Here is a 55878-nt window from a genome sequence, read left to right as displayed (position 1 = left end):
TTCCTGGCCGAAGTTCGCCTTCTCGGCGCCGGGGAAGTCGGTGACGCCCGCGCCGGCCCAGTTGCCGAGGAGCCACACGAGGGGCACGAGGTCGGGGTGCAGGTCGGACGGAATCTCGATCATGGGATGCTCAGGCGATCTCTAGGTGGCGTACGGGACGTACGGGGCTCAGCGCTGACCCTGGTACAGCTTCTTCACGGACAGTCCGGCGAACGCGAGAACGCCGACGCAGACCAGAACCAGCAGGGCGGAGAAGAAGGCCTCAAGCACGGGGTGCTCCTCGGTGAGCTATGGGGTGAGCTAGTGGGGCAGGTATCAGAGCCGCTCCCACTCTAGTCGTGCGCGGCCCGCACCTCTCTGCGAGGTGGCCTTACGGGTGGCTCCCCCGCGTGGCCTTACGATGCGGCCATGGCGAAGAAGCTCGTGATCAAGGTGACCGCCGGGGCCGACGCCCCCGAGCGCTGCTCGCAGGCGTTCACGGTGGCGGCCGTGGCCGTGGCCAGCGGCGTGGAGGTCTCCCTCTGGCTGACCGGTGAGTCGGCGTGGTTCGCGCTGCCGGGCCGCGCGGCGGAGTTCGAGCTGCCGCACGCGGCGCCGCTCCCCGACCTGATCGACTCGATCGTGGCCGCGGGCCGGATCACGCTCTGCACGCAGTGCGCGGCGCGCCGCGATATCACCGAGAAGGACGTCATCGACGGGGTGCGGATCGCCGGCGCCCAGGTGTTCGTGCAGGAGGCCATGACGGACGGCACCCAGGCGCTCGTGTACTGAGCGACCCGGTCGTACGCTGGATTTATGTTCGCGCGACGGCGCCATGCGTACTTCGCCATGATGGGCACGTGCATCGCCCTCTTCGTCCTGGCGTGGGGCGTCGTGCGGCTCTGGTCCATCCCCGTCGCCGTCGGCATGTGCGTCGTGGCGATGGTGATCCCGCCGCTGGCCGCCATCGTGGCGAACCGCCGGGGCCCGGAGGACCGCTGGTGGGACGACCCCTCGGGAGACCCGAAGTCCGACGAGTGGTGGGACGAGCTGGACGGCAAACACCATCGGCCCTAGCCCCCGCCCGCTGATCACGAGCCGAAGGACCGCACCCCGTACCAGTGGCGTCCAACCCCCTGGGGTGCGGCCCTCCAGCCGTCAGTGACCGCTGTCGTCAGATCAAACGGCGATCGCGACCTCGGCGAGGCCGCCCGTCTGGGCCACGACCGTGCGGTCGGCCGTGCCGCCCGGGATCAGGGCGCGCAGCGTCCACGTGCCCTCGGCCGCGTAGAAGCGGAACTGGCCGGTCGCCGAGGTCGGGACCTCGGCGGTGAACTCGCCGGTCGAGTCGAGCAGGCGCACGTAGCCGCTGACGGGCTCGCCGTCGCGGGTCACCTGGCCCTGGATGGTGGTCTCGCCGGGCTTGATCGTCGAGGCGTCGGGTCCGCCGGCCTTCGCTCCACACATATGCGTTCGTCCTTAACTGATCAGGTCACTGCGGGCTTCGGGGAGGGTTACTTGTTGGCGCCGAGCTCGATCGGCACGCCGACGAGGGAGCCGTACTCGGTCCAGGAGCCGTCGTAGTTCTTGACGTTGGTCTGGCCGAGCAGCTCGTGCAGGACGAACCAGGTCAGGGCCGAACGCTCACCGATGCGGCAGTACGCGATGGTGTCCTTGGCGAGGTCGACCTGCTCGTCCTCGTAGAGGGCCTTGAGCTCGTCGTCCGACTTGAAGGTGCCGTCGTCGTTGGCGTTCTTCGACCACGGGATGTTGCGCGCGGACGGGACGTGGCCCGGACGCTGCGACTGCTCCTGCGGCAGGTGCGCGGGGGCGAGCAGCTTGCCGCTGAACTCGTCGGGCGAGCGCACGTCGACCAGGTTCTGCGCGCCGATCGCCTTGACGACGTCGTCGCGGAAGGCGCGGATCGAGGTGTCCTGGGGCTTGGCCTTGTAGTCGGTGGCGGGGCGGCTGGGGACCTCGGAGCCGTCGACCAGGTCGCGGGAGTCGAGCTCCCACTTCTTGCGGCCGCCGTCGAGGAGCTTCACGTCCTGGTGGCCGTAGAGCTTGAAGTACCAGAAGGCGTAGGACGCGAACCAGTTGTTGTTGCCGCCGTAGAGGACGACGGTGGTGTCGTTCGCGATGCCCTTGGCCGAGAGGAGCTTCTCGAAGCCCTCCTGGTCGACGAAGTCGCGGCGGACCGGGTCCTGGAGGTCGTCGGTCCAGTCGATGCGGATCGCGTTCTTGATGTGGTTCTTGTCGTACGCGGAGGTGTCTTCGTCGACCTCGACGATGGCAACCTTCGGGTCGTCGATGTGGGCCTCGACCCAGTCGGCGTCTACCAGGACGTCGCTGCGGCTCATACTTCTTCTCCTCCGGGGCAGTTACGGCGGGGCTGCGGTGCTGTGCGAGGGGATGCCGCGTACGGGCTGTGATCGCGCGGTGGCGCGGTGTACGCGGCACGGGGTGGCCCTGACGGTGTCAACGGGCCTGGGGGATGCGGGAGTCGGAGCTCCCGCTCAGAAGGTGCGACAGAGCATGGCGGCGACGCGGCACAGGTCTACTGCCCGCCGCTTCGTGAGGTCCGCCTGTCGCTGCATGCGTCCGATCGTAAGGACGCAAGGGTGGCCGTGTCACCGGGGTGTCGGATGGTGAGACGCGATCATCCACGATGTGGGATTGGTTGAAGAAAGAAGCCGCCCGCGCGGGGGCGAGGGGCCGTGTTCACCCTCGCCGCATCCATCGCGCGGACGGCTCTGTCTCGTACTGCGGAACCTCGTACCGCCAAGCGGCTGTACGCGGCGTTCGCGGCGTACCCCGGCGGTCTCAGCCCGCGAGCTTCACGTTCGTGCCCTTGACCGAGATGTCCACGCCGTCCTGCGCCGGCTCCACCGAGTCGATCTTGATGCCGCCCGGCAGCCCTGTGACCTTCTCCTCGAAGTCGGTCACATCTCGGACGAGCCCCTCGGGGAGCGGGATCGAGACGCCCATGACCTCGAACTCCTTCGGGATCTCGTCGGCGTTCACCTTGATCGTGTCGCCCTCGACCCGGACCGAGCTCAGCACGTGCACCGGCTTGGGCAGCTTGGCGCCGCCCTTGCTCACCTCGACCTCGACCTTGATCTTGTTTCCGCCGCCGTCCGAGAGCCCGACCACCTTGCCGGTGGCGCCCAGCGGCAGCTGGACCGGCTCGCCCTGTGCCTCCTTGAGCAGCTCGTCGTACGAGATCCGGGCGGTGCCGGTGGCCGTGTCCGCGGTGGCGGAGCTGTAGTCGCCGGAGAACTCGACGCCCTTCATCCGGGCGTTCAGATCGGCGATGCGGATCTTGTCGGAGCCGGAGGTGGCGTCGTAGTCCTTGATGCCGATCTCGACATCGTCGAGCGTGCCGCCCGCGACCTGGGTCAGGAAGGGGAAGCCCTTGATGGAGACGTCGGGCTTGTCGGCGAGCCCCTCGCTGGTACGCAGCTTCTCCGCCGCCTCGTCCTCGGCGAAGTTCACCGCGAGGCGGTCGGCGCCCACGAAAAGACCCCCCAGGATCACGAGGACGATCAGAAGTATTCGTACGGAGCGCTTCATGTCCGGTGTTCCCCCACCTTGATCCCCCGTCTGACTGTCGTTGCCGCGAGCCTAAAGGACAGGCCCCCGGCGGGAGAGCCCGGCCGGGGACCTGTCGATCAGCTGTGACGATCAGCGAGTGCCGGTCAGCCCATGGCACGACCGAGCACGTAGACCGCCGGGGCCGCCGCGGCGAGCGGCAGGGCGACGCCCGCCGTCATGTGCACGAAGCGGGACGGGTAGTCGTAACTGGCGACCCGGTGGCCGATCAGCGCGCAGACACCGGCCCCCAGGCCGAGCAGCGCACCCTTGCTGCCGAAGTCCGTCGCACCACCGACGGCGATACCGGCTCCGGCGGCGGCGAGCAGCGCGACGACGACCGAAGCGGGCGTCGGCAGGGGCAGCGCGCGGGCGATCACGGCGACCGCGACGGCGATGCCGCCCACCGTCACGGCGTCCTCGGACGCCGCGAGGAACCCGGTGGCGATGATCGCGAGCGCTGCGGAGGCGACGGTCGCCATCAGTCCGGCCATCCGCTCGTCGGCGGAGGCGCGGCTGCGCAGCTGGAGGACGAGGACGAGCAGCACCCAGACGCCGAGGGTGCCCAGGATCGCGGCGGGCGCGTTCTCCTTGCCGGTGACAAGGAGTGCGATGTCGGCGACGACACCGCCGAGGAAGGCGAGCGCGATGCCCTGCCGGGCGGGCCACATCCCGTTGAGCCGGAACCACCCGGCGGCGGTGACGGCCTGCAGCAGGATCAGCGGCACGAGCAGGGCGTACTGCCCGATCGCCGCGGTCCCGGCGAGCAGCAGCCCCAGGACCGCGGTCAGCGCGGCGGGCTGGATCCCCGGCTCTATGACCGGCGACCGCCCCTCGGCCCGGGCACGCTGGGCGTCGGTGACCCGGGGGTTGCCGGTGGTGGTGGCGGGGCCGTAGGTGGCGGAGTCCGGTGCGGGCTCGGGCGCGGTCCCGTCTTCCGCCATGGGCAGGTGACCCGCGGGCTGGGACGGTCCGGGCTTGGCGGGCTGAGCAGGCGTCGAGTCGTACCCCTGCGGCGGCAGATAGGCCGTCTCCGTCACGTCCACCACGGGGGAAGGCTGGATCTGCGTATCCCAGGTCTGCCCCTCCCACTGCTGGGTGTACGAGTCCTGGGGGGCATACGGCTGCTGCTGCACGTACGACTGCTGCTGCTGTTGCTGCTGTTGCTGAGAAGCGAGGTACTGCTGCTGGGCGTACTGCTCGCCGGAGTAGGCCTGCTGCTCCGGCGGATAGCCCTGCTGCTGCTCGGGCGGGTAGGCCTGCGGCTCGGCAGGCGGATACTCCCCCCGGTAGGGGTCGTAGTCCCCGTACCCCTCATATCGCGGATCGCTCATAGCGCTGCTCACCCTCCTGCGAACGGCGGGAGCACCTCGACCGTGCCGCCCTCGGCCAGCCGTACCGTCTCATGCCCGCGGGTACCCACGGGGTCACCGTCGATGAGGAACGAGCATCGCCGCAGTACCTGGACCAGCTCACCGGGGTGTCGCTCGCGCGCCGCGTCCAACGCCTCGGCCAGCGTCGAAGCGGCGTACGGCTCCTCCGCGACGCCTGCGGCTGCTTTGGCCGCGGCCCAGTAACGAATGGTGCCGTTCACCATGGCAGCTCCTCTCTCTCGGCGGTTGCCGACGTCCATGATGCCGTGGCCCACTCGGCGATCCGACCGAGCAGGGCGTCGTCCGCCGCGTTCTCCGCGTGCCCCATGCCCGCCTCCAGCCACAGCTCCGCCCCGCCCCGCGCCGCGGCGGCCAGCATCCGGGGGTGGTCCACGGGGAAGTACGGGTCCCGGTCCCCGTGCACGATCAGCAGCGGCGTGGGCGCGATCAGCGGGACCGACTCCACCGGCGAGAGCGGCACCGGGTCCCACTCGTGCGGGTGGATGCGCGTGTGCAGGCCGAGGCGGCCCACCACGCGCCCCAGGGGCCGCGTCACCACCCAGTGCAGCCGCCGCATCGGCGCCGTCCCCCGGTAGAACCAACGGGCCGGAGCGCTCACCGCGACCACCGCGTCAACGCGCGCTTCCGTGCGCCCCCCATGCGCGGTACCCGCGAGCGCCGCGTGCCGGAGCACCACGGAACCGCCCATCGAGAAGCCAACGGTCACCACGCGTGCATGCCCGAGGGACCGCGCCCACTCCACCGCGGCCGCCAGATCGAGCACCTCGCGGTCACCGACCGTGGAGAGCCCGCCGGACCCGCCGTGCCCCCGGAAGGAGAACGTGATCACGGCCGCACGCTGCGCGAAGACGCCCGCGGCACGGCGCACGTGCGGCCGGTCGATGCCGCCCGTGAAGCCGTGCGCGAGCACGATCACGAGCTCGCCCGCCGGGTCGGGACCGGGCTCGTACTCCGCCTCGATCGCGACTCCGTCGTGCGTACGGAGCGTTACGCGGCGTTGAACGCGGGGCGGAGTGCGAGTGATCGGCGGCACAGAAGTTCCCGCCTCGTGGCCTGCCGGACCGGAAGTCATGTGGGCTATTCTCCTTGGCAGAGGATCCGGGCAGCGAAGCCCCCGGGTCCTTTCGTGCTTTCTGGGGCTCGGCGCGCGACCAGCCGTATCGGTCGTCACGAAGCCGCGGAAACCGCACGTGGAGAGCCCAGGGCGCGGGCTCCCCGACTCAGTGATCAGCAGTACCAGTACGAAGCAGTGCCGTAAACGTCCTCGCAGGGACCGAGGAGGAACCGACGTTATGGGCGAGCGAAACGTGCACGACCGTAGGACGACCCAGGCAGGTGGGCGGCGATGAGTTCTCTGCTGCTCCTCACCAATGCTCTTCAGCCGTCGACGGAGGTGCTCCCCGCTCTCGGCCTGCTGCTGCACAACGTGCGGGTGGCCCCCGCCGAAGGCCCGGCCCTCGTCGACACCCCTGGTGCCGACGTCATTCTGATCGACGGCCGCCGTGACCTCCCACAGGTCCGCAGCCTCTGCCAGCTCCTTCGCTCCACGGGGCCCGGCTGTCCGCTCGTGCTCGTCGTCACGGAGGGCGGCCTCGCGGCCGTCACCGCCGACTGGGGCATCGACGACGTACTTCTCGACACCGCGGGCCCGGCCGAGGTCGAGGCGCGGCTCCGGCTCGCGATGGGCCGCCAGCAGATCACCTCCGACGACTCCCCCATGGAGATCCGCAACGGCGATCTCTCCGTGGACGAGGCGACGTACAGCGCGAAGCTGAAGGGCCGGGTCCTGGACCTGACCTTCAAGGAGTTCGAACTGATCAAGTACCTGGCACAGCACCCCGGGCGTGTCTTCACGCGGGCCCAGCTGCTCCAGGAGGTCTGGGGCTACGACTACTTCGGCGGCACACGCACGGTCGACGTCCACGTACGGCGGCTGCGCGCGAAGCTCGGCGTCGAGCACGAGTCGCTGATCGGCACCGTCCGCAATGTCGGCTATCGCTTCGTGACCCCTGAAAAGGTCGAACGCGCGGCCGACGAAGCGAAGGCCAAGGCGGCGACTCCGCCCGCCGAAGGCGAGCACCGGGCGATCCCGACGCGGCAGCCGGCACCCGCCGCGCCCGCGCCGGAGTCCGCCCCGGACTCCGCACCGAAGGAAGCTGCCGTACGCCCTGCCCAGCGGTAGTTCCATCCGCGTAGACTCCGCGCGTGGCCAAGGTGACTCGGGATGACGTGGCGCGACTTGCGGGTACTTCCACCGCCGTCGTCAGCTATGTCATCAACAACGGACCCCGGCCGGTTGCCCCGGCCACGCGCGAGCGTGTACTCGCCGCGATCAAAGAGCTGGGGTACCGGCCCGACCGGGTCGCCCAGGCCATGGCGTCGCGGCGGACCGACCTCATAGGCATGATCGTGCCCGACGCGCGCCAGCCGTTCTTCGCGGAGATGACGCACGCCGTGGAACAGGCGGCCTCCGAGCGCGGAAAGATGGTGCTCGTCGGCAACACGGACTACGTGGACGAGCGCGAGGCCCACTATCTGCGGGCCTTCCTCGGCATGCGGGTCTCCGGGCTCATCCTCGTCAGCCACGGTCTGACGGATTCGGCCGCCGCCGAGATCGACGCGTGGGACGCGCGGGTCGTGCTGCTTCACGAGCGGCCCGAGGCGATCGACGACGTCGCCGTCGTCACGGACGACCTCGGCGGCGCGCAGCTCGCCACCCGGCACCTCCTCGAACACGGCCATGAGTACGTGGCGTGCGTCGGCGGCACCGCCGAGACCCCGACCGTCGGCGACCCCGTCTCCGATCACGTCGAGGGCTGGCGGCGGGCCATGCAGGAGGCCGGGCGCTCGGTGGAGGGGCGGCTCTTCGAAGCCCCGTACAACCGCTATGACGCGTATCAGATGGCGCTTGAGCTGCTGGCGAGGCCGAATCGACCGACGGCGATCTTCTGCTCCACCGATGACCAGGCGATCGGCATCCTCCGGGCCGCGCGAGAGCTGCGGATCGATGTGCCGGACCAGCTCGCCGTCGCCGGCTTCGACGACGTGAAGGAGGCGGGTCTGACGGATCCGCCGCTGACGACGGTGGCATCGGACCGGCCCGCCATGGCGCGGGCGGCGGTCGATCTCGTCCTGGACGACGGCCTCCGGGTCGCCGGTTCGCGCCGGGAGCGGCTGAAGCTGTTCCCGTCCCGCCTCGTGGTCCGGCAGTCCTGCGGCTGCAGCTGAAGTACCGCCCCCTCGGGCAGGCTTTATATGGGGCATACGAGGTTCTACCGGTGTTCTCAGGGCGTACTCAGCCGCCTCTCATGAACGCCGAGCAGCCTAGAACCCATGACCGAGACCTTCCGCCACAGCGGCGAGTACCCCCAGCAGCAGTCGTCAGCGCCTGTGCACCATGGCGGTACGCAGGGCGCGTACCCGCCCCCGCCCGCTTTCGCACCGGAAGAGCCGCCGAGGCCTCCGCGCCGGCGGGCCAAGGGCCCCCTCGCTCTCCTCGCCGCCGTGGCCATCGCGGCGGCGGCCGTCGGCGGCGGCACCGCGTACGCCTTCCAGGAGCTGACCGGCAAGGACGGCACGTCGAGCAGCGCCCCCCAGACGAACGTCGTGCCCACCAGCAAGAAGGGCACCGTCTCCGGCGTCGCCGAGGCGGTCAGCCCCAGCATCGTGGAGATCAGCGCGAAGTCCAGCGCCGGTGAGGCCACCGGCTCCGGCGTGATCGTCACGGAGGACGGCGAGATCGTCACCAACAACCACGTGATCTCCGGCGCCTCCTCCGTCAAGGTGAAGACGAACGACGGCAAGACGTACACCGCCAAGGTCGTCGGCACCGACAGCAAGAAGGACCTGGCGCTGATCAAGCTCCAGGGCGCCTCCGGGCTGAAGCCCGCGAGCCTCGGCAACTCCGACAACGTGAAGATCGGCGACGACGTCGTGGCGATCGGCTCCCCCGAGGGCCTGACCGGCACCGTCACCAGCGGCATCGTCTCCGCCCTCGACCGCGACGTCACCGTCTCGACGGACGAGGACCAGGGCCAGCAGCAACAGCAGCAGGGCGGCGGCAACTGGCCCTTCGAGTACGGCGGCGAGCAGTTCAACGGCGACACCGGGTCGTCGAAGACCACGTACAAGGCCCTGCAGACCGACGCCTCGCTCAACCCCGGGAACTCCGGCGGCGCGCTCATCGACATGAACGGCAACATCATCGGCATCAACTCCGCGATGTACTCGCCCAGTTCATCGTCGCAGAGCGGCGCCCAGGCGAGCTCGTCCGGCAGCGTCGGCCTCGGTTTCGCCATACCGATCAACACGGTCAAGGCCGACCTCGACACGCTGCGGGCCGGCTCGACCAACTGACCCCGCCCCCTCCCCCGGAGCACCTGGAGGCCGCCATGCCCGGACCCCTGATCACCGTCAACCGCGCCCGGCACGCGCTCGCCGTCACCATCGGCTGGGGCAGCCCGCCCGACACCGATCCGGCGGGGCTCGGCCTCCCCCTCGCCGTGGCCGGGGAACTGCACGGTGCCACCGCGGCCCGCGCCCCCGAAGTGGCCACGGCCCAGGCAGCGTCCCGGCCCGCCGCACGCCGCAAGCCCCGCGCCCGCGTGCGAGGCTGATACCGGCCCCGTCCGGCCCGCACTCCGACGCGCGACCGGACCCGTACTCGAGGAAGTCACAAGCCGATGAGCCCCGCCGAAGGCGAGCAGCAGCAGCGCATCCTGATCGTCGACGACGAGCCCGCCGTGCGGGAGGCGCTGCAGCGCAGTCTCGCCTTCGAGGGGTACGGCACGGAGGTCGCCGTCGACGGCGCCGACGCCCTGGAGAAGGCCGCCGCCTACCGCCCCGACCTGGTCGTGCTCGACATCCAGATGCCCCGCATGGACGGCCTCACCGCCGCCCGCCGGCTCCGCGCGACGGGCTCCCTGACGCCCATCCTGATGCTCACCGCGCGGGACACGGTCGGCGACCGCGTCACGGGCCTGGACGCGGGCGCCGACGACTACCTGGTCAAGCCGTTCGAGCTGGACGAACTCTTCGCCCGCATCAGGGCTTTGCTGCGCCGCAGTTCGTACGCCGCCGGGGCGGGCCGGGCCGAGGAGGGCGACACGCTCGCCTTCGCCGACCTGCGGATGGACCTCGCGACGCGCGAGGTCACCCGGGGAGCGCGCACGGTGGAGCTCACCCGCACGGAGTTCACCCTCCTGGAGATGTTCCTCGCGCACCCGCGCCAGGTCCTCACGCGGGAGCAGATCCTGAAGGCGGTCTGGGGCTTCGACTTCGAGCCGTCCTCCAACTCCCTGGACGTGTACGTGATGTACCTGCGCCGCAAGACGGAGGCAGGGGGCGAGCCTCGCCTCGTACATACGGTGCGGGGGGTCGGCTATGTGCTGCGGCCCGGTTCGGGCGGGGGCGGCGAGTGAAGAGGCTGATCCTCCGGTACCGGGACATGCCGCTCCGCTCGCGCCTGGCGTTGCTCGTGACCTGCGCGGTGGCCCTGGCCGTGGCCGCCGTCGCGGTCTCGTGCTGGCTCCTGACCCGCGCACAGCTGCGGGACCAGATGGACGACTCGCTGCGCAGCCTCAACGTAGGCCGCGGCTACCTCCTGGAGACGACGGCCAACTGCCGTGACACGGGCACCTCCCCGAACGGCGAGACGGCCCCCGGCACCACCACCGTCTTCGTGCAGGTGATCGACCCGGACGGCACGCGCTGCGTGGGGCGTGGCTCCACACCCGTGGTGGTCACCGAGTCGGACCTGCAAGTGGCGCGGCACGCCCGCACCCCCACCCTGCGCGACGGCAGGACCGAGAGCGGCGCGTCGGTGCGCGTGCTGACGCAGTTGGACCCGGACACCGGTCTGGCCGTGTCCCTGTCCCGGCCCCTCTCCGAGATCGACACCCCCCTGAACAAGCTCGCCCTGCTGCTCGCCGCGGTGGCGGGGGTCGGCGTCATCGGAGCCGGCGCCGCCGGCCTCTGGGTGGCCCGCACCGGGCTTCGCCCGGTCGACGAGCTGACCGCTGCCGTCGAGCACGTGGCCCGCACCGAGGACCTCGACCTCCGCATCCCCGCCGAGGGCGACGACGAGATCGCCAGGCTCTCCCGCTCCTTCAACTCCATGACCGCCTCGCTCGCCTCGTCCCGCGACCTCCAGCAGCAGCTCATCGCCGACGCGGGCCACGAGCTGCGCACCCCCCTCACCTCACTGCGCACGAACATCGAGCTGCTCGCCCGCAGCGAGGAGACCGGACGCGCCATCCCGCCGGACGACCGCAAGGCCCTGCTCGCCTCCGTCACCGCGCAGATGACCGAACTGGCCGCGCTGATCGGCGACTTGCAGGAGCTGTCCCGCACGGACACCGAGCAGGGCGGAAAGGTGCAGGTCGTCCCCCTGCACGACATCGTGGACGCCGCCCTGGAGCGCGCACGCCTGCGCGGGCCCGAGCTGACCTTCGAGGCGGACCTCGCCCCCTGGTTCGTACGCGCCGAGCCCCCGGCCCTGGAGCGGGCCATCGTGAACATCCTGGACAACGCGGTGAAGTTCGGGCCACCCGGCTCCACCGTCGAGGTGGCCCTGAAGGACGGCGCGCTGACCGTCCGCGATCACGGCCCCGGCATCCCCACCGAGGAACTCCCGCACGTCTTCGACCGCTTCTGGCGTTCCCCGTCGGCCCGCAGTCTCCCCGGATCGGGCCTCGGCCTGTCCATCGTGGCCCGCACCGTGCACCAGGCGGGCGGCGAGGTGGCGCTCCGGCCCGCCGAGGGCGGCGGAACCGTGGCGACGGTCCGCCTGCCGGGAGCGCCGACCCCGCCCCCCGCCGCCGCGTAGCCCCTACGGGTGGACCGCTACTTGCCGATCCCCAGCCCCGTACCGCTGAGCCGCACCCGGATCCCGTCCTTCTGCACGCTCACGTCCTGCAGCCAGACGTTCCCCTTGCCCGGCAGCTTCGGCAGCTGGAAGGCGAGCGTGAGGCGGTCGGCGAGGACGGGGCGGGTGAGCTGCGAGAGGCCCTTGAGCAGCGCCGGGTCGAGGCCCAGCTTCTTCAGGAGCTCGGGGTGGCCCATCGCGACGTCGATGAGGTTCAGGCCCATCACGTCGTTGATGAAGCGCGGCGAACCGACGAGGTCGTGCAGCTTGCTGTCGCTCTTCAGGGCGCCGCTGATCACGGAGTCCGGGACGTTGAGCCGCTCGACGATCGACGGCACGGAGAGCAGCGCCTTCGCCTTGGCGGTCTCCTCGGCGAGACGGTCCGCGGAGTCCTTGCTGAGGTGCAGGCCCTCGGACTCGCGGGTGCCGGGCCGGTAGGTCGCCAGGTCGCCGATCTGCAGGCTCATCTTGCCGATGTCGGTGGAGATGCCGCGGTCGCCGTTGCGCTCGATGCGGGCGTCGGCGCGCAGCTTCAGGTCGTGGCCCGCGACGGGCAGCGTGCCGCGCGCGAGGACCTGGTCGTGGCCGTGGCCGCTGAACGTGACCTGGGACGCGCCCAGTTCACGGTTCAGGTCGTCGAAGGAGAGCAGCACCTCGCCCTCCATCTCACGGATGAGGGCGCCCTTGATGTCGGTGGGACCGTCGCCGGTGATCGTCACGTCCGTGGCGGTGGCGGAGACCTGGGCGAGCGAGATCCGGTCGGCGGCGACGTCCGGGACGGTGACCTTGACCTTGTCCACGCGCTGGTCGAGGACCTGGGTCAGGAAGGGGAAGCCCTCGATGTCGACCTCGGGAGCGGCGCTCAGGTGCATGGAGTCCTTGAGCTTCTCCGCGGCCTCGTGCTCGGCGTAGAGCAGGGCCCAGCGGTCACCGAGCGCGAGGAAGGCGGCGAGGACGACGAGGGCGACGACGGCCTTCGCGGCGAGCGGGAGCCCGGCGAACCGGTTGCGGCGGCGGCTGCGGCTGCCGCCGCGGCCCCGGCTGCCGCGTCGGTGGTTCGGGGGCTGCCACGGGGCGTCCGACTTGTCGGCTTCGCCGGCTTCGTCACCGTCACTCGTGTCGTGGAGGAACTCTTCCAGCGGGTTCGGGGCGAGGGCGCCGAGCTCGTCGTACGGATTGAGCGGCGCGGTGGTCTCTACCGCCTCGCGAGCTGCTTCTGGGGGAACCGATTCGGCGTGCCAACCATCAGACGGATAGGCCTGGTTGTGATCGGGCGGAAGCGTGGCTATGCGGTGGGGGGAACGCATCAGCTGATTTCACCATACGTTCACACCCCACCCCAAGCCTTGCGCCCGGTAACCACCGATTTCAGCCGCCTTCTGAGCGCGACTGTTAACGCGTCATTCACTTCACGATGGTGATCCTGTCCGCCTTCGGCGGCGCGATCGGCTTGTCCGCCGAGGAGTTGGCGGTCAGGTACTCGTTGAACGCCTTCAGGTCATCGCTGCCGACCAGCGGCTTCGTGCCCTTGCCGAGCTCGGCGAAGCCGTCGCCGCCGCCCGCGAGGAAGGAGTTCATGGCCACACGGTACGTGGCGTTCGGGTCGAGTGCCTTGCCGTCCAGCTTGATCGAGTCGGTGACGACGCGGTCAGCTCCGGACTTCGTCATGTCGAGCGTGTACGTCAGGCCGTCCGAGATCTGCAGGATCTTCGGAGATGCCGCGTTCGACCCGCTCACCTGCTGCTTCAGCCCGGTGATCACCTGCGCGCCGGTCAGATCGACGAGATTGACCGTGTTGCTGAACGGCTGGACGGTGAAGCCCTCGCCGTACGTCACCGTCCCGTCACCCTCGCTGCCGCTCGCCTTGTGGACGAGGTCGGAGCGGATGCCGCCGGGGTTCATCAGCGCCAGATCCGTCTCCGGGTCGAGCGCCTTGCCGTGCGCGAGCTGCGCGTCCGCGATCAGGTCGCCGAGCGGCGCCTCGGGGGTGGTGGCGCCACGGCCCGGGATGTCGCCGGAGATGAACCCGACGGGCTGGTTGGCGACCGGCGCGGCCAGCTTGTCCCAGCGCGCGATGAGCGAGGTCATGTCGGGGGCCTTCGCCTGCTCCCGGCTGACGACGTGGTTGGCCGACTTCGCCGACTTCACTGACGTACGGACGATGTCCTTCGTCCTGCGGTCGTACGTGAGCGTCGTGTCCGTGTAGAGCTTCCCGAAGGACGAGGCCGACGTGACCATGCGGGCCTTGCCCGACGGGTCGGGGATGCTGCACACGTACGCGGCGTGCGTGTGCCCGGTGACCAGGGCGTCGACCTTGGGCGTGATGCCCTTGGCGATGGTGGTGATCGGGCCGGAGATGCCGTCGCCCGCGCCCGGGGAGTCACAGTTGTAGTTGTACGCCTGCGACGCGGGGGCGCCGCCCTCGTGGATGAGCGTGACGATCGACTTCACGCCCTGCTTGTCGAGGATCTTGGCGTACTTGTTGACCGTCTCGATCTCGTCGTGGAACTTGAGCCCCTTGACACCGTCCGCCGAGACGATGTCCGGCGTCCCCTCCAGCGTCACGCCGATGAAGCCGACCTTGACGCCCTTGTGCTTCCACACCCAGTACGGCTCGAGGATGGGCTTGTCCGTCTTCTCGTCGGTCACGTTCGCCGCGAGGTAGGGGTAGTCGGCCCCCTTGAACTTCTTGCCCTTCTCGAAGCAGCCGTCCTTGGGGTGACAGCCGCCCTTCTGCATGCGGGCCAGCTCCTTGGCCCCCTCGTCGAACTCGTGGTTCCCGACGCTGGTGACGTCGAGGCCCAGCTTGTTCATGGCCTCGACGGTCGGCTCGTCGTGGAAGAGGCCCGACAGGAGCGGGCTCGCGCCGATGAGGTCACCGGCCGCGGCCGTGACGCTGTACGGCTTCCCCTTGCGGGCCGTACGGAGCGACGTGGCGAGGTACTCGGCACCGCCCGCGTCGATCTTCTTCTCGGACCCGTCGGGCTGCTTCTCCGTCACCTGGCCCGACGATCCCGCCGGCGGCTGGAGATTGCCGTGGAAGTCGTTGAAGGACAGCAGCTGCACGTCGACGGTCCGCTTCTTGCCCGCCGCGCTCGCCCCTCCCGCCGTGTCCTGCCCGGCACTCGCGGGCAGCGCGGCGGCCAGCGCACCGATCGTGGCGAGACCGGCCGCGGCGGCGAGCACGCGGGTGGCGCGGCGTCTGGTCCGACGCGGCTGAGGTGTGGCTGGCACGGATCCCCCTGGGAGAGGTATGGGACGACTGAGGGCGTGAAACTCCGCGCAGCCTAAGGTCAACGCGCGTAGCGCGACAGGGGGTTACGGGTTACGAGGTGGTTGCCGCCAGGGGCGTTGCGGATACTTCGGACAAGCGTGACAGTGCGGAGAGACGCGTAGAGAGACGTAGAGGGACGCGGGATGCAGGTGTGCGCGCACGCCGTCGTGCCCTGGCCCGCGGTCCGCGAGTACGCCCGTGATCTGCTGCTCGACCGGTCGTCGCCGTACCCTCGACTCCATGACTGACGAGCAGCAGCCTCCCGCCACCCTGCGGCAGATCGACACGGTCGCCACCCTCACCTCCGACCAGGCCGACGCCGTGCTCGGGCTCATCGCGGAAGCGGCCCGCGCGGACGGCCAGCAGGCCGTGTCCGAGCAGGGGCGGCTCCAGCTGCGGGGCGGGGCACGGGCAGGGGTGCGGCATCTGCTGCTCGGCCTCGGCGACGAGCTCGTCGGGTACGCGCAGCTGGAGGACACCGACCCCATCGAGGCGCCCGCCGCCGAGCTGGTCGTGCATCCGGCGCACCGTGGCCGCGGGCACGGCAGGGCGCTCGGCACCGCGCTGCTCGCCGAGTCCGGCCGGCGGCTGCGGATCTGGGCGCACGGCGGTCACTCGGCGGCTCGCCACCTCGCGCAGGTGCTGGGGCTCACCCTCTTCCGTGAACTGCGGCAGATGCGGCGCTCGTTGGCGGACCTGGACCTGCCCGAGCCGGTGCTCCCGCCGGGCGTCTCCGTACGTGCCTTCGTCCCCGGCCAGGACGACGCGGCCTGGCTCGCGGTGAACGCCGACGCCTTCGCCCACCACCCCGAGCAGGGCTCCCTCACCCAGCGCGACCTGGACGACCGCAAGGCCGAGCCGTGGTTCGACCCGGCGGGCTTCTTCCTGGCCGAGAAGGACGGCGAGCTGGTCGGCTTCCACTGGACCAAGGTGCACGCGGACGAGGGCCTCGGCGAGGTGTACGTCCTGGGGGTGCGGTCCGGCGCGCAGGGCGGCGGCCTCGGCAAGGCGCTCACGACCATCGGCCTGAACCACCTGGCGGGTGCGGGCCTGCCGACCGCGATGCTGTACGTGGACGCGGACAACAAGGCGGCGGTGAGCGTCTACGAACGGCTCGGGTTCGTCACGCACGAGACGGATCTGATGTACCGGACGGAGTCCTGACCGACGTACGGAAGAGAGGAAGGGCGCGGTGTTCCCCGGGGGAACACCGCGCCCTTCCTGTCTGACCTGCTGTCCGGGCCCTCTCGCCTACTTCGGCTCGATCGGCTCCAGGCACATGCTGTACTGCACCCGCCCGCGCCGGGTCTGCTCGTAGCGGGACTGGCCGGGCCGGCACTCGGTTTCGTGCTTGCTCGCCACCTTGTACTCGGCCGTCGCGCCGGAGCAGTCGACGACCTCCATGTCCGGGCTCCCGCTCGACCCCTTGTTCTGTACGCAGTCGCCGACCTCGGCGGCCGTCGGCGCCTTGGCGGCCTCGCTGCCGGGGCCCGTGGTGTTGCCGCGGCTGGAGTACCACCAGACGCCCGCGATGACACCGGCGATGAGCAGGACCACCACCTTCATCAGCGGTGACTGCCGGTTGAAGGAGCCACCGCCACCGCCGCGCGGGCGCTGAGGCTGAGGCTGAGGCGAGTGGGGCTGCTGGGGCTGAGGCGGTGCGAACTGCTGCTGCCCGTAGGGCTGTTGCCCATACGGCTGTCCGTACGGCTGCTGCTGCCCGTACGGCTGCTGCTGTCCGTACGGCTGCTGAGGCTGTTGGTAGCCGCCCTGGGGCGGCGGAGGCATGGACAAGGTAAGTCCCCCGACTTTCCATACATGTTCACGTCAATGCTGAGCGGCAGACGTTACAAGATCGGCCACCCCCTTGACGGCACCGACCCCCTTGCACCACCCTTTCACTACTCAATTAGTGAAAGGGTGGTGCAAAGGCATGGTCGAGTTCCGTATCGACCGGCGCAGCGGCGTCGCCACCTACCTCCAGATCGTCCAGCAGACGCAACAGGCGCTGCGCCTGGGCCTGTTGGAGCCGGGCGACAAGCTGCCCACGGCCCGTGAGGTCGTCGAGGCGACGGCCATCAACCCGAACACGGTCCTGAAGGCCTATCGCGAGCTGGAACGCGAGGGCCTGGTCGAGGCCCGCCGCGGGCTCGGCACCTTCGTGCGGAAGTCATTGGGCTCGACGCCCGCCGACTCCCCGCTGCGGGGGGAGTTGAGCCGGTGGGCGGCCCGTGCCCGCGCATCCGGTCTGGAGAGGGACGACGTGGCGGCGCTGTTCAGCGCCGTACTCGAGGAACAGTTCACCAAGGGGGACCACGCATGACCGACACCGCCATCGAGGCGGCCTCGCTCGCCAAGAGTTACGGGCGGCGGGGCCACGCCCTGCGCGACTGTTCCTTCCGGCTGCCCGCCGGGCGGATCTGCGCGGTCGTGGGGCCCAACGGCGCGGGCAAGTCGACGCTGCTGGCCCTCGCGGCCGGACTGATGCGGCCCGGCGGGGGCTCGCTCACCGTGCTCGGCACCCACCCGGCCGCCGCGCGCGAACGCCTCGCGTACGTCGCCCAGGACAAGCCGCTCTATCCGCAGCTCAGCATCGCCGACACGCTGCGGCTCGGCGCCGAGCTGAACCCCGGGCGCTGGGACGCCGCGCTCGCCGAACGCGTCGTACGGGAAGGAGGGTTGGACCCGAAGGCACGGGTGCGCACGCTCTCCGGAGGTCAGCGCACCCGGGTGGCACTCGCCCTCGCGCTCGGCACGCGGGCCGAACTCCTGCTCCTGGACGAGCCGATGGCCGACCTCGACCCGCTCGCCCGGCATCAGCTGATGGGGACGCTGATGGCCGAGGCGGCCGAGCACGGGACCACCGTGGTGATGTCCTCACACATCGTGAGCGAACTGGCCGACGCCTGCGACTACTTGCTGCTCGTTTCCGACGGCCGCGTACGCCTCGGCGGCGGCATCGACGACCTCGTCTCCGCGCACGCACTGGTCACCGGGCGCCGACCCGTCGAGGAGCTCGCCCCGCACACGGTCGTCGAATCCCGCGCCACGGGGCGGGGCCTGACCGCGCTGATACGGCCCGAAGGCCCGGTCGGCGACGGCTGGGAAGTCGAAGAACCTTCCCTGGAGGAACTGTTGCTGGCCCATCTGCGCTCTCCCGACGCACTGGCTTTGCTGACACCGAGCACGGCACCCGCCGAGCGCGAGGTGACGATATGAGCTCCCCTCTGCTGCGCGGGCCGCGCTGGGCCGACGTCCGGGTGCACCGCAGCGCACTGCGCACAGGCCTCGGTCTCGTCGTGCTCGCCGCCGCGCTGACGGGCCTTCTCCGCTGGGCGAACCACGCCTACCCCGAGCCGACCGGCCCCTGCACCTCCGACGGCTCCTGCGAGACGTTCCTCGGCTTCTCCAGCGCCCGGGCACTGCTGTACGAGTTCCTGAAGGACTACTCCCTGGGGATGCTACTGATCCCCGTCCTGATCGGCGCCTTCGTCGCGGGCCCGGTCGTCGCCCGCGAGATGGAGTCGGGCACTCACAAGCTCGCCTGGACGCAGTCGGTGTCGCCCGTTCGCTGGCTGACGTCGAAGCTGACGGTGTTCGCCGTGACGAGCGTGGCGGGCGGGCTCGCGCTGATGGCGGTCTTCTGGGCCGGCCGGTCCGGTATCGGGGCCGTGTGGGACCTGAACTGGGCGGACCGCGGCGTCTACGAGTCCATCGGCCCGGTCCTCGTCGCGTACTGCCTCTTCGCCGTCATGGTCGGCGCACTCGCCGGTCTCCTTGTACGTCGCACGCTGGTGGCGCTGGCCGCCGGGGGCCTCGTCACCGGACTCGTACTGCTGGTCATGGGCAATGTGCGGTGGCATCTGTTCCCGGTGAAGACGCTCTCCGGCCCCGCCTCGGGCACGTCCACGGGCTACACGATGCATGACGTCCCCGTGGACTCCCTCATCATCGACATGGGGGTCCACAACGCCGCCGGCGAACGCTTCGTCGACAGGCAATGCTCGCCGGACCAGATGGCCCACTTCCCCTGCCCCTCCGACACCAAGGTCACCGGCTGGTACGCCGACATCCACCCCCATCCCCACTTCTGGTACGTCCAGTTCATCGAGACCGGCATCATCCTCGTGCTCGCCACGGCGGCGGCGTACGCGGCATTCCTGGTGCTGCGGCGCCGCGCCGCCTGAGTCGCGCAAGGCCCCCGGCCATGTAGACGCCCGGGGGCCTCCCGCACATGTCCCGCACGTCATGTCGCCGTAACCAGTGATTCAGACTGGCTTGCGACCCTCGCTCAATGCAGCCTGCCGTGCCCGACCCTCCCCCCACGAACGGGAAGCTCGTCCTCACCCCGGCACTCTCCGACGCGCCCATCGGGGTCCCCGCGCGGAAGAATGGGGCCATGAGCCAGCCCAGCACGCAAGGTCAGTCCCACCCGTCTCCCACCACCGCCCTCGACGGAGACCCTTCGGGCCACGGCACCATCACACACGCCCAGCCCTCCGTCGGCTCCATCGCCGCGCACCGGCCGCACACACTGTCGGCCGCGGTGTCGGACCTCGACCCCGACATCGACGCGGATCTCGACGCGTACGACGAGGACGGCCAGGTAGGACACGACGGCCAGGAGCTTCCGCAGGGCCGTTTCCTGGACCGGGAGCGCAGCTGGCTCGCCTTCAACGAGCGCGTTCTGGAGCTTGCCGAGGATCCGAACACGCCCCTCCTCGAACGGGCCAATTTCCTGGCGATCTTCGCCTCGAACCTGGACGAGTTCTTCATGGTCCGGGTGGCAGGCCTGAAGCGGCGCATCGCGACGGGCGTCGCCACCCGTTCGGCCTCAGGTCTGCAGCCCCGTGAAGTCCTGGAGCTGATCTGGAACCGTTCGCGCGAGCTCATGGCCCGGCACGCCGCCTGTTACCAGGAGGACGTCGCCCCCGGCCTCGCCGACGAGGGCATCCACCTGGTCCGCTGGAACGAGCTGACGGAGAAGGAGCAGTCCCGCCTCTTCACGCTCTTCCGGCAGCAGATCTTCCCCGTCCTGACCCCCCTCGCGGTCGACCCGGCGCACCCCTTCCCGTACATCTCGGGGCTCTCACTCAACCTCGCCGTGGTCGTCCGCAACCCGGTCTCCGGACACACTCACTTTGCTCGTGTGAAGGTTCCGCCGCTTCTTTCCCGCTTCCTTGAGGCCTCCCCGCAGCGCTACGTCCCCATCGAGGACGTCATCGCCGCTCCCGCGCACCTCGCAGAGCTGTTCCCCGGCATGGAGATCCTGGAGCACCACATGTTCCGGCTCACCCGGAACGAGGATCTTGAGGTCGAGGAGGACGACGCCGAGAACCTCCTCCAGGCCCTGGAGAAGGAGCTCATGCGACGCCGCTTTGGGCCGCCGGTGCGCCTTGAGGTCGAGGAGTCCATCGACCGCAACGTCCTGGACCTCCTCGTACGCGAGCTGAAGATCAGCGAGGCCGAGATCTACCCGCTGCCGGGCCCGCTCGACCTGACCGGGCTCTTCGGCATCGCGTCCCTGGACCGGCCCGAGCTGAAGTACCCGAAGTTCATCGCGGGCACGCACCGCGACCTCGCCGAGGTGGAGTCCGCGTCGGCGCCCGACATCTTCGCCGCCCTTCGCGAACGCGATGTGCTTCTGCACCACCCGTACGACTCGTTCTCCACGTCCGTGCAGGCCTTCCTGGAGCAGGCCGCGGCCGACCCGGACGTCCTCGCGATCAAGCAGACGCTGTACCGGACCTCCGGCGACTCCCCCATAGTCGACGCCCTGATCGACGCCGCCGAGTCGGGCAAGCAGGTGCTCGTCCTGGTCGAGATCAAGGCGCGCTTCGACGAGCAGGCGAACATCAAGTGGGCGCGGAAGCTGGAGGAGGCGGGCTGCCACGTCGTCTACGGCCTGGTCGGCCTGAAAACGCACTGCAAGCTGTCGCTCGTCGTCCGCCAGGAGGGCGACACCCTGGTCCGCTACTCGCACGTCGGCACGGGCAACTACCACCCCAAGACGGCCCGGCTCTACGAGGACCTGGGGCTGCTCACCTCCAAGCAGGAGGTCGGCGCGGACCTGTCCGACCTCTTCAACCGGCTCTCGGGGTACTCGCGGCGGGAGACCTACCGCCGTCTTCTCGTCGCCCCCAAGTCCCTGCGCGACGGGCTCGTCTCGCGCATCGACAAGGAAATCCAGCACCACCGGGCGGGCCGCCCCGCCTACGTGCGCATCAAGGTCAACTCGATGGTCGACGAGGCGGTCGTGGACTCGCTCTACCGCGCCTCGCAGGCGGGCGTGCCGGTCGACGTGTGGGTGCGCGGGATCTGTGCGGTGCGGCCCGGTGTCGCGGGGCTCTCGGAGACGATCCGGGTCCGTTCCGTGCTCGGCCGCTTCCTGGAGCACTCCCGCGTCTTCGCCTTCGGCAACGCGGGCGAGCCGGAGGTGTGGATCGGCAGCGCCGACATGATGCACCGCAACCTCGACCGCCGTATCGAGGCACTGGTCAGGGTCACCGACCCGGCCCACCGGGCGACGCTGAGCCGGCTCCTGGAGACCGGCATGTCGGACACCACCGCCTCCTGGCACCTGGGCGCGGACGGCAACTGGACCCGGCACGCCCTGGATCCGGAGGGCCAGCCCCTGCGGAACGTACAGGAGATGCTCATTGACGCCCGGAGGCGCCGGCGTGGCACAGCTAAACCATGAGACGACGACAGGCGATGTCCTGTCGGCCTATCTGCAGGGCCAGGCCACGGAGTTCCTGCGCTCGCTGCGGCTGCACCGCGAGTCGTCGACGGACGCGCAGGGCGCCGAGGCGTCCCTGGAGGCGGCCCAGGCCCTGCGCCGGGCGGCCCGCCGCATCGGCGGCACCCTGCACACCTTCCGCCCGCTCCTTGACCAGGAGTGGGCGTCAGGACTGCGCCCCGAACTGGCCTGGCTGTCCGGCACGTTGGCCCGGGAGCACGCGTTCGGGGCGCGCCTGGAGCGGCTCCTCGACGCCTTGCACCGCTTGTCGGGCACGCCCACGGTCCCGGCGCCGGCAGCCGTTCCCGCTGCGGGCAGGCGGTCCGCGGGGCGATGGGGGTCCCCCCGCTCGAACGGAGTGGAGAGTGGAGGAGGCTGGGCACAGCCCCCGGCGCCGGGCGCCGATGAACCCGGCGGGACCCCAAGGGGCCTGACGGTGGGCGCGGCCAAGGCGGCAGCGCTCCTGGAGCGCCAGTTGACCCTCGCCCGCACGCGGGCCCACTCCGCCGCCCTCCAGGCCTTCGGCTCCTCCCGCTTCCACGCCGTCGCGGACAACGTCGCCGTACTGGCCAGCGAGGTCCCCCTCAGGAGCAACACCCCGGAGGACCTGAAGCCGCTGGCGGCGCGGGCCGAGGACGACCTCGCCGAAGCCGTCGCCGCGCTCCCCCTGGGCCAGGCGGGCCACCCGTACAACGCGGAAGCGCTGACGCACGGCCTCGCCGCCGACGCCGCGCCCGAGGCGCAGGACGCCCCCTGGCTGAAGACCCGCGCCCTCCTGCGCCTGCACCGGTACGCCCAGGAAGTCCTCACCGCGGGCCCCGGCGCCGACCTCCGCCTCGCGGACGCGGGCCACGCCCTGGACCGCCACCGCGAGGCCGCGGACGCCGCGTCGGCCGCGGCGTCGGCCGCCCGCACCCCCCGCATCGCCCCGGCGACCGCGTACGCCCTCGGCGTCCTGCACGCCGACCAGCGCCACGAGGTGGAAGCGGCCCGCTTCGCGTTCCACCAGGCCTGGCTCCGGGAGGCGGAGGCGGTGAGTACCCGGTGACGCGCCCGGCGGGCGGAGCCGTCCTGGCCGCGGGCTGCGTCCTGTGGCGCCGCTCCCCGTTCGACGGCGAGCTGGAGATCTGCCTGGTCCACCGCCCCAAGTACGACGACTGGTCGCACCCCAAGGGCAAGCTGAAGCGAGCCGAGAGCCCCCTCGACGGCGCCCTGCGCGAGGTCGAGGAGGAGACAGGCCACCGCTGCGCCCCCGGCGCCCGGCTCCCCACGGCCCGCTACCTGGCGCAGGGCCGCCCCAAAGAGGTGAGCTACTGGGCCGCGGAAGCGACCGAAGGCCACTTCACGCCCAACGCCGAAGTGGACCGCATCATCTGGCTGCCGCCCGCCGCGGCCCGCAACCGGCTCACGCAACCCCGTGACCAGCAGCTTGTCGACGCCCTGCTCAGCGTCCTCAACCCGGCGTAACCGATCCACTACGTTCCGTAGCACATTGCCTAACCAGGCCGACCGCCGAGGTTCACCCGCCGTTCACTCATGCCCATGGGCCGCTTCACCTGTCCTGCCTAATTTCAGCCTTACAACACAACGTAGGACCGCAGAACAGAACGACCGCAGTACTGCACGACGAAGACCTCGCACGCCGCCGGCAAAGGGCAGGCGGCTCCCGGAAGGAAGACCCGACAGTGAAGCTTCAGCGCAAGAACCGGCTCCGCGCCCTCTCCCTCGGCGCCATCGCCGTCTCCGGCGCCCTGGCCCTCACGGCGTGCGGCTCCGATGACACGAGCGGCGGCAGCGGTGGCACCGGCAAGGAGACCAACGCCAACGCCAACATCAAGTGCGATGACGCCAAGGGTCAGCTCGCGGCCTCCGGTTCGTCCGCGCAGAAGAACGCGATCGACGCCTGGCGCAAGGTCTACTCGACCACCTGCAAGGACGTTCAGCTGAACTACAACCCGACGGGTTCGGGCGCCGGCATCACCGCGTTCATGCAGGGCCAGACCGCCTTCGCGGGCTCCGACTCGGCGCTCAAGCCCGAGGAGATCGCGGCGTCGAAGAAGGTCTGCAAGAACAGCCAGGCCATCGACCTGCCGATGGTCGGCGGCCCGATCGCCGTCGGTTACAACGTGCCCGGCGTGGACAACCTCGTCCTGGACGCCGAGACCCTCGCCAAGATCTTCGACGGCAAGATCAAGACCTGGGACGACAAGGCGATCAAGAAGCTGAACCCCGACGCCAAGCTCCCCAGCACCAAGATCCAGGCGTTCCACCGCTCGGACGAGTCCGGCACCACGGACAACTTCACCAAGTACCTCAAGGGCGCGGCCCCGTCCGCCTGGGCCCACGAGCCCGGCAAGTCCTGGGTCGCCAAGGGCGGCCAGTCCGCCAACGGCTCCTCCGGTGTCGCGGGCCAGGTCAAGCAGACCGCCGGCGCCATCTCGTACTTCGAGCTCTCGTACGCCTCCGACGGCATCAGCACGGTCGATCTGCAGACCGAGGCCAAGGAGCCGGTGAAGGCCACCGTCGACAACGCCTCCAAGGCCATCTCCGAGGCCAAGGTCGTCGGCAAGGGCAAGGACCTCGCCCTCGAGCTGAACTACAAGCCCACCGCCGAGGGCGCGTACCCGATCACCCTGGTGACGTACGAGGTCCTCTGCGAGAAGGGCAACAAGGCCGAGACCCTGGCCGCCACCAAGTCCTTCCTGACCTACATCGCCAGCGAGGACGGCCAGAACGTCCTCAAGGAGAACGACTACGCGCCGATCCCGGCCGAGATCATCTCCAAGGTCCGCACGACCGTCGCGGGCCTGAGCTAGCTGAACCGAGTGCGGCCGGCCCAGCGAACCAGGGCCGGCCGCACCGTCCGGTGCACCGCCGCCAGGAGCAACTCCCGCCGATAGAGCGGCTGCCTGCTCCGCAGACCGGAGAACCTCATGGATATACCAAGCAGTACGACAGCACCCCCACCCCTCAACGACGTGAAGCCCTCGGGCATCACCCCCAAGAGCCCCCGCCGCAGCGCCACCCGCCCCGGCGACCGGATCTTCCTCGGTCTCTCGCGCGGCTCCGGCATCGCGCTGCTGGCGATCATGGCCGCCATCGCGGCCTTCCTGACCTACCGTGCGGCCCTCGCGCTCTCGGACAACACGGGCAACTTCCTCACCACCTTCGAGTGGGACCCGGCCGGTGCGACCACCGGCGGCAAGCCGTACTTCGGCATCGCGGTCCTGGTCTTCGGCACCGTGGTGAGCTCGATCATCGCCCTGGTGATCGCCGTCCCCGTGGCCATCGGCATCGCGCTGTTCATCTCGCACTACGCACCGCGCAAGCTGGCCACCCCCATCGCCTTCGTGATCGACCTGCTGGCCGCCGTGCCGTCGATCGTCTACGGCCTCTGGGGCGCCCTCGTGGTCGCGCCCAACCTGACGGGCCTCTACAGCTGGCTCGACGACTACTTCGGCTGGACCGGCGTCTTCGAGTACCAGGGCGGCGCCCCGCGCTCCCTGATGACGGTGGGCATCCTGCTCGCGATCATGATCCTGCCGATCATCACGAACGTCAGCCGTGAGGTCTTCCTCCAGGTCCCGAAGATGCACGAGGAGGCCGCGCTCGCGCTCGGCGCCACGCGCTGGGAGACCATCCGCATGTCGGTGCTCCCCTTCGCCCGCTCGGGCGTCATCTCCGCCTCGATGCTGGGCCTGGGCCGCGCGCTCGGCGAGACGATCGCCGTCGCCACCGTGCTCTCCCCGAGCTTCGTGATCAACGCCTCCGTGCTCGACTTCGGCGGCGGCACCTTCGCGCAGAACATCGCCAGCAAGTTCAACGAGGCGACCGAGTACGGCCGTGACGCGCTCATCGCCTCCGGTCTGGTCCTCTTCATCATCACGCTGCTGGTCAACGGCGCGGCCCGCTTGATCATCGCGCGCCGCAAGGAGTACTCGGGGGCCAACGCATGAGCGCCACCATCGTCAAGCCCACGAGCCTGCGGGGCGCCCGACTCCCGCGCTGGACACCGGCCGTCGTCGCACTCGGCTCCGCCGCCGTCGCCATCGGCATCGGCGCGGGGGCCGGCCTGGACAGCCGCATCCAGTGGGGCCTGATCGCGGCCATCCTCTACGTCGGCGCCTCGTACGCCCTCGCGGTCGCCGTCGAGGGCGGACGCCAGGCCAAGGACCGCCTCGCCACCTCGATGGTGTGGGTGATGTTCCTGCTGGCCGTCGTCCCGCTGGCCTCGCTGATCTACGAGACCGTCCAGCGCGGCTCGAACGTCTTCAACGGCTACTTCCTGACCCACTCCATGGGTGTGGTCGCGGACGACGAGCCCGGCGGCGGCATCTATCACGCGATCATCGGCACCCTGGAGCAGGTGCTCCTGGCCTCCGCGATCGCCGTGCCGATCGGCCTGCTCACCGCGATCTACCTCGTCGAGTACGGGCGCGGGAAGCTCTCCAAGGTCGTCACGTTCTTCGTGGACGTCATGACCGGCATCCCGTCGATCGTCGCGGGCCTGTTCGTCCTCAGCTTCTGGATCCTGATCCTGGGCTTCGACTTCTCCGGCTGGGCCGGCGCCATGGCGCTCGCCATCCTGATGATGCCGGTGGTCGTGCGCTCCACGGAGGAGATGCTCAAGCTCGTCCCGAACGAGCTGCGGGAGGCGTCACTCGCCCTCGGCATTCCGAAGTGGCGGACCATCCTCAAGGTGGTCCTGCCCACCGCGATCGGCGGCATCACCACCGGCGTCATGCTCGCGGTCGCCCGTATCGCGGGCGAGACCGCACCGGTGCTGCTCCTGGTCTGGGTCAACCCCATGATCAACACGAACCCGTTCGAAGGCTCGCAGGCCTCGCTGCCGCTGTACATCTACCAGCAGTACGCGGCAGGCAACCAGGCCGGTTACGACCGCGCCTGGGCGGCGGCGCTCGCCCTCATCGGCTTCATCATGATCCTCAACATGGCGGCACGCGGCGTAGCCCGCTGGAAGGCCCCCAAGACGGGCCGCTGACGCGGCCACCTCAGCGACCTCTCTGTAACCCCCTGAAGGCAGTGATCCCCATGGCCAAGCGAATCGACGTATCGGGCCTGACCGCTTACTACAGCTCCCACAAGGCCATCGAGGACATCTCGATGACCGTGGAGCCCCGCTCCGTGACGGCCTTCATCGGCCCCTCCGGCTGCGGCAAGTCCACCTTCCTGCGCACCCTCAACCGCATGCACGAGGTCACCACCGGTGGCCGCGTCGAGGGCAAGGTGCTCCTGGACGACGAGGACCTCTACGGTCCCGGAGTCGACCCGGTCGCCGTGCGCCGCACCATCGGCATGGTGTTCCAGCGCCCCAACCCGTTCCCGACGATGTCGATCTTCGACAACGTGGCGGCGGGCCTGAAGCTGAACGGCTCGTACAAGAAGAGCGAGCTGAACAACATCGTCGAGAAGTCCCTCAAGGGCGCCAACCTCTGGAACGAGGTCAAGGACCGCCTGAACAAGCCCGGCTCCGGCCTCTCCGGCGGCCAGCAGCAGCGTCTGTGCATCGCGCGGGCCATCGCGGTCGAGCCCCAGGTGCTCCTGATGGACGAGCCCTGCTCGGCCCTCGACCCGATCTCGACGCTCGCGATCGAGGACCTGATCGGCGAGCTGAAGGAGCGCTTCACGATCGTCATCGTGACGCACAACATGCAGCAGGCGGCGCGCGTCTCGGACCGCACGGCCTTCTTCAACCTGGCGGCGGTCGGCCAGCCCGGCAAGCTCGTCGAGATCGACGAGACGGAGCGGATCTTCTCCAACCCGTCCGTGCAGGCGACCGAGGACTACATCTCGGGCCGCTTCGGATAAACCCCGGCCCGATCCCCGACTCCCCGCGGTGCTGCATGGCGGTGCCACCGCAGGGGCAACAAGAAAGGCCCGCCCCCTGGCTCCCGGGGGGCGGGCCTTTCCTTTGTCTCGCTTTACCGCGTTGCTACAAGAACGCCAGGTTCACGATCCAGAAACTCAGCGCAGCGACAATCGCGGCTGCCGGCATCGTGATGAACCAGCCGAGGATGATGTTCTTGGCGACACCCCAGCGCACCGCGTTCACACGCTTGGTCGCGCCCACACCCATGATCGCGGAAGTGATCACGTGCGTGGTGGAGATCGGCGCGTGGAACATGAACGCGGTGGTGAACATGATGCCCGCGCCCGTGGTCTCCGCGGCGAATCCCTGCGGCGGGTCCAGCTCGATGATCTTGCGGCCGAGCGTACGCATGATGCGCCAGCCGCCAGCGTACGTACCCGCGGAGAGCATCAGCGCACAGGCGATCTTGACCCAGATCGGAATGGGCGCGTCGGCGCTCTGCACATCGGAGATGACCAGGGCCATCACCACGATGCCCATGGTCTTCTGCGCGTCCTGCAGACCGTGACCGAGCGCCATGCCGGCCGCGGACACCGTCTGCGCGATACGGAATCCACGCTTGGCCTTGTGCGGGTTGGACTTCCGGAACATCCACATGATCGCGCACATCACCAGATAACCGGCGACGAGTCCGACGATGGGCGAGATGAACATCGGAATGACGACCTTGTCGAGCACTCCGGACCAGATCACCCCGATTCCACCGGCGAGCGCGGCTCCGACCATTCCACCGAAGAGCGCGTGGGAGGAGGACGAAGGAAGCCCGAAGTACCAGGTGACGAGGTTCCATACGATGGCGCCCACCAGGGCGGCAAAGAGGATCCACATTCCCTTGTTGCCTTCGGGCGTCTCGATCAGGCCCTTACTGACCGTCTTGGCGACCCCGCTGCCCATGAAGGCACCGGCGAGGTTCATGACGGCGGCCATCGCGAGTGCCGCGCGAGGCGTCAGCGCACGGGTGGAGACGGAAGTGGCAATGGCATTCGCAGAGTCGTGAAAGCCATTCGTGTACGTAAATCCGAGCGCGACGCCAATGGTCACGATCAAAGCAAAGGTGTCCATGGAGAGGCCTCAGGACTCCTTGACCGCGATGGTCTCCACCGTGTTCGCGACGTGCTCGAACGCGTCGGCCGCCTCTTCGAGCACGTCGACGATCTGCTTCAGCTTCAGCACCTCTATGGCGTCGTACTTGCCGTTGAAGAGCTGAGCGAGAAGCTTGCGGTGGATCTGGTCGGCCTGGTTCTCCAGACGGTTGACCTCGATCCAGTACTCGGTGAGGTTGTCCATCGTCCGCAGATTCGGCATGGCCTCGGCCGTGAGCTCGGCGGCTCGCGACAGGACCTCGATCTGCTGCTCGACTCCCTTGGGGAGTTCCTCGACCTGGTAAAGGACGACCAGGTCGACGGCCTCCTCCATGAAGTCCATGATGTCGTCGAGGCAGGAGGCGAGGTTGTAGATGTCCTCGCGGTCGAAAGGCGTGATGAAGGAGGAGTTCAGCTGGTGGAAGATCGCATGGGTAGCGTCATCTCCAGCGTGCTCCGCGGCCCGCATACGCTCTGCGATCTCGGCTCGGGCGGAGGCGTCAGCCCCGAGCAGTTCCATCAGGAGCTTCGAGCCCGTGACAATGTTGTCCGCGGATGCGGCGAACATGTCGTAGAAGCTCGTCTCCCTGGGGGTCAGACGAAAGCGCACGTGGGGTCCTCGGGGTGCTTTGGATTCGGTCAGGCTGATGCTAGGCGCATCATCCGGCCACGGCTAACCGGCCAGACCCCAGTGTCGCCCATCAGGCACAGTGATCAGCACACCCCCCGAGCAATCGAGTATTCTATACCCACTAGGGGTATGGGAAGCCAGTTGAGTCCGTGACTTTTCCTATGACTGCCCAGCAGAGTGACTGTCCAAGCAGGAGGACGCGATGACGACCACCGAGCCGGCCGGTGTGGCCATGAACACCGAAGCGCCCTCCGAGCCCGGCGGCCACGACCAGGGTGTCCACGGCTACCACAAGCAGAAGGACGAGCACCTCAAGCGACTGCGCCGTATCGAGGGCCAGGTCCGCGGCCTCCAGCGCATGGTCGAGGAGGATGTCTACTGCATCGACATACTCACCCAGGTCTCGGCTGGCACGAAGGCCCTGCAGTCCTTCGCTCTCCAGCTCCTGGAGGAGCACCTGCGGCACTGTGTGGCGGACGCGGCGGTCAAGGGCGGCGACGAGATCGACGCGAAGGTCGAAGAGGCGACGAAGGCCATCGCCCGGATGATGCGGACCTGAGAACGGACGCGGCGGGGCCCGGGCCGCGCCCACCCCGGTAAACGGGGTCCGGGACTAGTCCCGGCCGTTGCCCAGCTGCCGCACGTCGGTGAAGACGTTAAGGACCTCGTCGATGCGGTCGGGACTCAATCGCTCCTCCCCAGCGGCGGACGCCGCGATGATGAGTTCGCCGCACAGCTCGATCTCGGCAAGGGCAACGTGGTCCTGAACGGTCGTACCGCGCACCAGAGCCACGTTCATCACCTCTTCCTGGCCTTGCTTCCTGCCGGTACCGACTTCCTAGAGTAGGGAGCGGCCTACACACCGCGCATGGCACGGACGGACCATTTCCACACCCCCGGGCCCGACTAGCCAGGTAACCCCGGCGGCTACTTCTCGGCGATCTTCCCCGCGAAGATGTCCTCGCTCGCCGGCAGCCGCACGTCCACCCGCACCCCGAAGTCGAACAGCAGCGTCGTCGACGCCACCTCGGCGTTCGCGACGCTGAAGTGCTGCCGGAGCTTGCGCAGCCGCCCCTCCTCGTCGAGGTACACGTCGAACGGCACCCCGCCCTTGCTGAACCCTTTCGCCGCCGCCCCCAGGGCCCGCCGCTGCCCCTCGGAAGCCGCCTTCGCGGCGCGCGGCAGGTCGGCGATCCCCCGGTAGTGCCGCACCTCCACGCCCGCGACCGCCGTCTCCCCCACGTACGACGCCTTGCGCACGCCCCGCAGCAGCTCCGCCGCGGCGAGCGGGTCGGTGGCCCCGCCCGTGACCAGATTGCCGTCCGAGAGCGACGCCGTGTCGATCCGCACCCACTTGTCGGCGGGCACCCCGGCCCCCCGGTTCTTCATGTAGAGCGCGCCGCTGGCCATCAGCTCGGTGATGGGACGGTGCTCCACGTCCCCGGCGGGATCCTTCGGCAGCACCACCACGAACCGCCCCACCTGCCGCCCGAAGTCGTACGAGCCGTGCCCACGGATGGTCACACGGGTCCCGCCGCTGGCCATCTCCATGGACGTACGTGCCTTGGAACTCCCCGCGCGGACAAGGGCGTCGGCGGAGTCCCGCACCACGTCGACGGCGTCCTGGGAGGCCGCGCGCCCGTCGTCGGCCGCGGCTCCGCCCCCCGAACAGCCCGTGGCGACGGCCATGAGACCCACCGCCGCGGCCGTGGCGACCGCTCCGCCCGTGCGCCTGTGCTGGTGACCCATCGCCCGACTACCCCCAAGCCTTCCCGTGAGGTGCTGTAGCCCCCTGTCGTTCCGTGTAACGACCGGTACGTTGACCCGTCACGCGTAAGAGCGTTCACCCGGCGTGGGTACGGTGGAGCCGTGGCCGAGGAGCAACAGGACGAACCCCACCGCACGACGACGGTCGAGCAGGGCCGCTTCTGCGCCGCCAGGTGCAGCTGCGGCTGGCGCGGCCCGGCCCGCAGAGCGCGCAGCAAGGCCAGGACGGACGCGGAGTCCCACACGTCGTCGCTCCGCTAGAACTCCCCTTGCCGCTCACCGGTTTCCGCTCATCGGAACCCATGAGTCCCGTACGCCGTCTCGTACTCCGGGAAGCACGGCGAGAAGCAACGGGAGGGGCGTCATGGAACGGCGTACGTTCATCGGCACCGCGGCGGCGGCAACGGCGGCCTTCGCGACGACGGGCTGCAGCGGCTCCGGCGGAAGCGGCGGCGGTGGCACCGGGGGCGGCGGGGGCACGGCCTCCGGGAGCGCGGGCGCCTCGAACTCCGGCACCCCGATCCGTACGTCGAGCGCCGCGGCGTCCGCGGCGGCGAACCTCACCGCCCTCGCCAAGGACCTGGACGGCACCCTGGTCAAGCCGGGAGAAGCGAAGTGGGCGGCGGCGCGGCAGCTCTACAACACGCGCTACGACAGCCTCAAGCCGACGGCGGTCGCGTACGTGGCGAACCCCGACGACATACGCACGACCCTGGCGTACGCCCGCGCCCACCACGTCCCGGTCTCCATACGCAACGGCGGCCACTCCTACGGGGGTTGGTCGTCCGGCACGGGCCGCCTGATCGTCGACGTGTCGAAGCTGAACAAGACGCGCGCCAGTGGTTCGACGGCCACGGTCGGCGCGGGCGCGAAGCTCATCGACGTCTACCGCGCGCTGGCCGCGAAGGGCGTGACGATCCCGGCGGGCTCCTGCCCGACCGTCGGCATCTCCGGCCTGACGCTGGGCGGCGGCCATGGAGTGGTGTCCCGGGCGTACGGCCTGACCTGCGACAGCCTGACGTCGGCGACGCTGATCACGGCGGACGGCAAGCAGCTGACGGCGAGCAAGAGCGAGAACAAGGACCTGTTCTGGGCGCTGCGGGGCGCGGGCAACGGGAACTTCGGTGTGGTGACGGAGCTCCGGTTCCGCACACACGCGGCTCCGCAGGGCGTCTCGGCCTACATGAGCTGGCCCTGGTCGAAGGCGGCGGCCGTCATCAAGGCGTGGCAGGAGTGGGGCCCCGACCAGCCGGACGAGATCTGGTCGTCGGCGCACCTGGCGAACACGCCGGGCGGTACGCCCACGGTGTCGGTCGCCTGCTTCTCCCTCGGGACGTACGGGGAGCTCCAGAACGCGGTGGACCGCCTGGCCGACAAGATCGGCGCCCCGGCGCGCAGCGTGTCATTGAAGCGGCGCTCGTACGAGGAGTCGATGGAGGTGTACGCGGGCTGCTCGTCGTTCGCGTCGGACGCCCAGTGCCACCTGCCCGGCACGACGCCGGGACGGAACACGCAGGGTGCCCTGAACCGCGAGACGTACGCGGCGAGTTCGGACTTCTTCGACCGCTCGCTCTCGGCCGCGGGCATCCGCGCACTGCTGTCGCAGGTGGAGAACGTGACGGGCGCGAGCGGGGGCAGCATCGCGCTGACCGCCCTCGGCGGCGCGATCAACCGCGTCGACCCGACGGCCACGGCCTTCGTCCACCGCCGCTCGCGGATGCTGGCGCAGTACATCGCGTCGTGGCGCCCCGGCACCTCCGGGAAGCCTGCCCAGGCATGGCTGAAAACGGCTCATGGAGCGATGACCCGGTACGCCTCCGGAGCGGCCTACCAGAACTACGCGGACCCCACCCTGACCAACTGGCGTGAGGCGTACTACGGTTCGGCGGCCGGCCGCCTGAAGAAGCTGAAGAAGCAGTACGACCCGAAGCGCTTCTTCGACTTCCCGCAGGCGCTGTAACGGGCTGACGGGGCTGCGCGGGTCGGGGCCGGGCGGGGCTGGGGCGAAGAAGGCCGTACCCCATATGGCGGCCCCCGCAACCCGATCAGCCCCACCCGACACGCCCTCGGGTGGCCCACTCCCCGGGACCCCGCTGCCCTGGGGGTATGAGACCCCGAATAGGCAAGACCGCAGCGACCACAGCCGCCCTCCTGGCCCTGGCCGCCCCCGCGGCCCACGCGGCCACCACCACGGAGGCCGATCACCCGGCCGCAGGCCCCCTCACCGCAGCCTCAGCGGGAGTGACCGCGGCGGCAGCAGGCGCGGGCTGGTGGCTGCTGAAGCGCCGCCGCGAGGACGGAACCCCGGCGCACGGAGACGCAGAGCACGGAGACGCGGACCGGGAGGGGGGAAGCCGAACCGCTACGCGGCGAGGTCCCGCTCGTCCGGCCCGGAGGCAGCAGGCTGAGCCAGCTCCGCCACAGCCTCCTCTTCCGTCCCCTCAGCCCCCAGAGCCCCGCGGCTCCGCTTCGCCCACACCAGCCAGCCACCCCGCCCGGTCCGGCCAACAGCCTTGGCCACAGGGGTGAGCAGGGCCATGGCCAGCGGCGAGAGCAGCAGCGCGACAGCGGTCCCGAGCGCGAATCCGCCCACGACGTCCGTCGGATAGTGCACGCCCATAAAGACCCGGCAGAAGCCTTCGAGCAAGGCGAGAGCGATGCCGACGAGACCGAACTTCCGGTTGGCCACGAATAGCCCGACACCAAGAGCCATCGCGAGCGTCGCGTGATCACTCACGAAGGAGAAGTCGGTCTTTCCGTGCACGAGGAGCTCAAGTCCGTCGTGATCCTTGAAAGGCCTGCGCCGCTCCACGAATCCCCGGATCGGCACATTCACCAGGACGGCGATCGAGGCCGCCAAGGGAGCCCAGACAACAGCGGCGACAGAAGAAGCGGCGTCATCAAGCGCCCCGCGCTTTCGCTGCCCCCACCAGCACCAGACGACCAGCAGAACAAGCGCGAGCAGCAGCCCGTACTCACCGACGAATGCGATCGACTTTGCCAGCCAGTCCGGCGAATCCTCAGCCAGACCATTGATGTCGTAGAGCAGGCTGACGTCGGGGTTCGACCCTGTGGTGTCGAGTCCAGCCATGGTGCTGCGGCCCCTTGTCTCCTCGCCTCGGACGCACCTTGCCGTGCGCCCTTCCATCAACCCCCGTGGTCAGTACTGCTTGCTGCGTGGTCAATGCCGCTCGCTACTGGGTGGTCGCACTCTCCGGTGACTTCAGTCAAAGGAACGCACGGCCCCCTTCACCACGTTCCACTCTCCACCGAATGATCACGCAGACGTTACCGAAGAGAGACTCATCACCGCAGCTCAGAGAAGTGTACTGACGGAGAGTTCAAGCCACGTCACGCGCCGATCGCACCTTCCCCATGACCCCGTTCCGGAACCCCTCAGGCCGCGGACAGCTTGTCGGGCACGGCGTTCGCCCCGTCCTCGGTGACGCGGGTCGCGCCAAAATAATCCGGAGTGTCGATCGGGTCGAAACGGATCACCGCACCGGCCCGCGGGGCGTTGATCATGTAGCCCCCGCCCACGTAGATCCCGACGTGCCGGATGGCGCGGGAATTGGTGAGGTCGTCCGAGAAGAACACCAGGTCGCCCGGGAGCAGTTCGTCCCGTTTCGGATGCGGTCCGGCGTTGTACTGGTCGTTCGCGACGCGCGGCAGATCGATATCCACGCTGCGATAGGCGGCGAGCGTAAGCCCGGAACAGTCGAATCGCCCGCCCTGCTCGGCGGTTCCATTGCCGCCCCACAGATACAGCGTGCCGAGCTTCTTCTGCGCGTAGTAGATGGCTCCCGCCGCCTGCTGCGACGGCTGCACCCTGCTGGTGGGCCGGGCGAAACTCTTCTCCAGGTCCGTGATGGTCTTCACGTAATTCTGGGTCTCGCTGTAAGGCGGTACGCCGCCGTACTTGATGACGGCATAGGCGCCCGCGTTGTACGCGGCGAGCATGTTCTTCGTCGGGCTGCCGGGGGCGTCCTTCACATAGCTCGCGAGTTTGCAGTCGTACGAAGCGGCGGAAGGGATGGCGTCCTTCGGGTCCCAGACGTCGCGATCGCCGTCACCGTCTCCGTCGACCCCGTGCGTGGCCCAGGTCCCCGGGATGAATTGCGCTATCCCCTGAGCGGCGGCCGGGCTCTTGGCGTTCGGGTTGAAGCCGCTCTCCTGGTACAGCTGGGCGGCGAGCAGGGCGGGGTTGATCGCCTTGCAGAGGTTGCCCCACTTCTGGACGAGCGGCTGGTAGGTGGCAGGGACGGCGCCCTTCGCGAGCCCGACGTTGCCCTGCCCGGCCCCGTTGGCGATGCCTCCGGCGGTCATGTACGTCCCCACGACGAGCAGCGCGATGAAGCTCATCGCCCCACCGATGCCGACGGCCGCGACCAGCCACGCCTTACGCACCGTCAACCACCCCTCACCACGCGGGAGTCCACCGCGCCTCAGTGTAGAGGGGTGACCTGTGCCTTCGGGGGATCACCGCCCAGCTCCGTCCGGAGCAGTTTGCGGCGCGCGGCGCGGAGGGGGGACGGCAGGCGATACTCCCTCCACCATCCACCCCCTGCACCCCGAGGAACCGGCCCCCATGCCCGAAGACGTGCCCCCAGACCTCGACTGGATCCGCGCCGCCCCCGAGGGGGAGGAGGGCGGCCCAGGCCCCTGGATCGAATTCGCGTACGGCCCGGACGACGCCGTCCACCTACGGGAGACCAGCGACCCGGAGAACATCGTGACCACGACCAGGCAGAAGTGGGACGCCTTCGTACTGGGCGTGCAGGCAGGCGAGTTCGACCACTTCGTGGAGGGAGTGGCGGGTGTGCGGGACGTGCGGGGCAGGGAGGACGTGCGGGGCAGGGAGGACGTGCGGGGCAGGGAGGACGTGGAGGACGCGGAAGCCGACTAGCTCTGGACGAACTCGTCGGTCAGCACGCACCCGTCCACCGACGCGGGCGCCGTCGCCACATCCCCCTCCGGCTTGAAGTTCGGGTTGCAGTTCAGGACCAGAAGCCCTGAGGCCGAGAGGTCCCGGATCGTGTCGTCGTCCGGCGCGATGACGGCGAAGTCCTTGCCGACCGCGAAACCGCCATGCAGACCGGCGAGTTCGTCCGTCTTCATCCGCTCGGCGACGTCGGCCTTGTAGGCGGTCTGGAACTGCGTCATGTCGCTGGTCTTGAAGACCCGGATCCAGCCGTCGCCGCTGTCGTCGCACGTACCGCGGAACTGCACACCCCAGGACATGTCGAACTGCTCGTCCATGGGGTAGTAGCGCTCGTCGGCCGGATCGATGCTGTACCGCTCACACGTGGTGAAGCGCTGGAGGTACTCGCCCGCGGCCATGACGGTGTCCGCCTGGGGCAGGTTCTCCAGCATCCACTTCTGCCGGACCCCGGGCCCACCGCTGGTACCGCCGTTACGAGCGGGAGCAGCCGCATCCGACCCCTCACCCGAGTCCGAGTCGGAGCCGGAGCCGGCACCCGCAGCAGCACCGGCGATGACCCCAGCCTCAGCCCCCGCACCGGCCCCCGACGCCCCCGCCACCCCCGACGATCTCTCGTGATCGCTGTCCTGGCACCCGCTCACCGTGAGGACGAGAGCCGCGGTCGCGGCAACCGCGGCAGCCTGCCTGGAGCGCATACGCGTACGCATGATGGTGTGATCCGTTCCCCCGCCGAATAGTGACGCCGGGACCCTGGAGCACCTGCGTGTCCATGATCAAACAATCCCCGCGCGTCCCACCCCGCCATCCCAGGCAAGGCACGTCCTAGCAGGTCAGCCCCCTTGAACCATCCCAGCGTCCCGGATGCCCCGGAGTTCCTTGCCCTGGCCGGGACCGCCCCTCTTAGCTGTGATCACCACAGCCAAGCACCACTCCCGGGGGATCCCATGAAGCACACCCGCAAGGCCGTCGCAGCAGTCATCGGTCTCGTCGCCGCCCTCTCGCTCACCGCCTGCAACGGCGACGACAACGCGTCGGCGGAGACGTCGTCCTCGCCCGCTGCGTCGGCAGACAAGGGCGGCGAAAACGCTCAGGACACCACCGCAGGCACGGACGCCAACGAGGACGACAAAAGCAACGAGAACGAGCCCGGCACGGGTACGGACTCGGGCGCGGGTACGGACTCGGGCACAGACACAGGCAGCAACACCAAGACCGGCATCTGCCGCACCGACGAGCTCGAAGTGGACGCCACGGACAACACGACCGACAAGACGGAAGGCGTCGTGACCGTCGTCTTCAAGAACGGCGGCGGTCGCGACTGCACCATCAAGGGCTTCGCCGGGGTCGACCTGACGGCGTCCACGGGCGACACCCTCTCCGTGAGCCGCAACGGCGAGCAGCCCGTGCCCGGAGTCCTGAAGGACGGCGAATCCGCCGCCTTCAACATCACGTTCCCGTACAACAACTCGGGCGGCTCCGGCGTGCGCATCACCAGCCTCGTCGTCACGCCGCCGAACGAGACCAAGCACGTCACCCTCGACTGGCCCGCGGGCACGCTCCCGGTCACCGACGGCGAGAGCAAGGTCAAGCTGGAGATCAGCCCGGTGGGCAAGGTCAGCGACTCCCCCGCCGGCTGAAACCCCCGCCGCCGCCCCCGCCACCTGCTCACACGGCCCGCGGCCGTACGACCTTGAAGCTGAACCCGTACGTGCCGATCGACTCGGCCACCCCCATGAACAGATACGCGGCGTGCTCCTGCCCGCGCGCGGTCACGATGCCTCCCAGGTCCAGCTGGGAGGCATCGGGCCATCCCAGATCACCGAGCAACCGCCGAGTGGTCCGTTTCGCGACGGCATCATCCCCGGAGAGAAAGATCGTCCCCGCCTCGGCCAGACTCCCCGGGTCCGTCATCACGACGGAGTCGACGGTGGCGAGCGTCTTGACGACATGCGTGTCCGGGAACGCGGCCTGGATCTCCTCGCTGAGGCTGTAGTTGGGATGGGAGAGCTCCATGCGCTCGGTGAAACCGACACCGATGTCGACCAGCACCTTCCCGGCCAGGGCTGGAGCACCGATCTCGGTCAGGACGCTCATCGACGCGGTACCGGGCGTGGCATTGACGAGCACGTCACCATGCGCGGCAGCGCCCCCGAGCCCCACTACAACAAAACCCTCCAACTCCCCCTCGGCTCCCCTCACGTCGGGGGATCGCGACCCCAACACGACATCGTGCCCAGCAGCCCGCCACCCACCAGCAAGCGCACGAGCAACATTCCCGGTCCCAAGCAGTCCGATTCGCATGAGTAAGAAGCTAAGGACCACCCCCCGAAAACAAATCCGCCAAAGGTCCCGCCCTCACTGCCCCGCTCGACGTACGCCACTAGCCCGAGGCCCGGCCACGCACCTCGACGGCCGCGCGTACCACTCCGCCCGATACCTGCCGCTTCGGGCGCCTATGAAGCAAACTTCGCACTAGCGAAACTGCGCACTCGTGGATAGCGTCGTTCGACCCATGACGACCGCCAGGGGGCAGGGATGGCCGAGAGGCTGAGGCTCGACGCAGTCGAACTCGAAGGATTCATGAAACTGCTCGACGGATCAGTCGAGTCGTTGAAGGGGCTGCGCAGCGCCCTGTCCGGCGCGACTGTCGGGGGCCTCGGCACGGGCGACCTCGACAAGGCCTGCGAGGACTTCCAGGAGGACTGGAAGTACGGCGCCGAGCAGATCGGTGAGCAGGCCGAGGATCTGAGCAAGATCATCGAGCAGAGCAAGGACGCCTTCCTCGAAGTCGAGGACGCGCTCGTCAAGGCGCTGCACAAACCCGGGAAGACCAACGACGACATCGTCGAGGTGCCGAAGTGACGGACGCCTCCACCTATCCGGATCTCGGCTTTGATCCGGCCCCCGGGGACTGCGACACCGTAAAAGAGCTGCGCAAGAAGCTGGGCACCTGCGTCACCGTCCTCCGCGACACCCGCAAGGTCGTCACCAAGCTGATGGACGGCAGTTACTGGGAAGGCGACGCGGCGGTGGCTTTCCGCGAGTCCGTCAAGGACGGGCCGCTACCCCTCAACCTGAAGAACGCCGCCCGCTCCATTGAGAAAGCCGCCACCCAACTGGAGCGCTGGGAAGGTGACCTGCACGACTACCAGCGTCGGGCCAGAGCTCTGGACGGCAAGGCCAAGGACGCCCGGGAGGCGTTGAAGGCCGCGAAGGGCCACGCCGACACCGCCGGTGATGATCCCGACCTGGATAAAAAGGGCGACAAGCAAGACGATGCAAAGAAGTCCCTGAAGCTCGCCCATGGCAAGGTCGAGGACGCTCAAGCCGAACTCGACCGGATCCTGGCGAGGGCGCGGAGTCTGGAAGAAGAACACAGGAAGCGGTCCGAATACCGCGCGACCAAGATTCGCGAAGCGACGGACAAACTGGCACCGCACGAGCCGGGCTGGCTCGAGAAGTCCTGGGAGTGGGTCAAGGAGAACCTCCCGGACATCCTCAGCGCCATTGCCGGAGTACTGGCCCTGGCCGCCCTGATCTTCACGGGGCCTGTTGCGCTGCCGCTCCTTCTGTTGGGGGCAGCAGCTCTCAGCGTGGGGGCGCTCGCTACCCGGCTTTCGAATCCAGCGGTGCGCGAGTCCCTGATGGACGGCTTGACCAAGGGTGAATTCGATGCCGATTTCTTCAGCAACCTGGTTTCGGTAGGAGCCGACGGTCTCGGCATGGTTCCTGGGCTCGGAGCTACCCTCAAGGGAGGCCTTGGAGCCGCGCGATCGGTGAGAGCAGGGGAGACGGCACTCAGCCTCGAGCAGAAGTTGTCGCTCTTCGGCAGCAAGACAGCGGAAAGCGCGCGCGGCATGGGCGGTGTGGCAAACCCCCTACTTGAACGCGTATTTCGAGGCACGAGCAACCCAGCCGTGGTGATCGACTCCATCGGCAAGGGGTCAGCCGGCATCGGTCTCGTGACGGCCGGCTACGGCCTGGTGTCCGATGACGAGATCAAGGGACAGGTGGGCACCGGCATCGACGGCACGCGACTCGGTGTCGATCTTCCTGCACTCCCGGCCCTCGTGCGCGCCGCCTTCTCCTGACCTTTTCCATGCAGAGAAAGTGTCCAAGTGAACCTTGCTGAATTCCCCACTGCGTGGGACCACCCGCCCACGCGTCGCGCCTGGACGCTGCACATGTCCCTGAACATTGCCGGACTGGTCGGATGGGTCGGCGGGTGGATCGCACTGCTCGGGATCTCCACCGAGACACCCAACTGGGTCGTGTGGGTCTTCATGCCGTACTTCATCTACGGCTTCTACCGCGCGTACGTTCAACTGCGATATTTCCCCGCGGCACTGAGGATGCGGCGCATCATGCGCACCTTCCCGTGGCAGGTGCGCAACGATGCCCCGCATGGGCTGGCGGACTATCCAGGGGTTGTGGGGCCCCAGCACGGATGGTTCGAGTTTCCCAATCCCGCCGACCCGGCGCAGCAACTGCCCCTGGTCTTCACCCAGCACTTCCGCCTGAATTGGTGGACCCGGCGGCTGGCCCCCCGCGCCAAGCCACAGCTAAAGGCACAGATCGAGACCATCTGGTTCGCCGGCGATCCGCGCATGATCGGCATCATCGCCGCACCCACCCCGAACGGGCGGGCTCCCCGGCGGTTTCAGGTTCTCGACCAGGGTCTGGGCAAGGGCGACGGCAGCCGCCTCACTGAATGGGGTGTCACGCCCGAGGACCTCGAACGTGGTCGGCGTGCCGGAGTCACCCCAAACCTCTGAAACAGATTACGCCTGATGGAGAACTCAGTTGAGCACGCCCGAGTTTATTCTCGATGAATCCGTCAATGAACCCGGCGGTGACATCTGGTTCGCCGTCCCGGCGGGCTTCACCTCCATCCCCATCAACGCGCTGCTGAACCCGCCCGATTCCGCCGGGGCTGAAGAGTTGCGCACCGCCATCGGGCCGCTCCTTGATGCCATTCCGGATGAAGTCGGTCGCCGACGTCTTCTGGGTCAAGTGGCCAGTGGTCAGCAACTGTTGGCTGCACTGGTCGATGTCGGCACTACCCATTGCTCGATCGGCCTGCACCGCGACGACGTTTCCGAAAGCAATAGCGGCGGTCACCTGTTCTCCCTCTTCACCCTGTCCTGGCGGGACATCGCCACCGCCGCACCCGCCGTCACCGCCGCCCGAGCCGTCACCGGCGCCGAGGGCCACGGGAACGTCGAATACCTCGAACTGCCCTGTGGCCCAGCGTCGTTCAGTGAGCTCGTCCGCACGCCGAACGCCGAGTCCGGCCTCCCGCAGGACCCGGTCCTCCAGATCTTCGCCCACCTCCCGCATCCGGACGGCAAGCGACTGGTCGTGCTCACGCTGGGCACCACCGCCGTGAGCAGGCGTGCGGAGTACCGAAGCCTGGTCCACCAGATCGCGGAGAACGTCAGCTTCGAGAACCCTCTGCCATAGGCCTCGGTCGTCAGAAGGCCGGGCTGAAGATCTTGGTCAGGTGGTAGTCGAGTATGCCGCGTACGTCGTCCAGGGTGCGGCGGCCGTGCAGTACGTCTCCGCCGAGGCCGACCGCGGCGGCCACCAGCAGGTCCGCCTCGCGCTGTGCGTCCAGGCCGGGGGCCGTCTGTCCGCTCTCCTGGGCCGTGGCGATGAAACAGGCGACCGGCTCATCGGCCACGACCACACCGGCCTTCTCGGCTGGCTCTCCGGCGGCTTCGCGGTCCTCCTGGTCGCCTACGTCGTCGCGCTCGCCGCAGGCGTGACCCTGACCGTCTGGTCCCCTTCCCGGGCGAAGGCCCTCGGCCGCCGCAGCCGACGTCGGGGCGCGAGAGCCGCCCGGGCGGTTGACTGGTGTCCAACATTCGTCGATCGTTGGGGAATTGAGCGCAAATCAAGGCGCTGCGTTGTGACGGCTGGGGGGAGCCGAACATGCAACCTGGGGATGACCACGCCACGGGAGCTGAGCCCGACGATGCGGTTCCTGGCAGAGGGCCCAGCGACGCCGTCCCGGTGAGCGGGGAACGCGAGGGACCCGAGGGCCGCGATGCCGGTCCTGGTGGGGAGCAACGCCCGGCGCCGTACGCGACGCCGGATGCGGCGCCGCCGTCCGGTCAGGGGGCTGACGAGAGCCACGGCCCCGGCGAGAGCCACGGCTCCGATGAGAGCCCTCGCCCCACCCCCGCCGCAGGCCCCGCCGCGAGCCCAGGCCCAGGCGGCCCACCGCCCCAGGCCCCCCACGGAGGCCAGTTCGGGCCACCGCCCCCGCCCTCGCCCCCGACAGCGGCACCGCCGACCCCACCGCAGCCCTACGCCGCGCCCCTGCCGCCCCCCACAGCCCCACCCGCACCACCCCTCTACGGCCCACCCGCGCCCGCACCCCTCCCCCCACCCGCCCCCGACGCCCTCCGCGCCCTCTCCGCCGGGCTCCTCAACCTCACCGGCCTCGGCCTCGGCTACGTCCTCCTGAAGCGCTGGTTCCTGGCCGCGGTCTGCTGGGCCGCGACCGCCGCGCTGCTCTTCGTGGCATTTCCCGCCGAGGTCGACGGCGTCCCCGGCGGCGCACTCATCGGGTTCGTGGCCTTCCTGCTCCTCGCGGCGGCCGACGGGGCCCGCCGCGCCCTGCGTACCCATCAGAACTGGCCGCTCCGCGCGCCGCTCGCCGTCGGGCTCGGCCTCGTCCTGCTCGCCGTCCCGGCCGGCGGCGTCATCGCGTACGACGCCGCGCGCGACGACGCCGTCGAGGAGATGCTGCTCGACCGGCTCGACAAGGCCGACAAGATCGTGGCGGCCGCCGACGGCCGCGCCTTCGACTCCGCCGAGGACGACTACCGGGACGCCCTCGACATCTACCGCGACCTCGGCGACGACCACGCGGGGTCGAAGGCCGCCCAGCGCGTCCCGGACAGCCTCGCCGCGTACTACAAGTCCGTCGCCGCCCCTTACGACGAGCGCAAGTACTGCGACGCCACGGAGCCCCTCAGGTACCTCCGCACCCTCCGCGGCTCCCTCGGCAAGGACCGTCTCGGCACCCTCGCCACCTGGCCCGACGACCGCCTCGCCACCTCCCTCTACGAATGCGGCTCCCAGGGACTCGGCACCGCGACGCCCACCGCGGGCGGCAGCGAAAGCGGCAGCAAGGGCGGCGAGCTCGGAGAGCTCCTGCGCACGTTCCCCGACTCCGACCAGGCCGGGAAGGTCGAGCCCGCCATCAAGAAGGCCATCGACGCACGCTCCGCCGACCTGAAGGGCGCCGAGCCCTGCCGCGCCACCGAAGAACTCCGCGGCATCGGCTCCACCGCCAAGGCCCTCCCCGGCGACGCGGGCAGCAGCCTCTCCGGTGACGCGTCGAGCGCGGTCGAGTCCGGGGTGTACGCGTGCGGCGTGGACGAGTTCAAGGACGGGAAGTTCAGCGAGGCGGCCAAGACCCTCAACGACTTCGCCGGAACCTACAAGAGCAACGGCAAGCGCGACCGCGCCAGGGACATCGCCATCGCCGCCGAGATCGCCGAAGCCCGCCCGGCGGCGGGCCGCAGCCTGCCGCCGGCCAAGTCACCGGGCGGCGCGAAGCTCACGTACGTCGTCGAGAACGGCGGCCCCGGCCCGCTCGAGGTCCTCTACACCGGCCCCACCACCGGGACCCTCAAGCTCACCTCGTGCCTCGGCTGCAAGACGTACACCAGCAAGACCCAGGGCAAGAAGGCCTGCCTGGCGGGCGACGGGTACCCGAAGAAGACCCTCCACCTGCCCCCGGGCGACTACCACTTCCTCTACAAGCGCGACGCGAGCACCGTGGGAGGCGTCCGCAACAACTCCGAGAGCAGCAAGGTCCAGCCCGGCTACCGCTACACCGACTGCTCGTATGTGGTGACGGGCGGCGGTCTCGGCGACCTCGACGGGCTGGACGGACTGGACGGACTGGATGACGTGGCCTACCTCAATGGCCCCGACGGGCGTCCATGACCCATGATGTGAGTCTCCGTCACCGGATCCGGTCAGAATGAGACCTGGTCAGAGGGCTCGCCGGGCCGTCATTGCCCGGCGTCACTCACCGTGATACACAGAGTGACCATACGTTTCAGCCAACGAATGACGCCAAGTCGACATGCACTGGCCCATTTGTCGGCGAGAATGAGCTGTCCTCTGTACTGCGGTAGGCAGAGGTGACAGAACAACCCACTAGGGGCGGTGAGTTACACATGCTTATGGCAGCCGAAAAGGGCGACATCACCACCATCATCGGCGGGATCGCCCCCGACTGGGGTCCCTTCGGGAGCCTGGGCAACGAGGCACGGGTGATGATCGAGGTCGTGATGGCGATCGCCATCCTCCTCTGTCTCGGCATTGCGATCTGGGGCGCGGCGAAGCAGCGCATCGGCGCGACGGCGCTGCGCGACACCTTCAGCGCGGAACAGGGCAAGGGCCTGATCATCGCGGGCCTGACCGGCGTCTTCATCATCGGGTCGCTCGGCACGGTCTTCACCATCGTGTACGGCATGGCGGTCTAGCCCCGCCAACCACTTACGTCCCCGTCCCCCTGCCCCCCCCCTGTCCCCCTTCGACCCACCCATCCGTCGTGCCCACCGGCTGAGGTTGCAACTCCCTGATGTCGAGTCACCACACCGCGCCCGCGCGGGAACCAGCACGGCTACCGTCGTACGTGGCGGTTCACCGAGAGGTTGAGGGGGCGTACGCGGCATGAGCCTCGACAATGAGCGGAACGACGGCCTCTACGGCGGCTCGGGCGAGACCCGGACGCGGCTCCCCGAGGGTGAGGGGGGCGGCCAGGACGGGTACGGGGGAGGGCGCAGATCCAGCCGTTCTTCGTCACGGAGCCTCGTGACGGTGGTCGGTGTGGTGGTGCTGCTCATCGCGGCCATCGCCTTCGCCAACCGCGGCGACAGCGGGGACGAGTCCTCTGCGGGGGACAGCGGCGGGAAGAAGGCGGGGGCGGGCCCCACCGCCGCCTCCGGCACGAAGCCGGTCGACGGCAAGACGTCGGGAATCCCCTCCGGCTTCGCGAAGAGCCAGCAGGGTGCGCAGTCCGCTGCCGCGAACTATGCGGTGGCGCTTGGCTCGGCGGACATGTTCAACAAGGCCAAGAGGGACAGCATCCTCCAGGTGGTCATGGCGCCGTCCAGCGTGAACACGTTCAAGACACGGCTGGACAAGGCGTACACATCTGCCTTCTTCAAGAGCGTGGGCCTGAACGCGGACAGCACGACCCCGAAGGGCTACCAGTTCGTCTCGCGCACGGTCCCGATCGGAACCAAGGTCACCAACTACGGCGGCAACAAGGCGACGGTGGAGGTCTGGTGCAGCGGCCTCCTGGGCCTGGCCGGTGAGCGGTCCACCAAGCCCGTGACCAACAGCTGGTTCACCATGACCATGAAGCTGGGATGGACGGGCGACGACTGGAAGGCCGTCACGCACTCCCAGAAGGAAGGCCCGTCCCCTGTCCCGGGCGACGACCGAGCCTCCGGATCCGACGAGATCAGCAAGGCAGTCGAAGGGTACGGAGGGTTCACCTATGCCCGGTAGCCGTCACGTACGCAAGCTCGCTGCTGCCGTCGCTGCCGTGCAGACCACAGCGGTTCTCTTCGCAACGCGCGCCTTCGCCGCACCGGAAGACGACCCCTGCGACCTGATCCACGGCCCCGCCAAAAAATACTGCGAAAAAGGCGAAAGCGGCGGAGGCGGCGGCAGCGAAGGCAAGTACCCCACCGACGCCCCCCTGGACCCCACCGCCGACCCCCTCTCCTCCCTGGCAAAGGGCTGCGCGGAAGCCGCGTCCTGGACCGTCGACAAGCTCTCCGAAGCCGTGAAGAAGACCGCCGAGGTCGACTTCACGAACCCCAGCTTCCTCAAGCAGTACGCGGTCGTCTTCGCCGCGTCGTCCATCCTGACCCTGCTCCTCTGGCTGCTCGCCGTCGCCAAACGCGCAGTGCGAGGCGTCCCCCTCACCACCGCGCTCTCCGAAGCCATCGGGTTCCTGTGGCTGACGGTCCTCGCCTCCGCCTTCACACCGCTGATCCTCTACACGGTCGTCTCCGCGGCCGACGGCGTCACGGACGTCATCGCGAAGGCGACCGGCGGCCAGACGGACAACTTCTTCGGGACGTTCTCCAGCGCCCTGAAGAAGGGCGACGGCATCGGCGGCGGCCCGATCATGCTGATCGTCGTCTCCCTCGTGTCGATCCTCGCGGCCGGCGTCCTCTGGCTCGAGCTCGTCCTCCGGGCCGCCCTGCTCTACGTGGGCGCCCTGCTCGGCACCGTCGTGTACGCGGGCCTCGTCGACAAGAACCTGTGGACGCACGTCCGCCGCTGGGCGGGGATCATGATCGCGGTGATCCTGGTGAAACCGATCATCGCCATCGTCCTCGGCCTCGCCGGGGCGCTGTCCGCAGACGACGGGCCCGACTCCTTCTCGGCGGTCGTCTCCGGCCTCTCGATCATCCTGCTCGCCATCTTCGCGAGCGCCATGATCTACCGCTTCGTCCCCGGCTTCGGCGACGAGATCGCGGGCTCCCGGAACAACCGCATCTCCCAGGGTGCCGAGAGCCGCGCCGCGGCCGTCATCACCTCCCCCGCGTCCCTCGTCTCCCAGGGCATCAAGACCCACAGCTCCCGTGGCGGCGGCGGAGACGGCGGCAGCAGTCAGCCGCGGCCCGCCAACCCGGTCAGCGGCGGCGTCGCCGCCCACAGCAGCCGCTCCAGCGGAGGCGGCGGTTCATCGAACGGCGGCGGATCCGTCCCCTCCGCCGCACCCCCGCCCCGGGGCAGCGCGACCAGCACACCGCACGCGCGCAACCGCGGCTCAGGAAATGGCTCCACAGGCACCAATCGCTCGGGAGGTGAAGGGCGTTCATGACCACCCAGTCCCACGTGTCCCATCCGGTCGCGCCCCGCCGCACATATCTGATCGGCCGTGCGCGGCCGAACGCGATCGTCGGCAAGAACCGGGAGACCGGTGAGATCGCGCTGATCATCGTCGGAGCCTTCATCGGGATGATGTGCGGGCTCCTCGTCCCCGTCCTCTCCTTGCGCATCGTGCTCCTCATGGGCTTCCCCATGCTGGCGATCGCCGCGGTCTACGTCCCCTACAAGGGCCGCACGTTCTACAAGTGGTTCGAGATCAACCGCAGCTACAAGCGCTCCCTCAAGCGCGGCACCGCCTACCGCTCCACCGTCCCCGAGGCGGGCATCCACCTGGACGGCAGGGAGATCGAGGTCGGCCCGCCGCCCGGGATCGGCCGCATCAACTGGCTGGCCGCGCCCTTCGGTCCCGATGAGATCGCCGTGCTGCTGCACGCCGACCGGCGGACCGTCACCGCCGCCATCGAGATCGAGGGCCCCGGCGTCGGCCTCCGCGACTCCGAGGACCAGGAGGCGCTCGTCGACCGGTTCGGGACGCTGCTCAAGCACGTCGCGAACGGCGACGGCTTCGTGACGCGGCTCCAGATGCTCGCGCGCACCCTCCCGGCCGACCCGGACGCCCACGCCAAGGACGTCAGCGTACGAGGCGACGACCGGGCTCTGCCCTGGCTGCAGCAGTCGTACGAGCAGCTCCAGTCGATGGTCTCCACCAGCAGCGAGCAGCACCGCGCGTATCTCGTGGCCTGCATGCACTACTCCCGCGAGCTGGCCGGCGAGGCCCAGGCCATGGCCCGCGCCAGCCGCCCGCACGGCGGCCGGAAGCTCGACAAGGACGCCGGTCTCGCGGTCGTCATGGCGCGCGAGCTGACCGACATCTGCTCGCGGCTCCAGGAAGCCGACATCCGCGTACGGCAGCCGCTCGGACAGGGCCGCCTCTCCTCGCTCGTGCACTCCATGTACGACCCGGACCACCCCATCGACCACATCCAGGCGATGACGAAGCGCAACGCCTGGCCCGCCGAGCTCGACGCCATGGAGCCCACGTACCTCCAGGCCAAGACCCGTGAGTCCTCCACCCGCGCCCCCTGGTGCCACGCCACGGCCTGGGTGAAGGAGTGGCCGATGACGCCCGTCGGCGTCAACTTCCTCGCCCCGCTGCTCGTCCACACCCCGGACGTGATCCGCACGGTCGCGGTGACCATGGACCTCGAACCCACCGAGGTCGCCATCGAGCGCATGCTGACGGAGAAGACGAACGACGAGGCGGAGGCGAGCCGCCAGGCCAAGCTGAACCGCACGGTCGACCCGCGTGACATCGCATCGAACTCCCGTCTGGACCAGCGCGGTGAGGACCTCGCGAGCGGCGCGGCCGGCGTCAACCTCGTCGGCTACATCACCGTCTCGTCCCGTTCCCCCGAAGCCCTCGCCCGCGACAAGCGCACCATCCGGGCCTCGGCCGGGAAGTCGTATCTGAAGCTGGAGTGGTGCGACCGCGAGCACCACAGGGCCTTCGTCAATACGCTGCCGTTCGCGACCGGCATCCGACGCTAGAGGCGAGGGCTGCCAACATGCGGGATCCGCTGACCATCCTCACCGATGCCTTCACGTCCTTCCTCTTCGGGAAGGTCGAGACGACCAGGCTCCCCGTGCGTACGTCGACGGGGCAGGCCCAGGCCGTCTATCTGCCGACAGCCGCCCCCGGTCTCGGCGACTCGGGCGTGATCATCGGGCGCGAGGTGTACTCCGGCAAGGGATACATCTACGACCCCTTCCAGCTCTACGGCCAGCAGCTCCCGGCGCCCCACTGGCTGGTGCTCGGCGAGTCGGGCAACGGCAAGTCGGCGCTCGAGAAGACATACGTCCTGCGGCAGTTGAGGTTCAAGGACCGCCAGGTCGTCGTCCTGGACGCACAGGGCGAGGACGGGGTGGGCGAATGGAACCTCATCGCCCAGGAGCTGGGGATAACCCCCATCCGGCTCGACCCGACCGCCGCCATGGACCTGGGCATCCGCCTCAACCCCCTCGACCCCGCGATCACCACGACGGGCCAGCTCGCGCTGCTCCGGACGATCATCGAGGTCGCGATGGGCCACGGCCTCGACGAGCGCTCGGGCTTCGCGCTCAAGGTCGCCCACGCATACGTGAACGAGACGATCGTGGAGCGCCAGCCGGTCCTCACGGACATCGTGGAGCAGCTGCGCCACCCGGAGCCGGAGTCGGCCGAAGCCATGAACGTCGCCATAGACGACGTACGGGCGTGGGGTCTGGACGTCGCGCTCGTCCTGGACCGCCTGGTCGACGGTGACCTGCGGGGCATGTTCGACGGCCCGACGACGGTCGGCATCGACCTCGACGCGCCCCTGATCGTCTTCGACCTCTCGCACATCGACCGCAACTCGATCGCCATGCCGATCCTGATGGCGATCGTGGGCGTCTGGCTCGAACACACCTGGATCCGCCCGGACCGCAAGAAGCGCATCTTCCTGGTGGAAGAGGCCTGGCACATCATCAACTCGCCCTTCGTGGCGCAGCTCTTCCAGCGCCTCCTGAAGTTCGGCCGACGGCTCGGTCTGTCCTTCGTGGCGGTGGTCCACCATCTGAGCGACGTGGTGGACGGGGCGGCGGCCAAGGAAGCCGCCGCGATCCTCAAGATGGCCTCGACCAGGACCATCTACGCCCAGAAGGCGGACGAGGCGAGGGCGACGGGCCGGGTGCTCGGCCTGCCCCGGTGGGCCGTGGAGATCATCCCGACCCTGACGCCCGGCATCGCGGTCTGGGACGTGAACGGCAACGTCCAGGTGGTCAAACACCTGATCACGGAGACCGAACGCCCCCTGGTCTTCACCGACCGCGCCATGACGGAATCGTCGGCGGACCAACTGCTCGGCGACGACGCGCTGCGGGCGGCCGAGCTGGAGGCGGAGGAGCGGGCGGCCTACATGGAGCAGCAGATGAACGGTCCTTCGTCGTCGCGTTCCGGGGTGGCATGAGCGATGGGATACCGGGGCCCTGAGCCCGAGTACCGCGAGCGGGGCGGACGCCGCGAGTCACGGGAGCGAGGCATCCCCGACGGTCTCCTCGTGGGCGGCCTCGCCTTCGTGCTCGGCCTGACCGTTCTCGTCTGGTCGGCGACGGGCCTCGCGGGCCTCTTCTCGCACGGCTCCTGGCCCGACCACGTCACCTTCGGCAATACGCCGGTGGCGATGCGGCACCTGGTCCAGCAGCCGCACGACATCGCGGGCGCGTGGCCGGCCACTCCGGCGTCCCAGCTCACGGGGTACGGGCTGTTCTGGGGGCTGCTGATCGGGCAGCTCATGGTGCTTGTCGTCCTGACCATCTTCGTCATGGGGACGGTCACGCGGTGGCGGGCGGTGCGCAGGGCGAGACGTCTGCCGCAGCAGGGTCGGGAACAGGAGCGGGAGCAGCAGGCTCGGGCGCACCAGGCGTGGGAGCAGCAGGCGTGGGAGCAGCAAGCGCCTCTGGCCGCTTCGGCTCCGGCTCCAGCTCCCTCTCCCGCCCAGGCTCCGGCTCCGGCTCCGGCCCCCGCGGTGAACAACGCCGCCCCGCCCCCCGAGCCCGCTCCCGTGGAGGCGAGCACCCTCGCGTCCGCCCCCGCTCCGGCCCCCGCTCCCGCCGGGGAACCCCTCGCGGAGCCGCCGCCGAGCTTCGCGAAAGCCGCCGTCCCCACACCCCGTACGCCCTTGGTACTGGGCCCACGGGAAACCCGTAGACCCCTGGCGGCAGAGGCCATCAGAGACGCGGAGGGCGCGGCCCTGGTCCTCACCTCGGACCCCACCCTGTGGGAGGAGACCAAGGACGCCCGCGCGAAGCTCGGCCCCGTCCTCGTCTACGACCCCTCACACCTCTGCGACACCCCGGCCAGAATGCACTGGTCCCCCACCAGCAACTGCGAGGACAGAGCGGTGGCCACGCAGCGGGCCGCCGCCCTGCTGACCGCCATAAGGCCCAGCGCCAGGCTGGACAGCAGCGTCGCCGACACCGCGGAGACCCTGCTCCGCAGCTTCCTCCACGCGGCAGCGGTGGACAGCCGCCCCATCAAGCACGTACACCGCTGGGCCCAGGGCACAGGGGTCCAGGACGCCGTACGGATCCTCCGCACCCACCAGAAGGCCACCTCGGGGGCCGCGGGCGAGCTGGAGGCGGCGCTCACCGCGTACCCGGAACGCCGCGACATGGCGCAGGAGTTGACCGCACGCGCGCTCTCCTCCCTCTTCACCCTGAACGTACGGGAATCCTGCACCCCCAACCGAACCGATGCCCTCACACTGGATTCCTTCATCGATGAAGGGGGCACGCTTTTTGTGGTGGGTGAAGCCATCGAGGACCCCAAATCACCCAAGGGGCCGGGCGCGATGCCCCTCCTCACAGCACTCGCCTCAAGCGTGGTCGAGCACGGCCGGCGCATGGCCGAACGGTCATCCTCCGGTCGGCTCGACCCACCAATGACGCTGGTCCTCGACGACGTGGCCGCCGTGGCCCCGCTCCCCCAGCTCCCGGAGCTCCTGTCCACCGGCGCGGACCGCGGCCTGCCCACCCTGGCCCTCCTCCGCTCCCGCGAACAGGCCCGCACCCGCTGGCCGCACGCGGAACTCCCCGGCTGAGCGGCTGCCGCCCCTCCACCCGTCCTCAGGGTCACCGTCCTACCCCGGTACTACCCGCACCCACCCACGTCCCGCCCCTGGTCCGACGCCCCGCGCCCCCCGCGGACGCCAGCATCAGAAGCATGATTCGGGCATACGAACTGACCAAGCGCTACGGCGAGAAGACCGTCGTGGAGGACCTGAGCTTCACCGTCCACCCCGGCACGGTCACCGGCTTCCTCGGCCCCAACGGCGCGGGCAAGTCGACCACCATGCGGATGCTGCTCGGCCTGGACGCCCCGACCCGCGGGCGCTCCACCATCGGCGAGCGGACGTACGCGACGCACACCGCGCCCCTGCACGAGGTGGGCGCGCTCCTCGAAGCGCGGTCCGTGCACCCGGGCCGCACCGCCTTCCACCACCTGATGGCCCTGGCCCACACGCACGGCATCCCGCGCCGCCGCGTCGAGAAGGTCCTGGACCTCGTGGGCATCCACGAGGTGGCCCGCAAGCGCGTGAAGGGCTTCTCGCTCGGCATGGGCCAGCGCCTCGGCATCGCCGCCGCACTCCTCGGCGACCCGGCCGTGGTCATCCTCGACGAACCGGTCAACGGCCTGGACCCCGAGGGCGTCCTGTGGATCCGCAACCTCCTCAAGTCCCTTGCCGCAGAGGGCCGTACGGTCCTGGTCTCCTCGCACCTCATGAGCGAGATGGCGCTGACCGCAGAGCACCTGATCATCATCGGCCGCGGCAGGCTCCTCGCGGACACGACGGTCGAGCAGTTCGTACGCGAGTCCGGCACCGGCTCCGTCAAGGTCGTCACCCCCGAGGCGGGCCTCCTCGGCGAGCTGCTCGCCGCGCCCGGCGTACAGATCACGAGTGACGCGCCGAGCGTCCTGGACGTACGCGGCACGGACGGCGAACACATCGGCCGCACGGCGGCGCAGCACGGCATCCCCCTCTTCGAACTGACCCCGCACACCGCCTCCTTGGAGCAGGCCTTCATGGACCTGACGCGGGACTCGGCCGAGTACGTCGCGTCGGTGTCCGCCGCTGCGGGAGTGCCGGAAGGAGCAGCGGCATGAGCACCGCGACCGCCGTTCCCGCCCCCTACCGCCTGACCTCCCGCGGGATCCTCCGCTCCGAGTGGCACAAGCTGTGGACGCTGCGCTCCACCTGGATCATGCTCGGCGTGGCGAGCGTCTTCACCGTCGTCCTCGGCATGATCCTCGCCGCCACGTACACGCCCAGCCCCGAGGACGAGATCGACCCGGTCATGAACGCCCTGCTCGGCACCCAGGTCGGCCAGGTCGCGATCGCGGTCCTCGGCATCCTGCTCACCGCGGGTGAGTACTCGACGGGCATGGTGCGGGCCACGATGACCGCGGTGCCGCGCCGGCTGCCGGTGCTGTGGGCGAAGACGACGGTGTTCACCACCGTCGCCCTCCTGACGCTCCTGGTCACGAACTTCGTCACGTTCCCGCTGGCCGAACTGTTCCTCGGGGGCACGGACCTGGAGGCGTCGTTCAAGGACCCCGGCGTCGTGCGCGCCCTGGCGGGCTCCGCCGCCGGGACCACCCTCATCGGCGTCATCGTGCTCGGCCTCGGCTCGGCCCTGCGCAGCATCCCGGGGACGATCGGCGCGTACGTCGGCGGCCTGATCCTCCTGCCGCAGCTCGCCACGATGATCCCGAACGACACGGTGCAGGACCTCCTGAACTACTTCCCGCTCCCGGCCGCCGAGTCCCTAGCTGCCCTGCACACCACGTCGGGCGACCTCGCGCCCGGCACGGGCCTGCTGGCACTGTGCGCGTGGGCGGTGGCATCCCTGGCAGCGGCGGCGATCCTGCTGAGGCGACGGGACGTATGAGCACTTCTCGTACGAGGATGAACCCGTGAACCCCCGGACCTCCCCGCAGGCCAGCGGCAGCGATCAGGGCGCCCCGGACCAGGACTGGTCCGCGGGCGCCCAGCCGCTGACCCGGTACGTGGAGCGCGGAGTCCAGTGGGTGCGTACCTTCGACCGGCGGCGCCCGCTGGTCTGGGACCTCCTGCTGACCGGGTTCTTCGTGACCGCCGGGCTGATCGACCTGGTGGGAGACGGCTGGCGGAACATAGCCCAGAACACGGACGTCCCCGCCTGGCTCCTGTACGCGATCACGCTGACCGTCACGGTGCCGCTCCTGTGGCGCCGCCGCCACCCGCTCGCGGTGTACTCGGTGATGCTCCTGGCGGGCCTCGCCAACAACTGGACGGGAGCCGTCCTCCAGGGTTCGCTCACCCTGCTCATCGTGGTCTTCAACATCGCGATACGGCTGCCGCCGCGCACGCTGGCCTGGACGTACTGCCTGACGCTCGCCCCTGTCGTGGTCGGACGCGTCCGCTACCCGCAGGGCAGTTGGGACCAGCAGGTCGTCCCGACCATGATGAGCTTCGCGATCGTCGCCCTGATGGGCATCGCGTTCCGCACCCGCCAGGAGTACATGGCCTCCCTCGTGCAGCGCGCCAAGCAGCTCGAAGTCGAACGCGATCAGCAGGCGCAGCTGGCCACCAACGCCGAACGCACGCGTATCGCCCGGGAGATGCACGACATCATCGGCCACAATCTCTCGGTCATCACGACCCTCGCGGACGGCGGTGCGTACGCCGCCGCCAAGTCCCCGGAGCGCGCCGCGCAGGCCCTCACGGCGATCGGAGCCACCAGCCGCCAGGCCCTGACGGAACTGCGCCGGCTCCTGGACGTCCTGCGCGATGAGGCCCCCGAGGCCCCCGAGGCCGCCGCCCTCGCTCCCCAGCCGGCCCTCACCGACCTGGACCGGCTCATCGACGGGGTACGGGCCGCGGGCCTTCCGGTACGCAGCACGGTGATCGGCCACCCGGACTCGATCCCGGCGGGCCGCCAGCTCACGGTCTACCGAGTGGTGCAGGAGGCCCTCACGAACACGCTCAAGCACGGGGGTCCGGGGGCGACGGCCACCGTGGAGGTCACGTACGGCGATGACGGGGTCCGGGTGAGGGTGACGGATACGGGGGCGGACGGCAGCCGCTTCGGGTCCTCCGGTCGCGGTCTCACATCCGCCGGTCGGGGTCTCACGTCCTCCGGTCGGGGTCTCACGGGAATGCGCGAGCGAACGGCCTTGTACGGCGGGACACTTGAGGCAGGCCCGCTCCCCCACCCGCAGGCTGGCTGGCACGTCGAACTCCGTCTCCCCAAGGAACCCGCCCAGTGACCACAGTCCTCATCGTCGACGACCAGCCGATGCAACGCTTCGGCTTCCGCATGCTTCTGGAGAGCCAGGACGACATGAAGGTGGTGGGCGAGGCGGGCAACGGCAGCGAAGCCGTCCGCATGACGGCCGAACTCCACCCGGACGTCGCCCTGATGGACATCCGCATGCCGGGCCTGGACGGCATCGAGGCCACGCGCCGCATCGTGGCGGCGGGCGACCGCACCCGCGTCCTGATCCTCACCACGTTCGACCTCGACGAGTACGCCCACGCGGGCCTGCGGGCAGGAGCCTCGGGCTTCCTCATCAAGGACGCCCTGCCGGAGGAGCTGCTCTCCGGCATCCGCGCGGTCGCCACGGGAGACGCAGTCGTCGCCCCGAGCCTGACCCGCCGCCTGCTCGACGCGTACGCCGACCGCCTGCCGGCACATTCCGGCGACGACACCGCCCCTCACCGGGACCCGCGCCTGGCCTCGCTGACGGACCGGGAACGGGAAATCCTGACGGTTATCGGCCAGGGCTGGACGAACGCGGAGATCGCGGGTCGCCTGCACCTCGCGGAATCGACGGTGAAGACGCACGTCGGCCGCATTCTCGCGAAGACAGGGGCGAGGGACCGGGTGCAGGCGGTCATTCTGGCGTACGACACGAAATTGGTGAGGCCGGAGTAATGGCCTTTGGGATAAACGCAGAAAACCCCCGCACCCAGAGGGTGCGGGGGTTTCCCGTTAATAATAGTTCGGCGGCGTCCTACTCTCCCACAGGGTCCCCCCTGCAGTACCATCGGCGCTGTGAGGCTTAGCTTCCGGGTTCGGAATGTAACCGGGCGTTTCCCTCACGCTATGACCACCGAAACACTATGAAACTGTCAACCGCACCGTAGTCGTGGCCCGACATACGGGGTTGTTCGTGGTTTCAGAACCAACACAGTGGACGCGAGCAACTGAGGACAAGCCCTCGGCCTATTAGTACCAGTCACCTCCACCCGTTACCGGGCTTCCAGATCTGGCCTATCAAC

At 69.5% G+C, this 55878-nt stretch carries 59 protein-coding genes and 1 rRNA gene (1 of these 60 only partly in view); 39 read left to right on the top strand and 21 right to left on the bottom strand.

The genetic code is table 11. The annotated features are described in order from the left end of the window. Positions 1-123 carry the 5' portion of an FABP family protein gene (locus tag AB0E78_RS14255; protein WP_249589121.1) on the bottom strand. Its footprint begins 450 nt before the window's first position, so only the first 123 of its 573 coding nucleotides appear in the window; it begins with the start codon at positions 121-123; the stop codon falls past the left edge of the window. Positions 124-408: 285 nt separating this feature from the next. On the opposite strand from AB0E78_RS14255, the gene AB0E78_RS14250 reads away from it, so the two are divergent. Both AB0E78_RS14250 and AB0E78_RS14245 read left to right on the top strand, forming a co-directional pair. Continuing rightward, positions 409-771 carry a DsrE family protein gene (locus tag AB0E78_RS14250; protein ID WP_361831906.1) on the top strand — a complete coding sequence of 121 codons (363 nt, stop codon included), beginning with the start codon at positions 409-411 and terminating at the stop codon, positions 769-771. 24 nt (positions 772-795) lie between these two features. Next, positions 796-1056, top strand: coding sequence for a DUF3099 domain-containing protein (locus tag AB0E78_RS14245; protein WP_361831904.1), 261 nt, complete (start codon positions 796-798; stop codon positions 1054-1056). A 102-nt stretch (positions 1057-1158) separates the two neighbouring features. On the opposite strand, the gene AB0E78_RS14240 is transcribed toward AB0E78_RS14245, so the two are convergent. The 7 genes from AB0E78_RS14240 to AB0E78_RS14210 form a co-directional block, all read right to left on the bottom strand. Continuing rightward, complete coding sequence (locus AB0E78_RS14240) at positions 1159-1446, bottom strand: DUF1416 domain-containing protein (protein ID WP_160505842.1); 288 nt, start codon at positions 1444-1446, stop codon at positions 1159-1161. 47 nt (positions 1447-1493) lie between these two features. Further along, the gene (locus AB0E78_RS14235; protein WP_361831902.1) at positions 1494-2339 is read right to left on the bottom strand and encodes a sulfurtransferase; all 846 of its coding nucleotides are present in this window, start codon (positions 2337-2339) and stop codon (positions 1494-1496) included. 156 nt (positions 2340-2495) lie between these two features. Then, positions 2496-2576, bottom strand: a complete 81-nt coding sequence (locus AB0E78_RS14230; RefSeq protein WP_351007875.1) for a putative leader peptide — start codon at positions 2574-2576, stop codon at positions 2496-2498. A 226-nt stretch (positions 2577-2802) separates the two neighbouring features. Then, positions 2803-3552 (bottom strand): DUF2993 domain-containing protein, encoded by a 750-nt coding sequence (locus AB0E78_RS14225; RefSeq protein WP_361831900.1) that lies wholly within the window; start codon positions 3550-3552, stop codon positions 2803-2805. Between the two features lie 125 nt (positions 3553-3677). After that, positions 3678-4904 carry a hypothetical protein gene (locus AB0E78_RS14220; protein ID WP_361831898.1) on the bottom strand — a complete coding sequence of 409 codons (1227 nt, stop codon included), beginning with the start codon at positions 4902-4904 and terminating at the stop codon, positions 3678-3680. An 8-nt stretch (positions 4905-4912) separates the two neighbouring features. Then, positions 4913-5167 carry a MoaD/ThiS family protein gene (locus AB0E78_RS14215; RefSeq protein WP_361831896.1) on the bottom strand — a complete coding sequence of 85 codons (255 nt, stop codon included), beginning with the start codon at positions 5165-5167 and terminating at the stop codon, positions 4913-4915. Further along, entirely contained in the window at positions 5161-6036 is an 876-nt protein-coding gene (locus AB0E78_RS14210; RefSeq protein ID WP_361831894.1) for an alpha/beta fold hydrolase, read from the bottom strand. The genes AB0E78_RS14215 and AB0E78_RS14210 overlap by 7 nt, the downstream gene beginning before the upstream one ends. Before the next feature lie 273 nt (positions 6037-6309). Between AB0E78_RS14210 and AB0E78_RS14205 the strand changes: the two genes are divergently transcribed. The 6 genes from AB0E78_RS14205 to AB0E78_RS14180 all read left to right on the top strand — a co-directional run bounded on the left by AB0E78_RS14205 (position 6310) and on the right by AB0E78_RS14180 (position 11790). Next, a complete protein-coding gene (locus AB0E78_RS14205; RefSeq protein WP_361831892.1) occupies positions 6310-7146 on the top strand; it encodes a response regulator transcription factor in 837 nt (278 codons plus the stop codon). A gap of 23 nt (positions 7147-7169) precedes the next feature. After that, complete coding sequence (locus tag AB0E78_RS14200; RefSeq protein WP_361831890.1) at positions 7170-8192, top strand: LacI family DNA-binding transcriptional regulator; 1023 nt, start codon at positions 7170-7172, stop codon at positions 8190-8192. A 105-nt stretch (positions 8193-8297) separates the two neighbouring features. After that, positions 8298-9320: a trypsin-like peptidase domain-containing protein gene (locus tag AB0E78_RS14195; protein ID WP_361831888.1), complete on the top strand. Its 1023-nt coding sequence runs from the start codon at positions 8298-8300 to the stop codon at positions 9318-9320. Between the two features lie 35 nt (positions 9321-9355). After that, positions 9356-9580 carry a hypothetical protein gene (locus tag AB0E78_RS14190; protein ID WP_361831886.1) on the top strand — a complete coding sequence of 75 codons (225 nt, stop codon included), beginning with the start codon at positions 9356-9358 and terminating at the stop codon, positions 9578-9580. 66 nt (positions 9581-9646) lie between these two features. Then, positions 9647-10384 (top strand): response regulator transcription factor, encoded by a 738-nt coding sequence (locus tag AB0E78_RS14185; protein ID WP_361831884.1) that lies wholly within the window; start codon positions 9647-9649, stop codon positions 10382-10384. A gap of 26 nt (positions 10385-10410) precedes the next feature. Continuing rightward, positions 10411-11790, top strand: coding sequence for a HAMP domain-containing sensor histidine kinase (locus AB0E78_RS14180; protein WP_361831882.1), 1380 nt, complete (start codon positions 10411-10413; stop codon positions 11788-11790). 17 nt (positions 11791-11807) lie between these two features. Here AB0E78_RS14180 and AB0E78_RS14175 read toward each other — a convergent pair whose 3' ends face one another. Together AB0E78_RS14175 and AB0E78_RS14170 are read right to left on the bottom strand one after the other, a co-directional pair. Next, positions 11808-13136, bottom strand: a complete 1329-nt coding sequence (locus AB0E78_RS14175; protein ID WP_361831880.1) for a DUF2993 domain-containing protein — start codon at positions 13134-13136, stop codon at positions 11808-11810. 97 nt (positions 13137-13233) lie between these two features. Continuing rightward, entirely contained in the window at positions 13234-15063 is a 1830-nt protein-coding gene (locus tag AB0E78_RS14170; RefSeq protein ID WP_361831878.1) for a bifunctional metallophosphatase/5'-nucleotidase, read from the bottom strand. Positions 15064-15343: 280 nt separating this feature from the next. Here AB0E78_RS14170 and mshD point away from each other — a divergent pair, with 280 nt between their 5' ends. Beyond that, the gene (gene mshD / locus AB0E78_RS14165; RefSeq protein ID WP_361831876.1) at positions 15344-16267 is read left to right on the top strand and encodes a mycothiol synthase; all 924 of its coding nucleotides are present in this window, start codon (positions 15344-15346) and stop codon (positions 16265-16267) included. Between the two features lie 87 nt (positions 16268-16354). On the opposite strand, the gene AB0E78_RS14160 is transcribed toward mshD, so the two are convergent. Next, positions 16355-16891, bottom strand: a complete 537-nt coding sequence (locus tag AB0E78_RS14160) for a hypothetical protein (RefSeq protein WP_361831874.1) — start codon at positions 16889-16891, stop codon at positions 16355-16357. Positions 16892-17036: 145 nt separating this feature from the next. Between AB0E78_RS14160 and AB0E78_RS14155 the strand changes: the two genes are divergently transcribed. The 10 genes from AB0E78_RS14155 (at position 17037) to pstB (ending at position 27671) form a co-directional block, all read left to right on the top strand. Next, positions 17037-17426, top strand: coding sequence for a GntR family transcriptional regulator (locus AB0E78_RS14155; protein WP_361831872.1), 390 nt, complete (start codon positions 17037-17039; stop codon positions 17424-17426). Continuing rightward, the gene (locus tag AB0E78_RS14150) at positions 17423-18322 is read left to right on the top strand and encodes an ABC transporter ATP-binding protein (RefSeq protein ID WP_361831870.1); all 900 of its coding nucleotides are present in this window, start codon (positions 17423-17425) and stop codon (positions 18320-18322) included. Before AB0E78_RS14155 ends, AB0E78_RS14150 begins: the two co-directional genes overlap by 4 nt. After that, positions 18319-19290, top strand: coding sequence for an ABC transporter permease (locus tag AB0E78_RS14145; protein ID WP_361831868.1), 972 nt, complete (start codon positions 18319-18321; stop codon positions 19288-19290). Before AB0E78_RS14150 ends, AB0E78_RS14145 begins: the two co-directional genes overlap by 4 nt. 212 nt (positions 19291-19502) lie before the next feature. Beyond that, positions 19503-21803, top strand: a complete 2301-nt coding sequence (locus AB0E78_RS14140) for an RNA degradosome polyphosphate kinase (protein ID WP_361831866.1) — start codon at positions 19503-19505, stop codon at positions 21801-21803. Continuing rightward, the gene (locus tag AB0E78_RS14135) at positions 21784-22890 is read left to right on the top strand and encodes a CHAD domain-containing protein (RefSeq protein WP_361831864.1); all 1107 of its coding nucleotides are present in this window, start codon (positions 21784-21786) and stop codon (positions 22888-22890) included. The genes AB0E78_RS14140 and AB0E78_RS14135 overlap by 20 nt, the downstream gene beginning before the upstream one ends. Further along, positions 22887-23309 (top strand): NUDIX hydrolase, encoded by a 423-nt coding sequence (locus AB0E78_RS14130; protein ID WP_361831862.1) that lies wholly within the window; start codon positions 22887-22889, stop codon positions 23307-23309. The genes AB0E78_RS14135 and AB0E78_RS14130 overlap by 4 nt, the downstream gene beginning before the upstream one ends. Before the next feature lie 218 nt (positions 23310-23527). Next, the gene (gene pstS / locus AB0E78_RS14125) at positions 23528-24658 is read left to right on the top strand and encodes a phosphate ABC transporter substrate-binding protein PstS (RefSeq protein WP_361831861.1); all 1131 of its coding nucleotides are present in this window, start codon (positions 23528-23530) and stop codon (positions 24656-24658) included. A gap of 117 nt (positions 24659-24775) precedes the next feature. Then, the gene (gene pstC, locus AB0E78_RS14120; RefSeq protein ID WP_361831859.1) at positions 24776-25798 is read left to right on the top strand and encodes a phosphate ABC transporter permease subunit PstC; all 1023 of its coding nucleotides are present in this window, start codon (positions 24776-24778) and stop codon (positions 25796-25798) included. Continuing rightward, positions 25795-26844, top strand: a complete 1050-nt coding sequence (gene pstA, locus AB0E78_RS14115; protein ID WP_361831857.1) for a phosphate ABC transporter permease PstA — start codon at positions 25795-25797, stop codon at positions 26842-26844. The genes pstC and pstA overlap by 4 nt, the downstream gene beginning before the upstream one ends. A 50-nt stretch (positions 26845-26894) precedes the next feature. Further along, positions 26895-27671 (top strand): phosphate ABC transporter ATP-binding protein PstB, encoded by a 777-nt coding sequence (gene pstB / locus AB0E78_RS14110; protein ID WP_361831855.1) that lies wholly within the window; start codon positions 26895-26897, stop codon positions 27669-27671. Between the two features lie 124 nt (positions 27672-27795). Here the strand turns inward: pstB and AB0E78_RS14105 are convergent, their stop codons facing one another. Continuing rightward, positions 27796-28794, bottom strand: coding sequence for an inorganic phosphate transporter (locus AB0E78_RS14105; protein WP_361831854.1), 999 nt, complete (start codon positions 28792-28794; stop codon positions 27796-27798). Positions 28795-28803: 9 nt separating this feature from the next. After that, complete coding sequence (locus AB0E78_RS14100; protein WP_249589094.1) at positions 28804-29424, bottom strand: DUF47 family protein; 621 nt, start codon at positions 29422-29424, stop codon at positions 28804-28806. A gap of 253 nt (positions 29425-29677) precedes the next feature. On the opposite strand from AB0E78_RS14100, the gene AB0E78_RS14095 reads away from it, so the two are divergent. Then, on the top strand, positions 29678-30004 hold the full coding sequence (locus AB0E78_RS14095) for a metal-sensitive transcriptional regulator (RefSeq protein WP_361832768.1): 327 nt from the start codon (positions 29678-29680) through the stop codon (positions 30002-30004). A 54-nt stretch (positions 30005-30058) separates the two neighbouring features. Here AB0E78_RS14095 and AB0E78_RS14090 read toward each other — a convergent pair whose 3' ends face one another. After that, entirely contained in the window at positions 30059-30244 is a 186-nt protein-coding gene (locus AB0E78_RS14090; RefSeq protein ID WP_361831852.1) for a hypothetical protein, read from the bottom strand. A gap of 128 nt (positions 30245-30372) precedes the next feature. Further along, positions 30373-31194, bottom strand: a complete 822-nt coding sequence (locus tag AB0E78_RS14085) for a hypothetical protein (protein ID WP_361831850.1) — start codon at positions 31192-31194, stop codon at positions 30373-30375. Between the two features lie 120 nt (positions 31195-31314). Between AB0E78_RS14085 and AB0E78_RS14080 the strand changes: the two genes are divergently transcribed. Together AB0E78_RS14080 and AB0E78_RS14075 are read left to right on the top strand one after the other, a co-directional pair. Then, positions 31315-31473 (top strand): hypothetical protein, encoded by a 159-nt coding sequence (locus AB0E78_RS14080; RefSeq protein ID WP_361831848.1) that lies wholly within the window; start codon positions 31315-31317, stop codon positions 31471-31473. A gap of 103 nt (positions 31474-31576) precedes the next feature. Next, complete coding sequence (locus AB0E78_RS14075) at positions 31577-33172, top strand: FAD-binding oxidoreductase (RefSeq protein WP_361831846.1); 1596 nt, start codon at positions 31577-31579, stop codon at positions 33170-33172. 402 nt (positions 33173-33574) lie between these two features. Here the strand turns inward: AB0E78_RS14075 and AB0E78_RS14070 are convergent, their stop codons facing one another. After that, positions 33575-34303, bottom strand: a complete 729-nt coding sequence (locus AB0E78_RS14070) for a phosphatase PAP2 family protein (RefSeq protein ID WP_361831844.1) — start codon at positions 34301-34303, stop codon at positions 33575-33577. Between the two features lie 305 nt (positions 34304-34608). After that, positions 34609-35619, bottom strand: a complete 1011-nt coding sequence (locus AB0E78_RS14065; protein ID WP_361831840.1) for a bifunctional lytic transglycosylase/C40 family peptidase — start codon at positions 35617-35619, stop codon at positions 34609-34611. 181 nt (positions 35620-35800) lie between these two features. Here AB0E78_RS14065 and AB0E78_RS14060 point away from each other — a divergent pair, with 181 nt between their 5' ends. Then, entirely contained in the window at positions 35801-36118 is a 318-nt protein-coding gene (locus AB0E78_RS14060) for a DUF397 domain-containing protein (RefSeq protein WP_361831838.1), read from the top strand. Here AB0E78_RS14060 and AB0E78_RS14055 read toward each other — a convergent pair. Further along, positions 36115-36585, bottom strand: a complete 471-nt coding sequence (locus tag AB0E78_RS14055) for a hypothetical protein (RefSeq protein WP_361831836.1) — start codon at positions 36583-36585, stop codon at positions 36115-36117. The two genes, AB0E78_RS14060 and AB0E78_RS14055, sit on opposite strands and share 4 nt — an antisense overlap. A 513-nt stretch (positions 36586-37098) precedes the next feature. Between AB0E78_RS14055 and AB0E78_RS14050 the strand changes: the two genes are divergently transcribed. Next, the gene (locus AB0E78_RS14050; RefSeq protein WP_361831835.1) at positions 37099-37791 is read left to right on the top strand and encodes a DUF4232 domain-containing protein; all 693 of its coding nucleotides are present in this window, start codon (positions 37099-37101) and stop codon (positions 37789-37791) included. 28 nt (positions 37792-37819) lie between these two features. Here AB0E78_RS14050 and AB0E78_RS14045 read toward each other — a convergent pair whose 3' ends face one another. After that, a complete protein-coding gene (locus AB0E78_RS14045; protein WP_361831833.1) occupies positions 37820-38455 on the bottom strand; it encodes an NAD(P)-binding domain-containing protein in 636 nt (211 codons plus the stop codon). A gap of 234 nt (positions 38456-38689) precedes the next feature. Between AB0E78_RS14045 and AB0E78_RS14040 the strand changes: the two genes are divergently transcribed. The 4 genes from AB0E78_RS14040 to AB0E78_RS14025 are packed head-to-tail and all read left to right on the top strand — an operon-like array spanning position 38690 to position 41617. Further along, the gene (locus AB0E78_RS14040) at positions 38690-39016 is read left to right on the top strand and encodes a hypothetical protein (protein ID WP_361831831.1); all 327 of its coding nucleotides are present in this window, start codon (positions 38690-38692) and stop codon (positions 39014-39016) included. Beyond that, positions 39013-40245, top strand: coding sequence for a putative T7SS-secreted protein (locus AB0E78_RS14035; RefSeq protein WP_361831829.1), 1233 nt, complete (start codon positions 39013-39015; stop codon positions 40243-40245). Before AB0E78_RS14040 ends, AB0E78_RS14035 begins: the two co-directional genes overlap by 4 nt. A 27-nt stretch (positions 40246-40272) precedes the next feature. Continuing rightward, positions 40273-40929, top strand: coding sequence for a hypothetical protein (locus AB0E78_RS14030; RefSeq protein WP_361831827.1), 657 nt, complete (start codon positions 40273-40275; stop codon positions 40927-40929). Positions 40930-40957: 28 nt separating this feature from the next. After that, complete coding sequence (locus AB0E78_RS14025; protein WP_361831826.1) at positions 40958-41617, top strand: hypothetical protein; 660 nt, start codon at positions 40958-40960, stop codon at positions 41615-41617. 10 nt (positions 41618-41627) lie between these two features. Here AB0E78_RS14025 and AB0E78_RS14020 read toward each other — a convergent pair whose 3' ends face one another. Continuing rightward, positions 41628-41843, bottom strand: a complete 216-nt coding sequence (locus AB0E78_RS14020) for a hypothetical protein (RefSeq protein WP_361831824.1) — start codon at positions 41841-41843, stop codon at positions 41628-41630. Positions 41844-42169: 326 nt separating this feature from the next. On the opposite strand from AB0E78_RS14020, the gene AB0E78_RS14015 reads away from it, so the two are divergent. From AB0E78_RS14015 to AB0E78_RS13965, 11 genes are all read left to right on the top strand, one after another. Then, a complete protein-coding gene (locus AB0E78_RS14015) occupies positions 42170-44119 on the top strand; it encodes a hypothetical protein (protein ID WP_361831822.1) in 1950 nt (649 codons plus the stop codon). 236 nt (positions 44120-44355) lie between these two features. After that, positions 44356-44664 (top strand): hypothetical protein, encoded by a 309-nt coding sequence (locus tag AB0E78_RS14010; RefSeq protein ID WP_160505898.1) that lies wholly within the window; start codon positions 44356-44358, stop codon positions 44662-44664. Between the two features lie 190 nt (positions 44665-44854). Continuing rightward, on the top strand, positions 44855-45697 hold the full coding sequence (locus AB0E78_RS14005; RefSeq protein ID WP_361831820.1) for a hypothetical protein: 843 nt from the start codon (positions 44855-44857) through the stop codon (positions 45695-45697). Continuing rightward, a complete protein-coding gene (locus AB0E78_RS14000) occupies positions 45687-47027 on the top strand; it encodes a hypothetical protein (protein ID WP_361831818.1) in 1341 nt (446 codons plus the stop codon). The genes AB0E78_RS14005 and AB0E78_RS14000 overlap by 11 nt, the downstream gene beginning before the upstream one ends. Further along, on the top strand, positions 47024-48583 hold the full coding sequence (locus AB0E78_RS13995) for an SCO6880 family protein (RefSeq protein ID WP_361831816.1): 1560 nt from the start codon (positions 47024-47026) through the stop codon (positions 48581-48583). The genes AB0E78_RS14000 and AB0E78_RS13995 overlap by 4 nt, the downstream gene beginning before the upstream one ends. A 17-nt stretch (positions 48584-48600) precedes the next feature. After that, entirely contained in the window at positions 48601-50022 is a 1422-nt protein-coding gene (locus AB0E78_RS13990; protein WP_361831814.1) for an ATP-binding protein, read from the top strand. Between the two features lie 3 nt (positions 50023-50025). Continuing rightward, on the top strand, positions 50026-51654 hold the full coding sequence (locus AB0E78_RS13985; protein ID WP_361831812.1) for a type IV secretory system conjugative DNA transfer family protein: 1629 nt from the start codon (positions 50026-50028) through the stop codon (positions 51652-51654). Positions 51655-51776: 122 nt separating this feature from the next. Next, a complete protein-coding gene (locus tag AB0E78_RS13980) occupies positions 51777-52718 on the top strand; it encodes an ATP-binding cassette domain-containing protein (protein ID WP_361831810.1) in 942 nt (313 codons plus the stop codon). After that, on the top strand, positions 52715-53503 hold the full coding sequence (locus AB0E78_RS13975) for an ABC transporter permease (RefSeq protein WP_361831808.1): 789 nt from the start codon (positions 52715-52717) through the stop codon (positions 53501-53503). The genes AB0E78_RS13980 and AB0E78_RS13975 overlap by 4 nt, the downstream gene beginning before the upstream one ends. A gap of 25 nt (positions 53504-53528) precedes the next feature. Then, entirely contained in the window at positions 53529-54863 is a 1335-nt protein-coding gene (locus AB0E78_RS13970; protein WP_361831807.1) for a histidine kinase, read from the top strand. Next, positions 54860-55531 carry a response regulator transcription factor gene (locus AB0E78_RS13965; RefSeq protein ID WP_361831805.1) on the top strand — a complete coding sequence of 224 codons (672 nt, stop codon included), beginning with the start codon at positions 54860-54862 and terminating at the stop codon, positions 55529-55531. The genes AB0E78_RS13970 and AB0E78_RS13965 overlap by 4 nt, the downstream gene beginning before the upstream one ends. Before the next feature lie 66 nt (positions 55532-55597). Here AB0E78_RS13965 and rrf read toward each other — a convergent pair. Next, a 5S ribosomal RNA gene (gene rrf / locus AB0E78_RS13960) occupies positions 55598-55714 on the bottom strand. Positions 55715-55878 lie beyond the last annotated feature (164 nt).

The organism is Streptomyces sp. NPDC032198, assembly GCF_040636975.1.
In the GTDB taxonomy this organism is placed as follows: Bacteria; Actinomycetota; Actinomycetes; order Streptomycetales; family Streptomycetaceae; genus Streptomyces.
The sequence above is the reverse complement of the archived record's forward strand: the minus strand, read 5'-3'. Positions and strand labels throughout refer to the sequence as shown.

Excerpts from the sequence above, each read along its gene's own strand:
- AB0E78_RS14040 (WP_361831831.1), top strand. The coding sequence starts at position 38,690 with ATGGCCGAGAGGCTGAGGCTCGACGCAGTCGAACTCGAAGGATTCATG.
- AB0E78_RS14060 (WP_361831838.1), top strand. The coding sequence starts at position 35,801 with ATGCCCGAAGACGTGCCCCCAGACCTCGACTGGATCCGCGCCGCCCCC.
- AB0E78_RS14250 (WP_361831906.1), top strand. The coding sequence starts at position 409 with ATGGCGAAGAAGCTCGTGATCAAGGTGACCGCCGGGGCCGACGCCCCC.
- AB0E78_RS14195 (WP_361831888.1), top strand. The coding sequence starts at position 8,298 with ATGACCGAGACCTTCCGCCACAGCGGCGAGTACCCCCAGCAGCAGTCG.
- AB0E78_RS13975 (WP_361831808.1), top strand. The coding sequence starts at position 52,715 with ATGAGCACCGCGACCGCCGTTCCCGCCCCCTACCGCCTGACCTCCCGC.
- AB0E78_RS14010 (WP_160505898.1), top strand. The coding sequence starts at position 44,356 with ATGCTTATGGCAGCCGAAAAGGGCGACATCACCACCATCATCGGCGGG.
- AB0E78_RS14005 (WP_361831820.1), top strand. The coding sequence starts at position 44,855 with ATGAGCCTCGACAATGAGCGGAACGACGGCCTCTACGGCGGCTCGGGC.
- AB0E78_RS14225 (WP_361831900.1), bottom strand. The coding sequence starts at position 3,552 with ATGAAGCGCTCCGTACGAATACTTCTGATCGTCCTCGTGATCCTGGGG.
- AB0E78_RS14230 (WP_351007875.1), bottom strand. The coding sequence starts at position 2,576 with ATGCAGCGACAGGCGGACCTCACGAAGCGGCGGGCAGTAGACCTGTGC.
- AB0E78_RS14055 (WP_361831836.1), bottom strand. The coding sequence starts at position 36,585 with ATGCTGGAGAACCTGCCCCAGGCGGACACCGTCATGGCCGCGGGCGAG.
- pstB (WP_361831855.1), top strand. The coding sequence starts at position 26,895 with ATGGCCAAGCGAATCGACGTATCGGGCCTGACCGCTTACTACAGCTCC.
- pstA (WP_361831857.1), top strand. The coding sequence starts at position 25,795 with ATGAGCGCCACCATCGTCAAGCCCACGAGCCTGCGGGGCGCCCGACTC.
- AB0E78_RS14205 (WP_361831892.1), top strand. The coding sequence starts at position 6,310 with ATGAGTTCTCTGCTGCTCCTCACCAATGCTCTTCAGCCGTCGACGGAG.
- AB0E78_RS14220 (WP_361831898.1), bottom strand. The coding sequence starts at position 4,904 with ATGAGCGATCCGCGATATGAGGGGTACGGGGACTACGACCCCTACCGG.
- AB0E78_RS14245 (WP_361831904.1), top strand. The coding sequence starts at position 796 with ATGTTCGCGCGACGGCGCCATGCGTACTTCGCCATGATGGGCACGTGC.
- AB0E78_RS14190 (WP_361831886.1), top strand. The coding sequence starts at position 9,356 with ATGCCCGGACCCCTGATCACCGTCAACCGCGCCCGGCACGCGCTCGCC.
- AB0E78_RS14070 (WP_361831844.1), bottom strand. The coding sequence starts at position 34,303 with ATGGCTGGACTCGACACCACAGGGTCGAACCCCGACGTCAGCCTGCTC.
- AB0E78_RS14150 (WP_361831870.1), top strand. The coding sequence starts at position 17,423 with ATGACCGACACCGCCATCGAGGCGGCCTCGCTCGCCAAGAGTTACGGG.
- AB0E78_RS14180 (WP_361831882.1), top strand. The coding sequence starts at position 10,411 with ATGCCGCTCCGCTCGCGCCTGGCGTTGCTCGTGACCTGCGCGGTGGCC.
- AB0E78_RS13985 (WP_361831812.1), top strand. The coding sequence starts at position 50,026 with ATGGGATACCGGGGCCCTGAGCCCGAGTACCGCGAGCGGGGCGGACGC.
- AB0E78_RS14075 (WP_361831846.1), top strand. The coding sequence starts at position 31,577 with ATGGAACGGCGTACGTTCATCGGCACCGCGGCGGCGGCAACGGCGGCC.
- AB0E78_RS14240 (WP_160505842.1), bottom strand. The coding sequence starts at position 1,446 with ATGTGTGGAGCGAAGGCCGGCGGACCCGACGCCTCGACGATCAAGCCC.
- AB0E78_RS14000 (WP_361831818.1), top strand. The coding sequence starts at position 45,687 with ATGCCCGGTAGCCGTCACGTACGCAAGCTCGCTGCTGCCGTCGCTGCC.
- AB0E78_RS14095 (WP_361832768.1), top strand. The coding sequence starts at position 29,678 with ATGAACACCGAAGCGCCCTCCGAGCCCGGCGGCCACGACCAGGGTGTC.
- AB0E78_RS13995 (WP_361831816.1), top strand. The coding sequence starts at position 47,024 with ATGACCACCCAGTCCCACGTGTCCCATCCGGTCGCGCCCCGCCGCACA.
- AB0E78_RS14160 (WP_361831874.1), bottom strand. The coding sequence starts at position 16,891 with ATGCCTCCGCCGCCCCAGGGCGGCTACCAACAGCCTCAGCAGCCGTAC.
- AB0E78_RS13980 (WP_361831810.1), top strand. The coding sequence starts at position 51,777 with ATGATTCGGGCATACGAACTGACCAAGCGCTACGGCGAGAAGACCGTC.
- AB0E78_RS14185 (WP_361831884.1), top strand. The coding sequence starts at position 9,647 with ATGAGCCCCGCCGAAGGCGAGCAGCAGCAGCGCATCCTGATCGTCGAC.
- AB0E78_RS14145 (WP_361831868.1), top strand. The coding sequence starts at position 18,319 with ATGAGCTCCCCTCTGCTGCGCGGGCCGCGCTGGGCCGACGTCCGGGTG.
- AB0E78_RS13990 (WP_361831814.1), top strand. The coding sequence starts at position 48,601 with ATGCGGGATCCGCTGACCATCCTCACCGATGCCTTCACGTCCTTCCTC.
- AB0E78_RS14090 (WP_361831852.1), bottom strand. The coding sequence starts at position 30,244 with ATGAACGTGGCTCTGGTGCGCGGTACGACCGTTCAGGACCACGTTGCC.
- AB0E78_RS14175 (WP_361831880.1), bottom strand. The coding sequence starts at position 13,136 with ATGCGTTCCCCCCACCGCATAGCCACGCTTCCGCCCGATCACAACCAG.
- AB0E78_RS14235 (WP_361831902.1), bottom strand. The coding sequence starts at position 2,339 with ATGAGCCGCAGCGACGTCCTGGTAGACGCCGACTGGGTCGAGGCCCAC.
- AB0E78_RS14215 (WP_361831896.1), bottom strand. The coding sequence starts at position 5,167 with ATGGTGAACGGCACCATTCGTTACTGGGCCGCGGCCAAAGCAGCCGCA.
- AB0E78_RS14050 (WP_361831835.1), top strand. The coding sequence starts at position 37,099 with ATGAAGCACACCCGCAAGGCCGTCGCAGCAGTCATCGGTCTCGTCGCC.
- mshD (WP_361831876.1), top strand. The coding sequence starts at position 15,344 with ATGACTGACGAGCAGCAGCCTCCCGCCACCCTGCGGCAGATCGACACG.
- AB0E78_RS14085 (WP_361831850.1), bottom strand. The coding sequence starts at position 31,194 with ATGGGTCACCAGCACAGGCGCACGGGCGGAGCGGTCGCCACGGCCGCG.
- AB0E78_RS14140 (WP_361831866.1), top strand. The coding sequence starts at position 19,503 with ATGAGCCAGCCCAGCACGCAAGGTCAGTCCCACCCGTCTCCCACCACC.
- AB0E78_RS14045 (WP_361831833.1), bottom strand. The coding sequence starts at position 38,455 with ATGCGAATCGGACTGCTTGGGACCGGGAATGTTGCTCGTGCGCTTGCT.
- AB0E78_RS14210 (WP_361831894.1), bottom strand. The coding sequence starts at position 6,036 with ATGACTTCCGGTCCGGCAGGCCACGAGGCGGGAACTTCTGTGCCGCCG.
- pstC (WP_361831859.1), top strand. The coding sequence starts at position 24,776 with ATGGATATACCAAGCAGTACGACAGCACCCCCACCCCTCAACGACGTG.
- AB0E78_RS14155 (WP_361831872.1), top strand. The coding sequence starts at position 17,037 with ATGGTCGAGTTCCGTATCGACCGGCGCAGCGGCGTCGCCACCTACCTC.
- AB0E78_RS14105 (WP_361831854.1), bottom strand. The coding sequence starts at position 28,794 with ATGGACACCTTTGCTTTGATCGTGACCATTGGCGTCGCGCTCGGATTT.